Source organism: Streptomyces sp. NPDC031365 (assembly GCF_055569765.1).
Genome location: NZ_JBVIIM010000003.1, coordinates 263,918 through 320,714, shown reverse-complemented (window position 1 = coordinate 320,714; position 56,797 = coordinate 263,918). Strand labels below are relative to the sequence as shown.

General features: G+C 72.0%; 51 protein-coding genes and 1 pseudogene (1 of these 52 only partly in view). 30 read left to right on the top strand and 22 right to left on the bottom strand.

Features of this window, described 5'->3' with window-relative positions; all coding sequences use genetic code 11:
* The 4 genes from uraD to ACZ5C2_RS06740 form a co-directional block, all read left to right on the top strand.
* Window positions 1-397 carry the 3' portion of a 2-oxo-4-hydroxy-4-carboxy-5-ureidoimidazoline decarboxylase gene (gene uraD / locus ACZ5C2_RS06755; protein WP_468787311.1) on the top strand. It extends 179 nt beyond the left edge of the window, so 397 of the gene's 576 nt are visible here — the last part of the coding sequence; its start codon lies off the left edge, out of view; it ends in the stop codon at window positions 395-397.
* A gap of 5 nt (window positions 398-402) precedes the next feature.
* Window positions 403-810: a hydroxyisourate hydrolase gene (uraH, locus tag ACZ5C2_RS06750; RefSeq protein ID WP_468787309.1), complete on the top strand. Its 408-nt coding sequence runs from the start codon at window positions 403-405 to the stop codon at window positions 808-810.
* A 6-nt stretch (window positions 811-816) separates the two neighbouring features.
* Complete coding sequence (pucL, locus tag ACZ5C2_RS06745; RefSeq protein ID WP_468787307.1) at window positions 817-1,728, top strand: factor-independent urate hydroxylase; 912 nt, start codon at window positions 817-819, stop codon at window positions 1,726-1,728.
* 139 nt (window positions 1,729-1,867) lie between these two features.
* Window positions 1,868-3,247: an 8-oxoguanine deaminase gene (locus tag ACZ5C2_RS06740; RefSeq protein ID WP_468787305.1), complete on the top strand. Its 1,380-nt coding sequence runs from the start codon at window positions 1,868-1,870 to the stop codon at window positions 3,245-3,247.
* A gap of 228 nt (window positions 3,248-3,475) precedes the next feature.
* Here the strand turns inward: ACZ5C2_RS06740 and ACZ5C2_RS06735 are convergent, their stop codons facing one another.
* Entirely contained in the window at window positions 3,476-4,969 is a 1,494-nt protein-coding gene (locus ACZ5C2_RS06735) for a carboxylesterase/lipase family protein (protein ID WP_468787303.1), read from the bottom strand.
* Window positions 4,970-4,990: 21 nt separating this feature from the next.
* Window positions 4,991-5,905 carry an MBL fold metallo-hydrolase gene (locus tag ACZ5C2_RS06730; RefSeq protein WP_468787301.1) on the bottom strand — a complete coding sequence of 305 codons (915 nt, stop codon included), beginning with the start codon at window positions 5,903-5,905 and terminating at the stop codon, window positions 4,991-4,993.
* A gap of 179 nt (window positions 5,906-6,084) precedes the next feature.
* Here ACZ5C2_RS06730 and ACZ5C2_RS06725 point away from each other — a divergent pair, with 179 nt between their 5' ends.
* Complete coding sequence (locus tag ACZ5C2_RS06725; protein WP_468787299.1) at window positions 6,085-8,883, top strand: helix-turn-helix transcriptional regulator; 2,799 nt, start codon at window positions 6,085-6,087, stop codon at window positions 8,881-8,883.
* A gap of 112 nt (window positions 8,884-8,995) precedes the next feature.
* Here ACZ5C2_RS06725 and ACZ5C2_RS06720 read toward each other — a convergent pair whose 3' ends face one another.
* The 7 genes from ACZ5C2_RS06720 to ACZ5C2_RS06690 all read right to left on the bottom strand — a co-directional run bounded on the left by ACZ5C2_RS06720 (window position 8,996) and on the right by ACZ5C2_RS06690 (window position 14,564).
* A complete protein-coding gene (locus tag ACZ5C2_RS06720; protein WP_468787297.1) occupies window positions 8,996-9,661 on the bottom strand; it encodes a peptidoglycan recognition protein family protein in 666 nt (221 codons plus the stop codon).
* Between the two features lie 197 nt (window positions 9,662-9,858).
* Window positions 9,859-10,731 (bottom strand): lysozyme, encoded by an 873-nt coding sequence (locus tag ACZ5C2_RS06715; protein WP_468787295.1) that lies wholly within the window; start codon window positions 10,729-10,731, stop codon window positions 9,859-9,861.
* 576 nt (window positions 10,732-11,307) lie between these two features.
* Window positions 11,308-12,222, bottom strand: a complete 915-nt coding sequence (locus ACZ5C2_RS06710) for a DUF1963 domain-containing protein (protein WP_468787293.1) — start codon at window positions 12,220-12,222, stop codon at window positions 11,308-11,310.
* A gap of 182 nt (window positions 12,223-12,404) precedes the next feature.
* Window positions 12,405-12,827, bottom strand: coding sequence for an acyl-CoA thioesterase (locus tag ACZ5C2_RS06705; protein WP_468787291.1), 423 nt, complete (start codon window positions 12,825-12,827; stop codon window positions 12,405-12,407).
* A gap of 62 nt (window positions 12,828-12,889) precedes the next feature.
* Complete coding sequence (locus tag ACZ5C2_RS06700; protein WP_468787289.1) at window positions 12,890-13,537, bottom strand: hypothetical protein; 648 nt, start codon at window positions 13,535-13,537, stop codon at window positions 12,890-12,892.
* Window positions 13,534-13,737, bottom strand: a complete 204-nt coding sequence (locus ACZ5C2_RS06695) for a DUF397 domain-containing protein (RefSeq protein WP_468787287.1) — start codon at window positions 13,735-13,737, stop codon at window positions 13,534-13,536. The genes ACZ5C2_RS06700 and ACZ5C2_RS06695 overlap by 4 nt, the downstream gene beginning before the upstream one ends.
* Complete coding sequence (locus ACZ5C2_RS06690) at window positions 13,734-14,564, bottom strand: helix-turn-helix domain-containing protein (RefSeq protein ID WP_468787285.1); 831 nt, start codon at window positions 14,562-14,564, stop codon at window positions 13,734-13,736. Before ACZ5C2_RS06690 ends, ACZ5C2_RS06695 begins: the two co-directional genes overlap by 4 nt.
* Before the next feature lie 157 nt (window positions 14,565-14,721).
* Here ACZ5C2_RS06690 and ACZ5C2_RS06685 point away from each other — a divergent pair, with 157 nt between their 5' ends.
* Window positions 14,722-15,183 (top strand): ATP-binding protein, encoded by a 462-nt coding sequence (locus ACZ5C2_RS06685; RefSeq protein WP_468787283.1) that lies wholly within the window; start codon window positions 14,722-14,724, stop codon window positions 15,181-15,183.
* 99 nt (window positions 15,184-15,282) lie between these two features.
* Here the strand turns inward: ACZ5C2_RS06685 and ACZ5C2_RS06680 are convergent, their stop codons facing one another.
* Window positions 15,283-15,636, bottom strand: coding sequence for a HEAT repeat domain-containing protein (locus ACZ5C2_RS06680; protein WP_468787281.1), 354 nt, complete (start codon window positions 15,634-15,636; stop codon window positions 15,283-15,285).
* Window positions 15,637-15,679: 43 nt separating this feature from the next.
* A complete protein-coding gene (locus ACZ5C2_RS06675; protein WP_468787279.1) occupies window positions 15,680-16,888 on the bottom strand; it encodes a pyridoxal phosphate-dependent aminotransferase in 1,209 nt (402 codons plus the stop codon).
* Window positions 16,889-16,974: 86 nt separating this feature from the next.
* Between ACZ5C2_RS06675 and ACZ5C2_RS06670 the strand changes: the two genes are divergently transcribed.
* Complete coding sequence (locus tag ACZ5C2_RS06670; protein WP_468787277.1) at window positions 16,975-17,607, top strand: winged helix-turn-helix transcriptional regulator; 633 nt, start codon at window positions 16,975-16,977, stop codon at window positions 17,605-17,607.
* Window positions 17,608-17,653: 46 nt separating this feature from the next.
* Here ACZ5C2_RS06670 and ACZ5C2_RS06665 read toward each other — a convergent pair whose 3' ends face one another.
* The 3 genes from ACZ5C2_RS06665 to ACZ5C2_RS06655 are packed head-to-tail and all read right to left on the bottom strand — an operon-like array spanning window position 17,654 to window position 21,276.
* Window positions 17,654-18,454: a hypothetical protein gene (locus ACZ5C2_RS06665; RefSeq protein WP_468787275.1), complete on the bottom strand. Its 801-nt coding sequence runs from the start codon at window positions 18,452-18,454 to the stop codon at window positions 17,654-17,656.
* Window positions 18,454-19,725, bottom strand: a complete 1,272-nt coding sequence (locus ACZ5C2_RS06660; RefSeq protein ID WP_468787273.1) for a VWA domain-containing protein — start codon at window positions 19,723-19,725, stop codon at window positions 18,454-18,456. Before ACZ5C2_RS06660 ends, ACZ5C2_RS06665 begins: the two co-directional genes overlap by 1 nt.
* Window positions 19,726-19,770: 45 nt before the next feature.
* On the bottom strand, window positions 19,771-21,276 hold the full coding sequence (locus ACZ5C2_RS06655; RefSeq protein WP_468787271.1) for an IucA/IucC family protein: 1,506 nt from the start codon (window positions 21,274-21,276) through the stop codon (window positions 19,771-19,773).
* A 108-nt stretch (window positions 21,277-21,384) separates the two neighbouring features.
* Here ACZ5C2_RS06655 and ACZ5C2_RS06650 point away from each other — a divergent pair, with 108 nt between their 5' ends.
* The 3 genes from ACZ5C2_RS06650 (at window position 21,385) to ACZ5C2_RS06640 (ending at window position 25,312) form a co-directional block, all read left to right on the top strand.
* On the top strand, window positions 21,385-22,953 hold the full coding sequence (locus tag ACZ5C2_RS06650; protein WP_468787684.1) for an IucA/IucC family protein: 1,569 nt from the start codon (window positions 21,385-21,387) through the stop codon (window positions 22,951-22,953).
* A gap of 104 nt (window positions 22,954-23,057) precedes the next feature.
* Complete coding sequence (locus tag ACZ5C2_RS06645; RefSeq protein WP_468787269.1) at window positions 23,058-24,011, top strand: TerC family protein; 954 nt, start codon at window positions 23,058-23,060, stop codon at window positions 24,009-24,011.
* A gap of 386 nt (window positions 24,012-24,397) precedes the next feature.
* Window positions 24,398-25,312, top strand: a complete 915-nt coding sequence (locus ACZ5C2_RS06640) for a HipA family kinase (protein ID WP_468787267.1) — start codon at window positions 24,398-24,400, stop codon at window positions 25,310-25,312.
* Between the two features lie 42 nt (window positions 25,313-25,354).
* Here the strand turns inward: ACZ5C2_RS06640 and aceB are convergent, their stop codons facing one another.
* Both aceB and ACZ5C2_RS06630 read right to left on the bottom strand, forming a co-directional pair.
* Window positions 25,355-26,980, bottom strand: a complete 1,626-nt coding sequence (gene aceB / locus ACZ5C2_RS06635) for a malate synthase A (protein WP_468787265.1) — start codon at window positions 26,978-26,980, stop codon at window positions 25,355-25,357.
* Between the two features lie 207 nt (window positions 26,981-27,187).
* Window positions 27,188-27,787: a nucleotidyltransferase family protein gene (locus tag ACZ5C2_RS06630; protein ID WP_468787263.1), complete on the bottom strand. Its 600-nt coding sequence runs from the start codon at window positions 27,785-27,787 to the stop codon at window positions 27,188-27,190.
* 206 nt (window positions 27,788-27,993) lie between these two features.
* Here ACZ5C2_RS06630 and ACZ5C2_RS06625 point away from each other — a divergent pair, with 206 nt between their 5' ends.
* A complete protein-coding gene (locus ACZ5C2_RS06625; protein WP_468787261.1) occupies window positions 27,994-28,308 on the top strand; it encodes a DUF5955 family protein in 315 nt (104 codons plus the stop codon).
* Between the two features lie 30 nt (window positions 28,309-28,338).
* On the opposite strand, the gene ACZ5C2_RS06620 is transcribed toward ACZ5C2_RS06625, so the two are convergent.
* On the bottom strand, window positions 28,339-29,145 hold the full coding sequence (locus ACZ5C2_RS06620) for an IclR family transcriptional regulator (protein ID WP_468787259.1): 807 nt from the start codon (window positions 29,143-29,145) through the stop codon (window positions 28,339-28,341).
* Between the two features lie 248 nt (window positions 29,146-29,393).
* On the opposite strand from ACZ5C2_RS06620, the gene allB reads away from it, so the two are divergent.
* On the top strand, window positions 29,394-30,770 hold the full coding sequence (gene allB / locus ACZ5C2_RS06615) for an allantoinase AllB (protein WP_468787257.1): 1,377 nt from the start codon (window positions 29,394-29,396) through the stop codon (window positions 30,768-30,770).
* The gene (gene alc / locus ACZ5C2_RS06610) at window positions 30,767-31,861 is read left to right on the top strand and encodes an allantoicase (RefSeq protein WP_468787255.1); all 1,095 of its coding nucleotides are present in this window, start codon (window positions 30,767-30,769) and stop codon (window positions 31,859-31,861) included. The genes allB and alc overlap by 4 nt, the downstream gene beginning before the upstream one ends.
* A 246-nt stretch (window positions 31,862-32,107) precedes the next feature.
* Here the strand turns inward: alc and ACZ5C2_RS06605 are convergent.
* Window positions 32,108-32,859, bottom strand: a pseudogene (locus ACZ5C2_RS06605) (SDR family oxidoreductase).
* Window positions 32,860-33,005: 146 nt separating this feature from the next.
* On the opposite strand from ACZ5C2_RS06605, the gene ACZ5C2_RS06600 reads away from it, so the two are divergent.
* Both ACZ5C2_RS06600 and ACZ5C2_RS06595 read left to right on the top strand, forming a co-directional pair.
* Window positions 33,006-33,632, top strand: coding sequence for a dihydrofolate reductase family protein (locus tag ACZ5C2_RS06600; RefSeq protein WP_468787253.1), 627 nt, complete (start codon window positions 33,006-33,008; stop codon window positions 33,630-33,632).
* A 131-nt stretch (window positions 33,633-33,763) separates the two neighbouring features.
* Window positions 33,764-34,654, top strand: coding sequence for a universal stress protein (locus tag ACZ5C2_RS06595; RefSeq protein WP_468787251.1), 891 nt, complete (start codon window positions 33,764-33,766; stop codon window positions 34,652-34,654).
* Between the two features lie 31 nt (window positions 34,655-34,685).
* On the opposite strand, the gene ACZ5C2_RS06590 is transcribed toward ACZ5C2_RS06595, so the two are convergent.
* Window positions 34,686-34,886 carry a hypothetical protein gene (locus ACZ5C2_RS06590; protein WP_468787249.1) on the bottom strand — a complete coding sequence of 67 codons (201 nt, stop codon included), beginning with the start codon at window positions 34,884-34,886 and terminating at the stop codon, window positions 34,686-34,688.
* A 179-nt stretch (window positions 34,887-35,065) separates the two neighbouring features.
* Here ACZ5C2_RS06590 and ACZ5C2_RS06585 point away from each other — a divergent pair, with 179 nt between their 5' ends.
* The 3 genes from ACZ5C2_RS06585 to ACZ5C2_RS06575 all read left to right on the top strand — a co-directional run bounded on the left by ACZ5C2_RS06585 (window position 35,066) and on the right by ACZ5C2_RS06575 (window position 37,550).
* Window positions 35,066-36,316: a sensor histidine kinase gene (locus tag ACZ5C2_RS06585; protein WP_468787247.1), complete on the top strand. Its 1,251-nt coding sequence runs from the start codon at window positions 35,066-35,068 to the stop codon at window positions 36,314-36,316.
* An 89-nt stretch (window positions 36,317-36,405) separates the two neighbouring features.
* Complete coding sequence (locus ACZ5C2_RS06580) at window positions 36,406-37,080, top strand: response regulator (protein ID WP_468787245.1); 675 nt, start codon at window positions 36,406-36,408, stop codon at window positions 37,078-37,080.
* 41 nt (window positions 37,081-37,121) lie between these two features.
* The gene (locus ACZ5C2_RS06575; RefSeq protein WP_468787243.1) at window positions 37,122-37,550 is read left to right on the top strand and encodes a PaaI family thioesterase; all 429 of its coding nucleotides are present in this window, start codon (window positions 37,122-37,124) and stop codon (window positions 37,548-37,550) included.
* A 12-nt stretch (window positions 37,551-37,562) separates the two neighbouring features.
* Here the strand turns inward: ACZ5C2_RS06575 and ACZ5C2_RS06570 are convergent, their stop codons facing one another.
* A complete protein-coding gene (locus ACZ5C2_RS06570; RefSeq protein ID WP_468787241.1) occupies window positions 37,563-38,585 on the bottom strand; it encodes a Gfo/Idh/MocA family protein in 1,023 nt (340 codons plus the stop codon).
* A 116-nt stretch (window positions 38,586-38,701) separates the two neighbouring features.
* On the opposite strand from ACZ5C2_RS06570, the gene ACZ5C2_RS06565 reads away from it, so the two are divergent.
* From ACZ5C2_RS06565 to ACZ5C2_RS06545, 5 genes are all read left to right on the top strand, one after another.
* Window positions 38,702-39,451 carry a GntR family transcriptional regulator gene (locus ACZ5C2_RS06565; protein ID WP_468787682.1) on the top strand — a complete coding sequence of 250 codons (750 nt, stop codon included), beginning with the start codon at window positions 38,702-38,704 and terminating at the stop codon, window positions 39,449-39,451.
* A 215-nt stretch (window positions 39,452-39,666) separates the two neighbouring features.
* Window positions 39,667-40,812 carry an ROK family glucokinase gene (locus ACZ5C2_RS06560; protein ID WP_468787239.1) on the top strand — a complete coding sequence of 382 codons (1,146 nt, stop codon included), beginning with the start codon at window positions 39,667-39,669 and terminating at the stop codon, window positions 40,810-40,812.
* Window positions 40,809-41,387: a sugar kinase gene (locus ACZ5C2_RS06555; RefSeq protein ID WP_468787237.1), complete on the top strand. Its 579-nt coding sequence runs from the start codon at window positions 40,809-40,811 to the stop codon at window positions 41,385-41,387. Before ACZ5C2_RS06560 ends, ACZ5C2_RS06555 begins: the two co-directional genes overlap by 4 nt.
* Before the next feature lie 131 nt (window positions 41,388-41,518).
* Entirely contained in the window at window positions 41,519-44,443 is a 2,925-nt protein-coding gene (locus ACZ5C2_RS06550; RefSeq protein WP_468787235.1) for an SNF2-related protein, read from the top strand.
* A 713-nt stretch (window positions 44,444-45,156) separates the two neighbouring features.
* The gene (locus ACZ5C2_RS06545) at window positions 45,157-46,929 is read left to right on the top strand and encodes an SWIM zinc finger family protein (protein ID WP_468787233.1); all 1,773 of its coding nucleotides are present in this window, start codon (window positions 45,157-45,159) and stop codon (window positions 46,927-46,929) included.
* Window positions 46,930-46,953: 24 nt separating this feature from the next.
* On the opposite strand, the gene ACZ5C2_RS06540 is transcribed toward ACZ5C2_RS06545, so the two are convergent.
* Window positions 46,954-47,319 (bottom strand): ArsR/SmtB family transcription factor, encoded by a 366-nt coding sequence (locus tag ACZ5C2_RS06540; protein WP_468787231.1) that lies wholly within the window; start codon window positions 47,317-47,319, stop codon window positions 46,954-46,956.
* Window positions 47,320-47,523: 204 nt separating this feature from the next.
* The gene (locus tag ACZ5C2_RS06535; protein ID WP_468787229.1) at window positions 47,524-47,898 is read right to left on the bottom strand and encodes a roadblock/LC7 domain-containing protein; all 375 of its coding nucleotides are present in this window, start codon (window positions 47,896-47,898) and stop codon (window positions 47,524-47,526) included.
* 332 nt (window positions 47,899-48,230) lie between these two features.
* Between ACZ5C2_RS06535 and ACZ5C2_RS06530 the strand changes: the two genes are divergently transcribed.
* The 7 genes from ACZ5C2_RS06530 to ACZ5C2_RS06500 all read left to right on the top strand — a co-directional run bounded on the left by ACZ5C2_RS06530 (window position 48,231) and on the right by ACZ5C2_RS06500 (window position 56,665).
* Window positions 48,231-50,150, top strand: a complete 1,920-nt coding sequence (locus tag ACZ5C2_RS06530; RefSeq protein ID WP_468787227.1) for an ABC transporter ATP-binding protein — start codon at window positions 48,231-48,233, stop codon at window positions 50,148-50,150.
* Between the two features lie 526 nt (window positions 50,151-50,676).
* Window positions 50,677-51,693 carry a DUF6215 domain-containing protein gene (locus ACZ5C2_RS06525; RefSeq protein WP_468787225.1) on the top strand — a complete coding sequence of 339 codons (1,017 nt, stop codon included), beginning with the start codon at window positions 50,677-50,679 and terminating at the stop codon, window positions 51,691-51,693.
* A gap of 288 nt (window positions 51,694-51,981) precedes the next feature.
* Window positions 51,982-53,451: a hypothetical protein gene (locus ACZ5C2_RS06520; protein WP_468787223.1), complete on the top strand. Its 1,470-nt coding sequence runs from the start codon at window positions 51,982-51,984 to the stop codon at window positions 53,449-53,451.
* 363 nt (window positions 53,452-53,814) lie between these two features.
* Window positions 53,815-54,018 (top strand): cold-shock protein, encoded by a 204-nt coding sequence (locus ACZ5C2_RS06515; protein ID WP_023586116.1) that lies wholly within the window; start codon window positions 53,815-53,817, stop codon window positions 54,016-54,018.
* A gap of 344 nt (window positions 54,019-54,362) precedes the next feature.
* Window positions 54,363-55,856, top strand: coding sequence for a DEAD/DEAH box helicase (locus tag ACZ5C2_RS06510; RefSeq protein WP_468787221.1), 1,494 nt, complete (start codon window positions 54,363-54,365; stop codon window positions 55,854-55,856).
* Window positions 55,857-55,902: 46 nt separating this feature from the next.
* Window positions 55,903-56,307 (top strand): CBS domain-containing protein, encoded by a 405-nt coding sequence (locus tag ACZ5C2_RS06505; RefSeq protein WP_468787219.1) that lies wholly within the window; start codon window positions 55,903-55,905, stop codon window positions 56,305-56,307.
* Between the two features lie 49 nt (window positions 56,308-56,356).
* Entirely contained in the window at window positions 56,357-56,665 is a 309-nt protein-coding gene (locus tag ACZ5C2_RS06500; protein ID WP_468787217.1) for an SCO5918 family protein, read from the top strand.
* Window positions 56,666-56,797: the final 132 nt, after the last annotated feature.

Below are 56,797 nucleotides of genomic sequence, written 5' to 3'. Positions count from 1 at the left end.
ACTGACCGCGGGGGACCTGGAGGAGGCGATGGCCGGGCACCCGCCGATAGGGCGCCCCAGGCCGGGGGACCCGGTCTCCGCCCGGGAGCAGAGCGGGATGGCCGGCGCCGCGGCCGGGCTCAGGGCCGAGATGCTCGAGCTGAACCTGGCCTACCAGGAGAGGTTCGGCCATGTCTTCCTCATCTGCGCCACCGGCCGGACCGGCGAGCAGCTGCGCGACGCCGTGAAGGAGCGGCTCGGCAACACGCCGGAGCGGGAGCGGGAGATCGTGCGCACCGAACTGGGCAGGATCAACCGTATCCGGCTGGCCCGTCTGCTCGAAGTGGAAGCGGACGCCGAAGCCGGAGACGGTGCCGGAGCACAAGCCGACGCCGCAGCCGACGCCGGAGAGGACTGACGCACATGAGCACCGACACCACCGCCTCCGTGTCCACGCACATCCTGGACACCAGCGTCGGCCGCCCCGCCGGGGGCGTCGCCGTCCACCTCTCCTCCCGTGCGGGCCGGGACGCGGACTGGCGGGCGCTCGGCGGCTCCGTGACCGATGCGGACGGGCGGTGCAAGGACCTGCCGGCCCCGCCGGAGGGCACCACCCACGTACGGCTCGACTTCGCCGTGGAGCCGTACCTCGAGGAGAAGGACGCGAAGAAGCAAGCCGAGACGCAGCAGGACGCCCCCGCGCACCGGGACAGCGGCGCCGGAGTGTTCTTCCCGGAGGTGACGGTCACGTTCGCCGTCGTGCCGGGCGAGCACTACCACGTACCGCTGCTGCTCAACCCGTTCGGCTACTCCGTTTACCGAGGGAGCTAGCACACCATGCCCACGATCCTGGGACAGAACCAGTACGGCAAGGCCGAGAACCGGGTCGTAAAGATCACACGGGACGGCGCCACCCACCACATCAAGGACCTCAACGTCTCCGTCGCCCTCTCCGGCGACATGGAGGAGGTCCACTACTCCGGATCGAACGCGAACGTCCTGCCGACCGACACCACCAAGAACACGGTGTTCGCCTTCGCCAAGGAGCACGGCGTCGAGTCGGCCGAACGGTTCGGCATCCACCTCGCCCGCCACTTCGTCACCTCGCAGCAGCCCATCCACCGGGCACGCATACGCATCGAGGAGTACGACTGGGAGCGCATAGCGACCTCCGACGGACGGGAGGGCGAACACTCCTTCGTCCGCAGGGGCCAGGAGACCCGGCTGACCCAGGTCACCTACGACGGTGAGACGTGGGAGGTCGTCTCCGGCCTGAAGGACCTGACGGTGCTGAACTCCACCGACTCCGAGTTCCGGGGCTACGTCAAGGACAAGTACACGACCCTCAAGGAAGCCCACGACCGTGTCCTCGCCACCTCGGTCTCCGCCCGCTGGCGGTTCAACTGGACCGGCGACGCGGAGCGGATGCCCGACTGGGAGGCGTCCTACGAGGAGGTCAGGAAGCACCTGCTGCAAGCTTTCGCCGAGACCTACTCCCTCTCGCTGCAACAGACGCTGTACCAGATGGGCGCGCGGATCATCGACCACCGCGCCGAGGTGGACGAGGTGCGCTTCTCCCTCCCCAACAGCCACCACTTCCTGGTGGACCTGGAGCCGTTCGGGCTGAAGAACGACACCGCCGACGGAGCCGTGTACGTCGCCGCCGACCGCCCGTACGGCCTGATCGAGGGCACCGTCCTGCGGGACGGCTGCGAGGCGCGGATCCCGGCGGATCTCACCAACCTCTGACCGCACCGTATTTCGGCACCCGTGGCCGGGGAACACATACGCCACACCACACCGCCCCACTTCACACCACCCCGGCCACGGCACTCAAAACTCCCAGGGTCCTGCCGTGCCCTCTCCACGCAAGCGAAAAGGACGGACCATGGCAGCAGACCGGCGCACCGTCATCGAGAACTGCGCGATCGCGACCGTCGACGCGAAGGACACCGAGTACGCCTCCGGTCACCTCGTCCTCGCCGGAAACCGCGTCGAATCGCTCGGCACCGGCAGGGCCCCCGAAGGGCTGGAGAACGTCGTACGCCGGATCGACGCCACCGGACATCTGGTGACCCCCGGCCTGGTCAACACCCACCACCACTTCTACCAGTGGATCACCCGGGGGCTGGCCACCGACCACAACCTGTTCGACTGGCTGGTCGCCCTCTACCCCACCTGGGCCCGCATCGACGAGCCGATGGTGCGCGCGGCGGCGCAGGGCTCGCTCGTGATGATGGCGCGCGGCGGCGTCACCACCGCCATGGACCACCACTACGTCTTCCCGCGGGGCACCGGCGATCTGTCCGCCGCGATCATCGGCGCCGCCCGGGACATGGGCGTCCGTTTCACCCTCGCCCGCGGCTCCATGGACCGCGGCGAGAAGGACGGAGGGCTGCCCCCGGACTTCGCCGTCGAGACCCTCGACGACGCGCTCGCCGCCACCGAGGACACGGTACGCCGACACCACGACACCTCCTTCGACGCCATGACCCAGGTCGCCGTAGCCCCCTGCTCACCCTTCTCCGTCTCCACCGAACTGATGCGTCAGGGAGCCGAGTTGGCTCGGCGTCTTGGTGTGCGCCTGCACACCCACGGTTCGGAGACCGTGGAGGAGGAGAAGTTCTGCCACGAACTGTTCAGCATGGGTCCGACCGACTACTTCGAGTCCACCGGCTGGCTCGGCGAGGACGTGTGGATGGCGCACTGCGTCCACATGAACGACTCCGACATCGCCGCCTTCGCCCGTACGGGGACCGGCGTCGCCCACTGTCCCTCCTCCAACGCCCGTCTCGCCGCCGGTATCGCCCGCGTCCCCGACATGCTCGCGGCCGGCGTCCCCGTGGGCCTCGGCGTGGACGGCACGGCCTCCAACGAGTCCGGCGAACTCCACACCGAACTGCGCAACGCCCTGCTCGTCAACCGTCTCGGCGCCCACCGCGAGGCGGCCCTGAACGCCCGGCAGGCGCTGCGGCTCGGCACCTACGGCGGAGCCCAAGTGCTGGGCCGGGCGGGCGAGATCGGGTCCCTGGAGCCCGGCAAGCTCGCCGACCTGGTGCTGTGGCGGATGGACACCCTCGCGCACGCCTCCATCGCCGACCCGGTGACCGCGCTGGTCCTTGGCGCGGCGGCCCCGGTCACCGCCTCCTTCGTGAACGGCCGCCAGATCGTGGAGGACGGCCGGCTGCTCACGGCCGACGAGGACGCGATCGCCCGCTCGACCCGCGCGGAGGCGCGGCGGCTGGCCCGGATCGCCGAAAAGGGCTGAGCCCCGTTGACGTCTCCGGCCGGGAGGGACGGCTCCCGGCCGGAGACCGTGGACCCCGCCCCGGGGCCACACGGTGGCCCGGCCGGGGACCGTGGACCCCGCCCCGGGCCACACGGTGGCCGTCTCCGGGGCACGCGCGAGAGCGCGCCCCGGAGATGGAACTGCCGCCACCGTGCCCGACGGCAACGCCCCCACCGCTCGGAGCACGTGCCCACGGACGCACCGTATTCAGATCCATGCCCGTCGTTCCCGGCCGCGGGGGTCGTCGGTCCGGGTCCACTCGGAGTCGATGCGCATGGTGGTCCGGCGCCCGGTGTCGTACGGGTCCCAGCCGGGGGCGCCGGTGCCGGCGAACCGGATCCAGGCCTCGTGCGTGCGGGCGGCGAGATCCGCTGGGGGCGTGTCGGGGCCGAGCAGGGCGGTGGGGCCGTGCAGTTGGGGGAGGTGTGCGAGACCGAAGACGAAGGGCAGCTCCATGGCGTGGGTGGCGCCGAGCTGTCCTTCGAGGGCGTGGGAGCGCCAGGCGAACTCGTAGGCGAAGGTGGCGGACTCCAGGTGGGCGGCGTGCGCGTCGGCCAGGGCCCAGCTGCCCGCGCCGAACAGCGCGTCGCCCATGACGGCGGACCGCAGCTCGCCGAAGGACGCCCCGGGCCGTGTCTTCCGGTATGTCTCGACGAGCCGCGCCGGCTCCGGGTGCGCGCGTGCCGCCGTGGTGTCGACGTCCGCGGCGGTCGAGGTGGCGTACGTGCCCATAGGGACCAGGTAGAGGTTTCCCTCCTCGGTGTTGGTCCCGATGAGCAGGTCGACGCCGGCGCCGATGCCCGTGGCGACGGATTCGGCGGGCTGTGTGTCCAGGACCAGGCTGAAGGGGCTGAGCCCGATCAGCGGGTCGTGGTGCGTGTTGGTGCGCAGGTCGATGCCCGCGAGCCGGGTGGCGGCCTCGACCAGGCGCTCGTCTGAGATGCCGGCGAAGGCGTCGACGTGCGGCTCGACACCCAGGTGCGCGGCGGCCGCCCCGGTGACGCGGGCGGCCTGTTCGGTGGTGAACGCGCCCAGGCCGCTGCCGCTCTGGACGATCGCCCGGCGGAAGAGCCCCGTGGCTTCGGGGGTGGCGAGGACTCCGCCGACGATGGTCGCCCCGGCCGACTGGCCGAAGAGGGTGACACGGTCCGGGTCACCGCCGAAGGCGGCGATGTTCTCCCTCACCCAGCGCAGACCGGCGGCGACGTCGAGCAGGCCGCGGTTGGCGGGCGCCCCGGAGAGATCGAGGAACCCGGCGATGCCGAGCCGGTAGTTGAGGGTGACGAGGACGACCCCGTCACGGGCGAAGGCGGAGCCGTCGTACAGCGCGGACCGCGTCGATCCGGCGACGAATCCGCCGCCGTGGACGAACACCATGACGGGCAGGCCGCCGTCCGCGCCGCCGGGCGTGAAGACGTTCACGGTGAGGTAGTCCTCGCCGCGGCTCCAACCGGTGCCGAAGTAGGGGGACATGTCGACACTGCCGAGCTTGCGCTCGGACTGCGGCGCGTTGGGACCCGGCACGGTGGCGTCCCGTACGCCGTCCCACGGCCCGTGCGGCCGGGGCGGCGCGAACCGGCCGGCGCCGCGGGGCGGGGCGGCGTAGGGGATGTTCAGGAAGGCGGCGGTGCCGTCGTTCCGGCGCAGGCCGCGGACGGTCCCCTCCGCCGTGGTCACGAGGGGTTCGGGGTGGTGGTTCACAGTGATGCCTCTCCGCGGGCCTCAGCCCTGCTGGGTGTACGGGGCGAACGGAGCCCAGCCCTTGATGGCGAACTTGCTTCCCTCACGCACGACTTCGGCGGCACCGTGACCGCCGAAGTGCGCGGGGATCACGAGTGCGTTGTTGTCGGCCGCCCAGCCCAGCACCTTGCGGCGGGTGGCGCGGGCGCCCGCGGGGTCCTCGCAGAAGCAGCTGTTGGCGTCCGGTTCGAGGATCTGTACCGGGCTGTGCAGCAGGTCGCCGACGAACACCGCGCGGTCCGTCCCGGAGGCGAGCGTCAGTACGGAGGAGCCGGGGGTGTGTCCGGGAGCCGCGTCCAGGCGCAGGCTCCCGTCGATCCGGTGGCTCTTCTCCCACAGCAGCGTCCGGCCGCCCCGGTGCACCGGGGCCACACTGTCCTCGAAAACGTTCTGGTTGCCGCGGCCGAGGAGCGGCTTGTGGCCGTTCTCCGGATTCCAGAAGTCGAAGTCGTCCTTCGGCATCAGATAGGTGGCGTTGGGAAAGGTGGGAACCCACTGCCGCCCGTCCAGGTACGTGTTCCAGCCGACGTGATCGATGTGGAGATGGGTGTTGATCACGACGTCCACGTCCTCGGGCGCGACACCGGCGCGCGCGAGATTGGCCAGGAAGCCCGTTTCGAGGCGGTTCCAGAGGGGCACGTACGGGCGGTCCTTGTGGTTGCCCACGCCGGTGTCGACCAGGATGGTCCTGCCCTCGCTGCGCAGCAGCCAGGTCTGGAGCGCGGTATTGACGATATTGGTGTCGGAATCCAGGAAATGCGGGGCCAGCCATGAGCCGCCGTCGTCCCAGACTTCCTTCGGGCTTTCCGGGAAGAAGGTGTCGGGCGTCATGTCGACGGAGCCGTAATATTCCCAGACCCGGGTGATCGTGACATTGCCGAGCGTGATCTGTTCCATAGAAATTCCCAAGAATTCGGAGGCCTTTCCGGAACGGTACGGGCGGCCCTGGGACACGCGGTATCCGTCACGTGACTGCACCCATCCGCACGTCCGGGCCCCGGTCCGGGCTGCTTGTAGCCTGGGCGACGGCATGGCGAGACGGCTCCGATCGAAGAGCCACCGTTCCTGGAGGCCCCGTGGACGCACACGCAGGCGGCCCCCGTGCGGTTGCCGGACCGGAGTCCGACGAGGAAGAGCCGATCGTCGGCCGGGACGTGGAACTGGCCCGCCTCTTCCGTGCGGTGGACCCGGCGTCGGCCGAGCCGGTCCTGATGCTGCTCGGCGACATGGGCACGGGAAAGAGCGCGCTGCTGGACCGTGCGGTGCGCCGGGCCGGAGCGAGCGGTGCTCGTGTGCTGCGCGCCGAGGGCAGCGAGACGGAGTCGAGCCTCGCCTTCTCCGCCCTGCATCAGCTGCTGCGGCCGGTGTCGGACGAGGTGGACGGGCTGCCGGACAGGCAACGCGCGGCGTTGCGCGGCGCGTTCGGCGCTGGACCGGCACCGGTGGAAGCCGACCTGATGCTGATCGGCGTCGCCGTCCTGGGCCTGCTCTCCACCCTGGGGGACCGAGGGCCCCTGGTCGTGGTCCTGGACGACGCGCAGTGGTTCGACCGCGCGTCCCTGGACGCACTGTCCTTCGCGGCCCGGCGGCTGGCGGACGAACCCGTCACGATGCTGGTCGCGGCCCGCGTCGGCGACCCCCTCCCCGGGTTCGGCCGGCACGCGGCGACACTCACCCTGGGGCCCCTCGACGGCGACGCGGCCAGCAGGCTGCTGGACCTGCGGCCGCAGCCCCCCACCGGCAGGACGAGGAGACGGATCCTCACCCAGGCCGACGGCAACCCGCTGGCACTGACCGAACTGGTGAAGACGGCCACCGCGCACGCGACACCCGGGGGGCCGCCGTCCGCCGGCCCGCCGTCCGCAGGTCCGCTCCCCGTCGCCGATCACCTGGAGCGGATCTTCGCGGATCGCCTGAACGGCCTGCCGGATTCCACCACGCGCGCCCTGCTGCTGCTGGCCGCCATGGACACCGCCGACACCGCCGCCGTCCCGGCCGCGCTGCCGGACGCCGAGGACGACGCATGGCCACCCGCCGAGCGGGCCGGACTGCTCCGGCGCACCGGCCGCGGCCTCCGGTTCAGCCACCCCCTGGTCCGGTCGGCCGTGTACCACGCCGTGCCCGTCGACGACCGGCGCGCGGCCCACCTCGCACTCGCCGAGGCGCTGCGGGACGAGCCGGACCGGCGGGCCTGGCACCTCGCCGCGGCGGCCACGTCCCCGGACGCGGCGGTGTCGGCGGAGCTGGAACGGACCGCCGACCGGGCCCGGCGCCGCGGCGGCCACGAGGCGGCGGCCAGGGCCCTGCAGCGCGCCGCGGACCTCGCACCGCGCGAGGACGGTGCCCGGCTCCTCGTCGAGGCCGCCGCGCAGGCCGTCCTCACCGGTGACCTCGCCTGGGTCGAGGAAATCGTCTCCGCGGTACGGGCGCGCACCGACGACGCGTCGCTGCTGGCGGGCGCCGCCGCGCAGGCCGGGCGACTGGCGGTACTGACCGTGCGCCACACCGTGGTCTTCCCCCGACTGGCCGACGCCGCCGAGGAGCTGGCCCCCACACGGCCCGCCACCGCGCTCGACCTCCTGGCCGCCGCCGCCGTGGTCCGCTTCTACTGCGGGGAGGACGCCCAGCGGCAACGCGTCGACGCCGTCCTGCGGAGCATTCCCGAGGACGCGTCACGGTCGTGGGCGCGCACCTGGATACGGGCCGTGACCGACCCGTTCGCCACCAGGGCCGAACTGCTCCCGCTGCTCCCGCGGATGGCGGCCGAGGCACGACACAGCCCCGCCCGGCTGACCGCTGTCGCGATCATGGCGTGGCTGCTGGACGAGACCCCGCAGGCCGTCCGCGCCTTCGACCGGGCCTTCGACCACTGGGGCATGCGCGGACCGCTGCCGGAGGGGCTGGGCGGCGCGGCCGCCTGGAGCTACGTGGAACAGGGAAAGTGGGGGCGGGCCCGGGAGGCGTGCGCCCGCAGCAGCGCGCTCGGTTCGACGACCGGCCTCGACCACGCCGTGGCATGCGCGGCCGCCGTGGACGCCACCGTGCTGGCCTACCAGGGCGACCCGACGGCAGCCCGCGCCCGGGCCGAGGACGCGCTCGCCCTGATCGACCCGCTGGAGAGCCGCTCGGTCGCCGTCTACGCCCGTCGCGCACTCGGCGCCGCGGCCCTCGCGGAAGGCGCGCACGAGGTGGCCTACGACCAACTCCGCTCGGTCTTCGGGGCAGACGGCGCACCCGTGCACTACCACGCCTCCTGTCCGGCCCTCGCGGACCTGGCCGCCGCCGCCGCGCGCAGCGGCCGGCGCGAGGAGGCCGCCGCGATCGTCGAGCGCGCCGCACGCACCCTCGACGCGGGCGCCTCGCCCCGCCTGCGCGCGCTGATCAGCCGCGCCCGCGGCCTGTTGGCGGACCCCGAGGACGCCGAGCGGCACTTCCGGGCGGCCCTGGCCGACCCGGTGCTGGAACACTGGCCGTTCGAGCGCGCCCAGACCCTCCTGGACCTCGCCGAATGGTTGCGGCGCCGCCGACGCATCGCGGAGGCGCGAGCACCGCTCACCGAGGCGCTGGAAACCTTCCGGCGTCTGGGCGCGCGCCCGTGGATCGAGCGTGCCCGGGCCGAATCGCGCGCCGCCGGCCTGGACGTCACGGACACCGCCCCCGACGCGGTCGCCGAACTCTCCCCGCAACAGCAGCAGATCATCAGGCTCGCCGCCCGGGGACTGACCAACCGCGAGATCGGCGAGAAGCTCTTCCTCTCCCCGCGCACGGTCGGCTCGCACCTCTACCGCAGCTTCCCCAAGCTGGGCGTCACTGCCCGCTCCCAGCTGCGCGACCTCGTCGAGCACACCCTCGCCGTGGCCGACCACCAGGGATGAGGCGAACCGGAACTGACCGGCCGCCCTCTCCTGCCAGGCGTCAGGAACTCGGCCGGACCGCACCGTGCGGGACCCGGCGTCGGAGTCGTCGATCCGCGTGAGCCGTGTCCGGCTACGCCACCCGGGCCGCCGCCACCTCCGCCCGCAGCCGGGGCAGCATGTCGTGGTAGACGCCTGGGCAGAGCGTGTCGCCGTAGTCCTTGTGGCCGTAGATCTGTGCGGAGGGGATGCCGTACCGCGTGCAGGTGTAGGCGCACAGGGTCACCAGGACGTCCCACTGGGCACCCGGCGGCACCGCGCCCGCGTGGTAGGCGCCCTCGCACGCGATGCCGACGGCCTGGTTGTTCTGGCCGGAGGTGTGGGCGCCGAGGACGAAGTTCCGGCCTCCGGCGAGCGCCTGGAGGCTGCCGTGCCGGCCTTCGGTGATCCAGCCGCCCCGGCTGACCAGGAAGTGGTAACCGGTGTCGACCCAGCCGTTCTTGTCCATGTGCAGGTCCTGGACCCAGTGGGCGTGAGCGTGCGCCTGGGCGCGGGAGAAGTCGGTGGAGTTGGTGCTCACCGTGTGGTGGATGACGATCCTGCTCGGCCGGTACTGGAGGAGGCTGATGCTGCCCTGCGGGGAGCGGGCGCTCCAGGCCGCGGTGGAGTCGATGTCCGGCTCGACGGCTTCGGTGTCCTGGGCCCGCGCGATACCCGGCAGGGCGGTGGCGGCGGCCAGACCGGCCGCACCGGCCAGCAGGACGCGGCGCCGTGAAGCGTTCTCGGGAAGCACGATCACTCCTCGTTCTCAGGGGGAGGGGGTGGGGGAGGCGGGGGGGGGGGGGGGGGGGGGGGGGGGGGGTGCGCGGGGGGGGGGGGGGGGGGGGGGGGGGCGGTGGTGGGGGGGGGGGGGGGGGGGGGGGGGGGGGGGGGGGGGCGGGGGGGGGCCCCCCCCCCCCCCACCGCGTGATCGCGTGTGTGACAGGGCCTACGCCGTCACGTGTTGTTGGCGAGCGCCAGGAGCCGGTCGCGGGAGCCGTTGAACTTGTTGCGGTCCACGTTGCCGGCGACGCCGCCGACCGACCCGGTGCTGGTGTACTGCCACACCGTCCAGGTGGGGAATCCGCTCGGGATGGTGGGGGAGGACGCGGAGGTCCAGTGCGCCACCCACAGCGGGCTCTTGGTGGACATGCCGGTCCAGTTGCCGGTGCAGGTGTTCCACCAGCTCGCCGTCGTGTAGATGACGACATCACGGCTCGTGCGCGACTTGTACGTGTTGTAGAAGTCGTTGATCCAGCTGCGCATCTGCGTGGTGGACAGTCCGTAGCACATCGCCCCGTACGGGTTGTGCTCGATGTCCAGGACGCCGGGCAGGGTCAGGTTGTCGCGCGACCAGCCGCCGCCGTTGTTGACGAAGTAGTTCGCCTGGGTGGCGCCGCTGGAGACGTTGGGGCGCGCGAAGTGGTACGCCCCGCGGATCACGCCGGCGTGGTAGGCGGCGGGGTAGTTGGCGTTGAAGCTCGGGTCCTTGTAGCTGGTGCCCTCGGTCGCCTTCATCCAGGCGAACTGGATCCCGGAGCCGCGCACCGAGGACCAGTTGATGCCGCCCTGCCAGTGCGAGACGTCGATGCCCTGGACGCCGTCGGTCGGAGCCATGACGCCCATCGACGGTTCGCCGGCGGGGATGCCCTCGTGGATGCGGGCGCCCACACCCATGTACGCCTCGCCGGGTTCCACGTTGACGCGGTCCCGATCGGGCTGCGGTGCGGCGGTCGCACCGCCGGTGGTGGTGGCCGTCAGCGCGAGGGCGGCGCCGAGGACGCCGAGTGCCGTGACGATCCGTCTGTGAGGGCTGGGGAGAGAGAGCATGGGGGACTTCCTCCTGACACATGTGGGGATGGGCGAAGGAGGTGACGTCGGCCGCTGCCACCTGGGCAGATCTGTACTCAGCGACGAGCTGATTGACGTGCGCGCGTCATTAGTTACGCACGTAGATTCCAGGCCTGTAAAGAGCCTTCGTTCCTCTCTGGTGGTCTGGTCCACTGTAAGAGCGGATGGCCTGGAAACTTGGGAACCGGGCGGCGGAAACTTTCAGCGCTGAAACAAGGGCAACGGCTCCTCGGTCTCCTCGGTGAGCATCCCGAAGCAGCGGCACGCCTTCGTGGTGGCCTCGCAGACGTGCGGCATCTCGTCACGCTGGTCCCGGATGTGTCTGTCCGCGATGGGGAGCGGGGGATCTCGCGCAGCGTGATGTCCGACGCCGGCCGCGCCGGCCCCGGCCCTCCACCGGGGCCGGAAGGATGGACGTACCCACGGAGCCTCTCGTGGAGACGGTTTCCTGGTCGAAAGCCCATCCACCACGGGCTTCACCTGTCTTTCAGCCCAACTGTCCAGCCAGTAGCGCGGATGGGGAAACGCTCAGTGGTGGAGATGCGTCGAACCCGGTCACGGGGCCTCGAAAGTGGTCACGGGCAGCGCCTTGTCCACCCGAGCGGCGGCCAAGTCGTCGTGGCGGATCACGAAACTCGTGTAGTACTCCTCGTAGACGTGGGCTTCACCGGCGAGCGATATCCATTCGCTCGTCAGCCGGTGCTTTTCCTTCTCCAGGTGGGAATGCCATGTCGCGACCGGGATGGCTGGGATGTCGCCCGCCTTCTCGCGTCCCGCGAGAGTCTGCTCCGCAATGCTGTTGATCACCTCGTCATCGGCATACCCGCCGATGAAAACGCCGGCGTCGGACGACCAGAGGCCGTAGGCCAGGTCCCGGAGTTCGTCCAGGTGCGGCAGGTCGTTCTCCATGTACCGGACCAACTGTTGCTGGAAGGGTGACATGTCCTCCCAATCGTGATCCTCCCAGTACTCGTGCCAGTCGTCGTCGCCCTCCTGGAGCCAAAGGGGCAATTCGGCTCTGAGCTCGGCGCCGAGGTCGAACCGGTCGCGGACACGCACGGAGTCGGGGGCTTTCGCGACCGCGGTCTCAGTGCCGTCCGGTACATACACGACGTGCGCGTACCTCCCGGAACGGTCCTCGTGGTCCATCTCCTGGTCCACGAAGAAGAGCAGCGTCCCGTCCCGTGGAAGGTCGAAGCCGTCGATTCTCGGCAGTGCCCCACAATCGACGGAGAAGAGCAACGGCAACGGAATGTCCCCGGCGGAGGGCCACTTCATGCCCACCGGCAGCCGGGGCAACCCACCGAACTGCCCGACCGGATGACCACCGCCCGCCCCGGACAACCCGATCGACAAACGAAGGTGCCGGCTGAATCTGCTGACCTCGTCGTCCGGGACACCCGACTCAAGAGCTGCCCGGCGAAACTCTCCCCGATGATCCATGCCCGAGACGATAACCCCCTCCAACACGACTGTTTCATCGGGGTGTCGAGGGGCATGGCAGCACGTAGTGGAGGTGAGAACCCGTGGGCCGCGCCGAGCGGTTGGGCGAACGGCGCGGCCGCGACGAGTTCCGCCGCGAGGACCTGTGTGCCCGCCTGGCCGGCGCCGAGTGGTATGACGGCGAGGAGTTCGCCGCCTGCGAACCCCGGCTACAGCCCGAACAGGGCCGGGTCGTTCGCCAGCTCCCGGAAAACCGCCCCCGGATCCGGCAGGAGCTTGCGCTGCTTCAGGTCCATCAGCCCGCCCACGCCCGTGAGTTCGGCCGCCACGGTGCCGTCGGCCTTGGTGATCGTCTGCTCGATGGTGAAGATCTTGCCGTCGCTCCAGAGGAAGGCGCAGCTCACGTCGGCCTCGTCACCCGCGAGCAGTTCACGCCGGTAGCGGATGGTGGTCTCCAGGGCGACCGGTCCCACTCCTCGGGCGATCAGGCCCGACTGGGTGATCCCCGCCGCCTGGAGCAGCGACCAGCGCGCGTGCTCGGCGTAGTTGAGATACACGGCCTGGTTGAGATGGCCCTGTACGTCGGTCTCGTACCCGCGCACGGTCACCCGGACGGAAAACGGCTCGCTCACTGCGTCTGTCCCCTTCATGCCTGCTCGGCTCGATGCATTACCCACCGATCTTGGCATGCTCCTCACACCCGGCGAGGGGAGGCCAGCAGGTAACGCGTCCGCGTTCTCGGCTCCGTGTACTCGCCGACCTGCCAGCCGGCCCGTTCCAACGTGGCGGCGCAGGCCCTCAGCGCCTCGCCGTCCGGCTCGTACACGGCGACCGCCTCCGGCTGGGGGGTCTCCCGCACCCGGTATCCGCCGTCCCCGCCGTCCCCGCCGTCCCCGCCGTCCGGGCCGGCCGGCCGGTGACCCGCGGCCTCCAGGGCGAGGGCCGCGGCCCGCACCAGATGCGAACGTTCCCAGCCGCACGGCCGGTCCGTGGCGCCGTCGGGGTTGGTCATTCGGCGCAGCTCCAGCATGCCCTGCCACGCGCTTCGCACCTCCCGAAGCCGGGCGGGACCGCCCGGGGGAGCCGTCTCCTCGCCGCCCACCCGCGCCGCGAACCCGCCGGTCGTGGCCGGCGGGTCCGGCTGTCCGGCCTCGGGTTCCGCGTCCCGGACCCGGTGTCCCGCCGGAGTCAGGAAGTGATCGTGCGGCGGCCTCGGATGCCGGAACGCCAGCCCGCGCGTCACCAGCGCGGCGAGCTGCGCCGGTCTTCCCTTCAGCCGCCCGGTGTCGGGATCGGCGGCCTCGATGAGACGGCGCTGCGCGGCGGTGGGCGGTCGGGTCATCGGGGCCCGGAGACGTAGGGGAGGAAGGCGGCCCACTGCTCAAGTGGGAAGGCCAGGCGGGGGCCGTGTATGTGCTTCGAGTCGCGTACGTGGACGGTTTCGGGGGCGGAGGCGACTTCGACGCAGGCAGCGCCGTCGGGAGTGCTGTAGCTGCTCTTGAACCACTGCAGCTGGGTTTCGGCTGCGCGCTCGGACCTCATGTCTCTCCAAGGAGTTTCTCGATGTAAGCCAGTGACTTGCGGGGTGTGAGGGCCTGGGCACGGAGAACTCCGTAACGGAGTTCAAGGATTTGCACATCCTTGCGGTCCGAGATCAGTCGGCTGGTGAGTTGCATGTCGACGTGTCCCAATGTGACGCCCTCCTTCAGTCTCAGCAGGTGGAAGTGGCCATCGAGTCCGGCGTTGTCCTCGCTGTCCAGAGGCAGCACCTGGAGGTCCACGTTCCGCTTCTGCCCGACCTCCAACAGTCGTTCGAGTTGGCGGCGCAAGACCATCTTGCCCCCGACCACACGCCGCAACGCAGCTTCATCATGCACGAAGCTGAAGGTCAGGTTCATCTGCATACTCGCGATGATCTGCTGACGTGCCAAGCGCGCCTCGACCAACTCCTCCATCGCTTCCTCCGGGAATGCGGGCCGCCGAGAGGTGAACACCGCCCGCAGGTACTCCTCGGTCTGCAAGAGTCCGTTGACGACGGAGTTGTCATAAGCGCAGATCTCCACCGCCTCGGCCTCCAGCTTGGCCAAGTCCCTTACCTTCTTCGGGAACCGGGCCTTCTCCACATCCTTCTTCAGTCCCGAGATCAGCCCACCCGCTTCGAGCGCCTGGTCCGCCGCTTCGAGAAACGCCTCCGTCGGCGCCCGTCGTCCGCGCTCCACGGACGACACCTGCTCCTCGCTGTACCTGATGGCCGTGCCGAGACCGGCCTGGGTCATGCCCTCCCGCTCCCGGCACATCTTGATGACCCGCCCGACGGTCCGCAGAACGGCCGCCGACTCCTCGTCCGCGCCGTAAGGCTCCACACTCATGTCCCCACACCTCCAAGTGCCACCCGTGTCCAACTCGCCGCCGGTGCGGGACGTCACGCGGCACCGCCCGGACAGAGCCGTACAGCATCCGCACGGTGACCCTGTGTACCGGCGTCGGCCCTGTTGGGAGGGGGACCAGTCGACCACGCTGAGTGACATGAACGTCGATACCGCCCCGACCACCGGACACACGGGCCCCGTCCGCCACTTCGGCATCCGCCTCTCGGCCACCGCCCGGGGCGCACGCCTCGCCCGCCATCTGTCGGCCGAGCAACTCGCTTCCTGGGGCTGGCCGTACGACAGCGAGGCCAACCGCACGGCGGCCCTGCTGGTGGCCGAACTCGCCACGAACGCGGTGGTGCACGGGCGGGTGCCGGGCCGGGACTTCGGACTCCGCCTGACCCTCTATCCGGAGGACGCCACGCTCCGTATCGAACTCACGGACGCCCGCCCCGACGCGCGTCCACCGACCCCGGGCTCGCTGCAATCCGCCGCACCCGACACGGAGTCCGGGCGCGGCCTCCTCCTCGTCGAAGCACTGGCGTCCCACTGGGGGACGACCGGAGGAGACCCGTACACCAAGACGGTGTGGTGCGAGGTCTCCCTGGGCTCGGCGTGAGGTGGCCGGTGGCGGGGCCCCCCGGTTCGAGCGGGTCGCGCGCGACGACGCCTGAGTCCGGCGGGTGTGGGCGAACTCGCCCTCGGCCGACCGGTGGAATCAGGCGTTCTTACGGTCCCACTCCCAGCTCCAGATCGCGGAGAGGCGGTGGTCGTCCTCGTAACCGGGGTGGGAGAGCGGACCCATGCGTTCGACGGCCTCCGCGGTGCGTGGATCCTCCCGGCGCAGGAGGGCGTAGGCCGCGTTGAGCCGGACCGAGAAGTCCTCCTCCTCGAGCAGGGCGTACGCGGCGTCGGCGATGGCCGCTGAACGGTCCGCGCACCGCGTGACGGCCTCGGACATCCATGTCCGTACCCCCGCCACCGGATCCCGGAGCAGCGCGACGACGGCGTCCGTGACCTCGGAGCTGCCGTCGTGAGCGCCGCACAGCGCCCCTCCGGCTGCTGCGCGCACGTTCCAGTCCGTCTGCTCCCGGAATAGCGGGCGGGACGGCCCGCTATTGCCGGTAGCCGCTCAGGAAGCGGCCGATCCGGCCGATCGCCGTCTCCAGGACGTCCGCGTGCGGGAGGGTGAGGATGCGGAAGTGGTCGGGGGAGGGCCAGTTGAAGCCGGTGCCCTGGACGACCTGGATCTTCTCCCGGAGCAGCAGGTCGAGGACGAACCTCTCGTCGTCGTGGATCTTGTGGACCGCCGGGTCGATGCGCGGGAAGGCGTACAGCGCGCCCTTCGGCTTCACACAGCTCACGCCGGGGATCTCGTTCAGCTTCTCCCAGGCCACGTCCCGCTGTTCGCGCAGTCTCCCGCCCGGCGCGGTCAGGTCCCGGATGGACTGCCGGCCGCCGAGCGCGGCCTGGATGGCGTACTGGGCGGGCGCGTTGGCGCACAGGCGCATGGAGGCCAGCATGGTCAGGCCCTCCAGGTAGTTCTTCGCGTGCTGTTTCGGTCCGGTGACCACCAGCCAGCCGGAGCGGAAGCCCGCCACGCGGTAGGTCTTGGAGAGGCCGCAGAAGGTGAGCACGACCAGGTCGGGGGCGAGGGCGGCGGCCGAGTGGTGCACGGCGTCGTCGTAGAGGATCTGGTCGTAGATCTCGTCGGCGAGGACCATCAGGCCGTGGCGGCGGGCGAGGTCGAGGATGCCTTCGACGATCTCCTTCGGATAGACCGCGCCGGTCGGGTTGTTGGGGTTGATGATGACCACGGCCTTCGTGCGGTCCGTGATCTTCGCGGCCATGTCGTCCAGGTCCGGGTACCAGTCGGCCTGTTCGTCGCAGAGGTAGTGGACCGCCTTGCCGCCGGAGAGCGTGGTCACCGCCGTCCAGAGAGGGAAGTCGGGGGCGGGGATGAGGATTTCGTCACCGTCCTCCAGCAGGGCCTGTACGGCCATGGACACCAGCTCGGAGACGCCGTTGCCGAGGAAGACGTCGTCCACGTCGACCTCCAGGCCCAGGGTCTGGTAGCGCTGGGCGACCGCGCGGCGGGCGGAGAGGACACCGCGCGAGTCGGTGTATCCGTGCGCACGGGGGAGCATGCGGATCATGTCCTGGAGGATCTCCTCCGGCGCCTCGAAGCCGAACAGGGCCGGGTTGCCGGTGTTCAGGCGCAGCACACTGTGCCCCGCCTCCTCCAGCGCGTTGGCGTGCTCGATCACCGGGCCGCGGATTTCGTAACAGACCTCGCTGAGCTTGCTCGACTGCCGGAACTCCATGCGCGGCTTCCCTCCGGTATCTGGTGTTACTTGGTTTTACCAAGTAGACGCTTGGAAAGTCCAACAACTTGTCTAGACTGCGTCGCATGCCACCTCGCCGAAGCTACGACCAGTACTGTTCCGCCGCGCGTGCGCTCGACACCGTCGGCGACCGCTGGACCCTGCTGATCGTCCGGGAACTCCTCGCCGGCCCGCGGCGCTACACGGACCTGCACGCGGACCTGCCGGGTGTCAGTACGGACGTACTGGCCTCACGGCTGAAGGACATGGAACGCGACGGCCTCACCACCCGCCGCCGGCTCCCTCCGCCCGCCGCGGCCTACGTCTACGAACTCACCCCGCGTGGAGCCGCGTTGCTCCCCGTCCTCCAGGCCCTCGGCACCTGGGGCGAGGCCGAACTGGGCGAGCGGCGCCCCACGGACGCGGTACGCGCCCACTGGTTCGCGCTGCCCCTCCTGCGAGCGTTGGAGGGGGAGAGGGGACTCGTGGAGGTCCACCTGGAGGAGGGCAGGTTCCACCTGCACGCCGGCTCGGAGGACGGCGGCCCCGTCTACGGCGACGGCCCCGCCCCCGCCGAGCCGGACGCCCGTCTGGCCCTGGACACCGGCACTTGCACGGCGATCGGCAGGGGTGAGCTGACCCTGTCCGGCGCGGTGCGCGCGGGCCGGGCCGAGGTGACCGGTGAGGGCCCGCTCGCCAAGGCCCTGCGGGAGGCGTGAGGGAGGAAGGCGGAAGGCCCGCACGGGGCGGGCCTTCCGGGAGGGGTCACGCGGTGGGTGGCACTCCGCGCGGACGCCCCGGCCCGCGGGTCAGGCGGTAGCCGGCGACGCCCGCCAGGGCTGCCAGGGCGCCGCCCGCCGCGGTCCAGATCCAGCGGTCGGACCACCAGCCGGAGGTCCAGCCGTCCTCCGGCTCCAGGCCGGCCAGCACGGCCGAGTCGTCCTTCTCCTCGTCTGACTCCGCACGTGCCGCGATGCCCGGTACCAGCGGCTCGGACAGCGTGCCGTCGACCGCCGCCGCGCCGCCCATGTCCTTGGAGTCGACCCGCAGTTCGGTGTTCACGGCCTGGCCGAGGTCGGCGGTGGACAGCCGCAGCGCCGTGAGGCGGACGTAGTACGTGCCCGGCAGCGGGTCGTTGGCCCACGGCTCCGACCAGGCACGGACCGTGCGCAGCACGCACTCCAGCTCCACCGAGGCGGCGTCCGTCCCGGCCGTGCGGGTCTGCGCGCCGTACTGGCAGGCCTGGCGGCGCCGCAGACCGTCGTACACGTCGATCTGCCAGGTCTGCGCCGCGTGGCTGTCCGGCAGCTCCACCGTCGCCTTCACGGTGGGACGCTGCCCGGCGTCCGCGGGGAACGACCAGTACAGGTAGTCGCCCGTGGAGGCACGTGCGGTGGCGGTCTGCCCCTGTTCGACCTCCGTCGCGGTACGGAAGGAGGTGCCCGCGCGGGTGGGGCCGGCGCTGTCACCGGACGCCTCGGGGGAGGGCGAGGAGTCGGCCGCCGCGGGGGCCGCGGCCAGCCCGAGCGCCAGCAGGGCGGCACTCAGCACACGTAGGGAGCGCATCAGTTGGTCCTCCAGACAGCGAACCGCCAGCGGGACAGCCAGCCCCAGAGCAGACCGGCGACGAAGCCGGTGAGGATCAGCGCGCCCAGCAGCCACCAGCCACGGCCCAGACCGAAGGAGGCGACGTCGCTCGACCCGTCCGGACCGTCCACGACGTCGACGGTCAGCTCCAGCGGAAGACCGGGTGTGGTCTTCACCCCGGAGTCCGCCGAGAAGGAGTTGGTCACCGCCAGACACACGACCTCGGCGGCCGGTTTGTCACCGTCGTCGTCCCGCTCGGGCTTCGGATGGCGCAGACCGGTGGAGAGGGCATCCGTACGGCCGTTGCCCGCGGCCTCGCCGCGCACGGTCTCCCGGCCGTGCACCGTGACGGCCCGCAGCAGCACACCGTGGTCCGGGCGCACGGCCCGGTCCGCCGCCACACTCACCGAGGCGCGCAGCTCCTGCCCGGAGAACAGCTCGACGCGGTACCAGCGCTGCTGCCCGAATTCCTCACGGTCGGTGTAGAGACCGGACTTCAGGGTCGGAGCCTTCGCGCACGAGTCGGCGCCCTTCGTGGCCACCGGAGTCACCACGGGCTCGGCCGCGCGGTCCACCAGCTCGTTCACCCGGTCGGTGAGTTCGTCCTGGTGCTCGACCGAGGTGTACGTACCGCCGGTCGCTTCGGCGATGCAGCTCAGCTGGCGGCTGAGCTTGGCGTTCGGTACCAGGCCCAGGGTGTCGATGGTCAGGCCGATGCCCTCGGCCGCGATCTCCCGGGCCACCTCGCACGGGTCGAGCGGGGCGCAGGTGTCCTCGCCGTCGCTGATCAGGACGATGCGCTTGGAGCCGTCGCCGCCCTCGAGGTCGTCCGCGGCCTTCAGCAGGGCGGGACCGATGGGGGTCCAGCCGGTCGGGACCAGCGTGGCCACCGCCGTCTTGGCCTCGGTACGGTCCAGCGGGCCGACCGGGTAGAGCTGCGCGGTGTCCTTGCAGCCCTCCTTGCGGTCGTCGCCGGCGTAGTCGGCGCCGAGCGTACGGATGCCCAGCCGTACCTCCTCCGGCGTGGCGTCGAGCACCTCGTTGAACGCCTGCTTCGCCGCCGCCATCCGGGACTGCCCGTCGATGTCCTTGGCCCGCATCGAGCCGCTCACATCGAGCAGGAGGTTGACCTTGGGCGCGTCCTGGCCCGCGGGTTCATCGGCGGCCGCCCCGGCCGGGAACACGAGCCCGGCCGTCAGTGCGGCGAGCAGGGCGCAGGCGCCTGCCACCGGCCGTTTTCTTCTGATCATCGGCGGATCCTATTGATCAGGGGTGCCGGCCTCCAAAACGGGGGGTCACCGACCGTCCCACCGGAGGGGATTGGGCAGTTCGGCCCATTGGTCCCCGGTGGTCCGCGGCGACAGACGCATCAGCGTCAGCGCCTTCGCCGGCAGCGGCCCGTCGAGCAGCGCGGCCACGTCCGGGGAGCGTGGCAGATCCCGTACGGCGCTCTCCAGGGCCGCGCGCAGGACGGGGCCGGAGCCCGCCGTACCCGCGAGCGCGCCCGCGACGAGCGAGCCGAACAGCTTGCGGCGCAGCGTGCGTTCGTCGTCCGTGACCATGCGTGCGGGAAGTTCGGGAAGGGGAACGCCGTGCCGGGCCAGCCGGTCCGGACCGACCCGCAGATCGGCCAGATCGCGATACACCAGCCGCACCGGATCCCCGTCCGGCGACAGCACCACCAGCAGATTCTGGCCGTGCGCCTCCAGCGCCACCCCCAGCTCGAGCAACCGCAGCCCGACGGTCAGGGCGAGGCCGGCGAACCGGCTCAACCAAGCCGCGGAGCGGGACAGTCCGGTGGTCGCCAGCGCCGCCACGGGGACGACCCGCTCCCCGGCCCCGGCGTACTCCTCCGGCGACTCGCGTAGCACCGCCGCGAGATCGGGCGACCCGGCCGCCACCGCGCCCAGCGTGCGGGTGATGTGCAGCAGCCCGTCCGTCCGTGCCGCCACCGTCTCCCCGAACTCCGACAGCACGGCGGACGCGGCGACCGACCCGAGCGAGATGTCCCGCACCGAGGACGTCAGCCGGGCGCTCAGCGCCGTCTTGACGTGGGGCCCGTCCGGCAGCGCGAGAGTGCGCAGCGCCATCAGCGGATGCGCCGCGAGCCGCTGCTCGCCCGTCCGCTTCAGCACATGCGTCGCCTGCCAGGGATGCACCGGGATCACCACCCGCCCCGCCTCCCGCAGCCACTGTGGCCACACCCCCGTCACCAGGCACTCCCCGGCCGGCACCGACACCAGCTCCAGCTCCACGACAGGCCGGTGCTCGGGCCCGTAGGCGAGCTGCTCGCCCGCCGAGAACCCCGGACGGGACCGGCAGCTGGGGTGGAACGGATGCCCGTCGACGACCCGCTGCTCCCACTCCCAGTCCCGCGCGGGCCACTCCTGCGGGTGAATCCGCCGTCCCGCCCGTGACAGCGCCAACGACGCGACACTGTGACCGAGTTCGGCGGCGAAGGCCGCCGAGTGCGGTACGGCGAGCTCCGTCATCAGACGCGCCGGGTCCTCGTGGACCGTCCCGTCCAGCCGCACGCCCGTGACATGTCCGCCGGTCGCATACGGATCCGCCCGTGGCCCACGCAGCCGCCGCCCGTCCGCCAGCCGCAGCGTGAGCCCGTCACCGCCCGCCTGGCGGCACGTGATCCACGGCAGCGGCTCATGCGCCAGACCACGCCACAGCCGGGTCAGCACGGCCGTGCGTGCACCGGGAAGCCCGCCCGTGTACGCGGTGACGAGATCGGGTCGTACGAAGGTCAGCTCGTCGGCGATCTCGGCCTCGGCGGTGGAGGGACGGTGCACGGGCGGGCTCCTCGGGGTACGCACAGGGTGGGACGTACGGGGGGACGATGACAGACATACTGATCGTCTCCGCCGGACAGACGTAGGGAACCAGAACGCGTGGACCTCATGCCCCCGCCCGCAGACGACCACGCGGCGAGCCGCGCGGTCCCGGCCGGGCGTGCCGACGCGTACGCGGCCGTCCCGCTGCTGAACTGCCTGCTGCGCGAAGTGGCTCAGCCCCAGCCCTCGCCCGGACCGGAACCCGCACAGGACGCCGGCGCGTACCGGACGTACCGCCTGCCCGGTGTGGACCGGCTGCTGCGGGTGCGCGGCACCCGCCGCCGTCCCGCCGCCCCCGAGGTGTACAGGGCGGGCGTCTGGCACCGCGTCGGCCACACCGAACTGGTGAAACTCGCCGCCGAGGAACTGCGCCGGCACACCGGCCATTCCAACCACGAACTGCCCGCCGAGATGCTCGACAGCCGGGACGCGGTGGCCGCGCTGCTGGAAGCCCGCGCCCGGGCCGCCCCGCCCGGCGACCTCTATCTGCGCTCCGAACAGTCCCTCCTCACCGGGCACCCCCACCACCCGGCCCCGAAGGCGCGGGGCGGCGGCCCCGCGGCCGCCTGGCTGCCGTACGCACCGGAGGCGTACGCCCGTTTCCCGCTGACACTGCTGGCACTGCGCGAGGACACCGTGGTCGAGGACGGCGACACCGAGGCCCTCGACCGCCTGGGCACCGCCCCGCCCGGCTACCGTCTGCTGCCTGCCCATCCCTGGCAGCTCGACCTCGCGGCGCGCGACCTCGCCCCCGCCTTCGCCGACGGCCGCCTGCTCCGGCTGGGCACGACCGCCTTCACGGTGTGGCCCACCGCGGCGATCCGCACGGTGTACGCGCCCGGCGACGACCTGTTCCTCAAGTTCAGCCTGGATGTGCGCATCACCAACGACATCCGCCGACTGTGGCGGCACGACCTGGTGAGACTGCGCGCGACCGACACGGCCGTGCGCGACGCGTTCACCGCGTCCGGCGGCCCGGCCGCCCCGGCCTGGCTGAGCGACCGCGGCCACCGCACCGCGGACTTCGCCTTCGAACAGCTGGCCGTCGTCGTACGCGACGGACTGCGCGGACATGTCGCGCCCGGCACGACACCCTGCCTCGCGGCCGGGCTGGCCGAGGGCTTCGACGGGAGTCCGCTCGCCCGCACCTCCCACCCGGCGGCCTGGTGGGAGGCCTATGTGTCCCGCGTGGTGCCCCCGGCCCTGACGGCCTTCGCCGGGCACGGCGTCGTCCTTGAGGCCCATCTGCAGAACACCCTGATCGCCGTGGACGCCGACGGCATGCCCGTACAGGCCCTGTTCCGGGACGCCGAGGGCGTGAAACTCCTCCCGCGGACGCCCGGTACGGCCTCGCTGCCCACGGTGTCCCGCGCCGCCGGCTGGGAACGCCTGGTGTACTGCCTGGTCGTCAACCACCTCATGGAGATCGCCGCCGCACTGTCCGAGCACCACCCCGGCCTCGACCCCTGGCCCGTCGTCCGCCGCGAACTGGCCCGCCACGACCTCCCCGAGATCCCCGCCCTCCTGACCGCCCCGACCCTCCCGGCCAAGACCAACCTCCTCCTGCGCTGGACAGCGGCGGACGGCGCGGACGCCCGCTACCTGCCGCTGCCCAGCCCGCTGATCGGCGGGTGAGAGCGCGTCGCCGGTACGGCCCGACGAAGAGGCGGCAATCCGCGGGATGCCCCAGACTCGGTCAGGGTGACTGCCGGCCGGTCGCGCTGTGAGGAGGCGAGCCCGTGCATGACGTGCCGTTCTGGCTGTGGTTGGTGTTCGTAGTCACCGTGCTGGTGTCGCTCGCCGTCGATCTGCTTGCGCACCGCAAGGCGCATGTCATCGGCTTCCGCGAGGCGGCCGCCTGGAGCGCGGGCTGGATCGGACTGGCCATCGCCTTCGGAGGCGTCGTCTTCCTCGTGGTCGGCACGGACGCCGGAGTGGAGTACACCACCGCCTGGCTGCTCGAGAAGAGCCTTTCGGTCGACAACCTGTTCGTTTTCGCCCTCATCTTCAGCTATTTCAAAGTGCCCAGGGCCTACCAGCACCGTGTTCTGTTCCTCGGAGTCCTGGGTGCCCTGGTCTTCCGAGGCCTCTTCCTCGCCGCCGGTGTGGCCGTGGTCAGCCGCTTCACCGCCGTGCTGCTCGTCTTCGCGGCCATTCTCTTCTACAGCAGCTACAAGATCTTCAAGGGTGAGGACGAGAGCTTCGACCCCGGCAGGAGCTTCGCCGTCCGACTGCTGCGCAAGGTCGTCCCCGTCCAGGACGACTACGCGGGTCCCCACTTCTTCGTCAAGGCGGCGGGCAAACGCGTGGCGACGCCGCTGCTCGCCGTCGTCGCCGCGATCGAGGCCGCCGACCTCGTCTTCGCCGTCGACAGCGTGCCCGCCGTCCTTGCCGTCAGCAGTGATGTCTTCATCGTCTACACCAGCAACGCCTTCGCCATCCTCGGTCTGCGCGCCCTGTACTTCCTGCTCGCCGGCCTGCTCGACCGCTTCCGTCACCTCAGCGTCGGCCTGGCCCTGATCCTCGGTTTCATCGGCGTGAAGCTCGTCCTCCAGGCCTCCCACGAGACGATCAGCACGGCCGTGCCCGAGATTCCTTCACTCCTCAGCCTCGCCGTCATCGTCGTCGTGCTGGCCGTGTCCATCGGCCTCAGTGTGCTGCGTCCCCCGCCGCAGAAGGCCGAGCACGACTGACTGGGGTCACACATGTCCCAAACAGGTGAAAAGCGGGAGTAAAATGCCTGTATGGGTACTGACCGGAAGCGCGACGGGACCCGGCCGACCGAGCAGGTGTGCGGCTCATGCGGGCAGCCGGTGGACACCGTGGTCGAACGACACAAGACCCTGGGCATCTACGTCCCTCACTGGACCGCGGGACCCTGCCGCAACCCGCAGTGTGAGCACTACGTGCCGGAACGGTCCCGGGTGCTCCCGGCGCGCGGCGCTCACGGCGCGACCGACCGGCGACAGAAACACGCCGGTCCACCCGCCTGACCCCACACCTCGGTCACCCGTGCCGTCCGTGCCGCCCGGCTAACATGGCCGTGTGGCGCCGGACGAGGACGGGGTGGCCCGGAAGCATGCTGAAACAGGTCACCGCGATCCGCTACGTCGAACCCCTGCACTCGGGGGGATCCGTCCCCGGTGTCGTCGAGGCCGACGACCTCGGCACCTACGTCGTCAAGTTCACCGGGTCGGCGCAGGGGCGCAAGGCACTGGTCGCCGAGGTGATCGTGGGGGAGCTGGCGCGGGCCCTCGGGCTGCGGTTCCCCGAACTGGTGCTGGTGCACTTCGATCCCGCGGTGGCGGACGGCGAGCCGCACCAGGAGGTGCGGGAGCTGCATGCCGCCAGCGCCGGGGTCAACCTCGGCATGGACTACCTGCCGGGGGCGCGGGACCTCACCCCTGAGGTCGCGCGGAACTTCTCCGTCGATCCGCTGGAGGCCGGGCGGGTCGTCTGGCTCGACGCACTGACGGTGAACGTGGACCGGACCGTCCACAGCTCCAATCTGGTGATCTGGCCGACGCTCGGCGTCGCACCACCACGGCTCTGGCTCATCGACCACGGGGCCGCGCTGGTGTTCCATCACCGCTGGGAGGGCTCTGACCCCACCAAGGCGTACGACTTCCGTCACCACGCCCTCGGTCACTACGGGCCCGATGTCCGCGCCGCGGACGCCGAGCTGGCACCGAAGGTGACCGAGGAGCTGTTGCGGTCGATCGCCGCGGAGGTTCCCGACGACTGGCTGGTGGGCGACTCCCGGTTCGCCACACCTGACGAGGTCAGGGAGGCGTACGTGGCGTACCTCCACGCGCGCGTGCGGTCGTCGGGCGCCTGGCTGCCCACCGACTTCCCCACCGCGGAGGAGATCGCCGACGAGGACGCCCGGCGCGCGGCGCGCACGCGGCGGGGGCGTCCGGACTGGCTGAAGAGCGTCCCGGACCTGCACGGCAAGCCCGCGGTGGAACAGGACTGGTCGGTTCATTCGGGGTGACGGCCGAGTGATCCCGGAGCCACGCGGCCGCGTACCCCGGGCTCAGCCCTTGAGCTGCTCATACGCCGGCAGGGTGAGGAAGTCGGCGTAGTCCTCGTCGAGGGAGACCTTCAGCAGCAGGTCGTGTGCCTGCTGCCAGTTGCCCGCCGCGAACGCCTCCTCGCCGAGCTCCGCGCGGATGTCCGCCAGTTCCCCGGCTGCGACCTTGCGGGCCAGGTCGGCGGTGACCTGCTCGCCGTTGTCGAGGACGACCTCCGCGTTGATCCACTGCCAGATCTGGGAGCGGGAGATCTCGGCGGTGGCCGCGTCCTCCATCAGGTTGAAGATGGCCACCGCGCCGAGTCCGCGCAGCCATGCCTCGATGTAGCGGATGCCGACCTGCACGGCGTTGACCAGCCCCGCGTACGTCGGTTTGGCGTCCAGGGAGTCGACGGCGATGAGGTCCTCCGCCTTGACGTCGACGTCCTCGCGGAGGCGGTCCTTCTGGTGCGGCCTGTCGCCGAGCACGCGGTCGAAGGACTCCATGGCGATCGGGACCAGGTCGGGGTGGGCGACCCAGGAACCGTCGAAACCGTCGTTCGCCTCGCGGTCCTTGTCCGCGCGGACCTTCTCGAAGGCCACCTTGTTGACCTCCGCGTCCCGGCGGGACGGGATGAACGCCGCCATGCCGCCGATCGCGTGCGCGCCGCGCTTGTGGCAGGTGCGCACGAGGAGTTCGGTGTACGCACGCATGAACGGGGCGGTCATGGTCACCGCGTTGCGGTCCGGCAGGACGAACCTCGCCCCGCCGTCACGGAAGTTCTTGACGATGGAGAAGAGGTAGTCCCAGCGGCCGGCGTTCAGGCCGGAGGCGTGCTCGCGCAGTTCGTACAGAATCTCCTCCATCTCGTACGCGGCCGTGATCGTCTCGATCAGGACGGTGGCGCGCACGGTGCCCCGGGGGACGCCCATGAAGTCCTGCGCGAAGACGAACACCTCGTTCCACAGCCGGGCCTCCAGGTGGGACTCCGTCTTGGGGAGGTAGAAGTAAGGGCCCTTGCCGAGGCCGATCAGCCGCTTGGCGTTGTGGAAGAAGTACAGGCCGAAGTCGACGAGCGCGCCGGGCACGGGGGTGCCGTCGGCGTCGGTCAGGTGACGCTCGTCCAGATGCCAGCCGCGCGGGCGCACGACGACCGTCGCCAGTTCCTCGTCCGGGCGCAGTGCGTAGGACTTACCGGACCCCGGGTCGGTGAAGTCGATGGTCCGTGTGGAGGCGTCGATCAGGTTGAGCTGGCCGGTGACCACGTTCTCCCAGGTGGGCGCCGAGGCGTCCTCGAAGTCCGCGAGCCAGACCTTCGCGCCGGAGTTGAGGGCGTTGATGGTCATCTTGCGGTCGGTGGGGCCGGTGATCTCGACGCGGCGGTCGTCGAGGGCCTCGGGAGCCGGGGCCACTGTCCAGGAGTCGTCCGCGCGGACCGCGGCCGTCTCCGGGAGGAAGTCGAGCGTGGAGGTGCGGGCGATCTCGGCGCGGCGCTCGGCGCGGCGGGCGAGGAGCTCGTCACGCCGGGGTGTGAACCGCCGGTGCAGCGCGGCCACGAAGGCGAGCGCCGCGTCGGTGAGGACCTCCTCCTGCCGGGGCAGGTGCTCGGCGTCGACGATGGCCAGCGGGGACGGCGCTGGTGCGGACATCGGCTGTCACTTCCTTCGGCGTGCGTGGCACCGGGGTGCCGGTCGGCCCGGGTACGGCTGGGGCGCCCGTATGGATGTCGGACGCTTCTGAGTAGTGGAGAATAGTTTCCTCATGGTGGAAGTTCAATGTTCTGTTGATGTCGAGATTCTCCCGGTCGAGGGAACGTGGCGCCCGGTGCCACCCCGCTCCCTCGCTGACACCCCGGCTCATTCAAGGTGCGCCAGATCGGCCTCGGTGTCGATGTCGTACGCCTCGGCCACGTCGCCGCACTCGACGAGTGCGACCCTGTCGGCATGCTCCTTCAGGTAGGCGCGTGCCCCTCGGTCGCCGGTCGCGGTCGCGGCGATCCCCGCCCAGTGCGCGGCGCCGAACAGGACGGGATGACCGCGTACGCCGTGATAGGCGGCCGAGGCGAGCGATGCGGGTGACTCGTACGCGCCGAGCACTCGGGTGACGGCCTCCGGGCCGATCCCGGGCTGGTCGACCAGTGAGACCAGCGCGGCCCGCGCGCCGGTGCCGGCCACTGAGTCCAGTCCGGCCCGCAGCGAGGTGCCCATGCCCTGCTCCCACGCCGGGTTGTCGACGAGTACGCAGCCCGGCAGCGAGGCGCGGGCGCGCACCTCGTCCGCCCGCGCGCCGAGCACGACGTGCACGCGCGCGCAGCCGCCCGCGCGGAGTGCCGTCACCGCGTGCTCCACGAGCGGCCGTCCCCGGTGGGTGAGCAGCGCCTTGGGGCGTCCGCCGAGGCGCCGTCCGCCCCCGGCCGCCAGCAGAAGTCCCGCGATCCGGTCCTTGTCGTCCGTCATGGCTCCTGCATACCGCACCGGCCGCGCGATGCCGGGGCGGTGCGGGACGGGGGTGCCCGGGGCCCGCGGGTGTCACGCTGTGGAACAAGTCGATGACGCAGCGGACTGGCGCAAAGGCCCCGGGGTGGCGTTTACTGGCGCGCACCGACCGGCGGGGTGCTGGGGCCGGGCGGGGAGGTGCACGACGACGTGCCAGGGGGAGGACTGTGTTGCGGAGCGTGGAGCAGAGGCGTGTGCCCGGCAGTCAGGTGGACCCGCGGGTGACGGAGCTGCGCTCCGCCGTGTCCCGGTTACGCCGTCAGCTGGCGGCCCATCCCGTGGAGTTCCGGGACCGGGGCGTCGCGGAGGAGGAACTCGCCGAGCTGGCCGGCCTGGCCGCGGCCGACCATCCCGACGTCCCCGGCCTGCGCCGCTCCCTGTTGCTGATCGCCGGAGCCATCGGCTCGGTCAGCGCACTGGGGCGGGGCGTTCGCGAACTGCGTGCGGCGGTGGATCTGTTCGGCCCGGCGCCACGCGGCTGACGCCCGCCCGTACGGACCGGGCCGCGGGACTCAGACGGTCGGCGCGGTGCCAGGTGTCGCTAGAGCCTCCGAGAGCTCGACGGCGACCTGCTGGAGCACCGGGACGATCCTCTCCGTCGCCGACTCCGTGACCCGGCCCGCGGGGCCGGAGATCGAGATCGCGGCCGCCGTGGGGGAGTTGGGCACGGGCACCGCGAGGCAACGGACGCCGATCTCCTGCTCGTTGTCGTCGATCGCGTAGCCCTGGCGGCGTACGTCCTCCAGCGCCGCGAGGAAGCCCTCCGGCGTGGTGATGGTCCTGTCGGTCGCGGCCGGCATGCCGGTACGGCCGAGCAGGGCCCGTACCTCCTCCGGCGGGAAGCCGGACAGCAGCGCCTTGCCCACGCCGGTGGAGTGCGGCAGGACGCGCCGCCCGACCTCGGTGAACATCCGCATGGAGTGCTTGGACGGCACCTGTGCCACGTACACGACCTCGTCCCCGTCGAGCAGCGCCATGTTCGCCGTCTCGCCGGTCTCCTCCACCAGCCGTGCCAGATGCGGCCGCGCCCAGGTGCCCAGCAGCCGGGAGGCGGACTCGCCGAGCCGGATCAGACGCGGGCCCAGCGCGTACCGGCGGTTGGGCTGCTGGCGTACGTAGCCGCAGACGACAAGGGTGCGCATCAGGCGGTGGATCGTCGGCAGCGGCAGTCCGCTGCTCGCGGCCAACTCGCTCAGGCCGACCTCGCCCCCCGCGTCCGCCATCCGTTCGAGCAGATCGAAGGCGCGCTCGAGGGACTGCACGCCGCCACTGGCGGCGGACCGGGCGGAGTCGGTGGTGCTGGCGCTGGACGTCGGCACGGCGCGTTCCTTTCGGGGCTGGCAGGAAGGGCAGAAGCCTACCCGGCAGCCCGTTGACTGCCCGCTTGCGCGTGGCTACGTCTGCCTGTCAAAAGTCTCATTCCGCTTTACGGAAGTGCCCAGAGGGTGGCCGTCGGCCGCCCCGCACGGGAAGTGCGCCCTTGACGGGGTGGATGTCGCGGTGAAGACTCCTTCAACAGAACGTTGAATTTCGTCAGGCGGACGTGTGAAAGTCCAGGAGGCCCCGGGTGTCCGACGCCGAAACCGTGCTGCGCTCGACCCGCGTCATCACACCCGAGGGCACCCGCGCGGCGTCCGTCGTGGTCGCCGACGGCACGATCACGGCCGTACTGGCGCACGACGCGCCCCTCCCCGGGGGTGCCCGACTCGAGGACCTCGGCGACGACGTCCTGCTGCCCGGCCTCGTCGACACCCACGTTCATGTCAACGACCCCGGCCGCACCGAGTGGGAAGGCTTCTGGACCGCCACCCGCGCGGCGGCGGCCGGCGGCATCACCACGCTGATCGACATGCCGCTCAACTCCCTCCCCCCGACCACCACCGTCCGCCACCTGCGCACCAAACAGCGGGTCGCCGCCGACAAGGCCCACATCGACGTCGGCTTCTGGGGCGGTGCCCTGCCGGACAACGTCGAGGACCTCCGCCCGCTGCACGAGGCCGGGGTCCTCGGCTTCAAGGCGTTCCTCTCCCCCTCCGGAGTGGACGAGTTCCCGCACCTCGGCCAGGAACAACTGGCCCGCTGCCTGGCGGAGATCGCTTCCTTCGACGGGCTGCTGATCGTGCACGCCGAGGACCCGCGCCACCTCGCCGCCGCCCCGCAGCGCGGCGGCCCGAAGTACGCCGACTTCCTCGCCTCCCGCCCGCGCGACGCCGAGGGCACCGCCATCGCCCACCTGGTGGAGCAGGCGAAACGTTGGGGCGCGCGTGTGCACGTCCTGCACCTCTCCTCCAGTGACGCGCTCCCCGTGATCGCCGCGGCCAAGGCGGACGGCGTACGCCTGACGGTCGAGACCTGTCCCCACTACCTCACCCTTACCGCGGAGGAAGTCCCGGACGGGGCAAGCGAGTTCAAGTGCTGCCCGCCCATCCGCGAGGCCGCCAACCAGGACCTGCTCTGGCAGGCCCTGGCGGACGGCACCATTGACTGCGTCGTCACCGACCACTCCCCGTCCACCGCCGACCTCAAGACGGACGACTTCTCGACCGCCTGGGGCGGCATCTCAGGCCTCCAGCTGAGCCTGCCGGCCGTCTGGACCGAGGCCCGCGGACGCGGCCACGGCCTGGAGGACGTGGTGCGCTGGATGGCGACGCGCACGGCCCGGCTGGCCGGCCTCGACGCGCGCAAGGGCGCCATCGCGCCCGGCCGCGACGCCGACTTCGCCGTCCTCGACCCCGATCGGACCTTCACCGTCGACCCGGCGGCCCTCCAGCACCGCAACCGGGTGACGGCGTACGCGGGCAAGACCCTGTACGGCGTCGTCAGGTCCACCTGGCTGCGCGGCCGGCGCATCGTGGCCGACGGCGAGTTCACCGAACCGAAGGGGCGGCTGCTCACCCGTTCCCCCCGACACCGACACCCGAGAGGCAGGACCGGATCACCGTGACGGCGATCGAGAACTTCACCGGCGACGCACGCCCCTACAGCGGCGGTGACCCGTACGCGGACTACCGCACCGCCGACTTCCCCTTCACCCACCTCGCCGACCTCGCCGACCGTCGGCTCGGCGCCGGTGTCATCGCCGCCAACGACGAGTTCTTCGCCCAGCGGGAGAACCTCCTGCTGCCCGGGCGCGCCGAGTTCGACCCCGGGCGCTTCGGGCACAAGGGCAAGATCATGGACGGCTGGGAGACCCGGCGCCGGCGTGGCACCTCCGCCGCGCACCCCTGGCCGGCGGACGAGGACCACGACTGGGCGCTGATCCGGCTCGGCGCGCCGGGAGCAGTCCGCGGCGTCGTCGTGGACACCGCCCACTTCCGCGGCAACTACCCGCGGGCCGTGTCCGTCGAGGGCGCCTCGGTGGCGGGCTCCCCGTCCCCGGAGGAACTCCTCGCGGACAACGTGACGTGGACGACGCTCGTGCCGCGCACCCCGGTGGGCGGGCACGCGGCCAACGGCTTCGCCGTCACGGTCGGGCAGCGCTTCACCCACGTGCGCCTGGGGCAGCACCCCGACGGGGGCATCGCCCGGCTGCGCGTGTACGGCGAGGTCGTCCCGGACCCGGCATGGCTGGCGGCACTCGGCACCTTCGACGTCGTCGCCCTGGAGAACGGCGGCCGGGTCGAGGACGCGTCGGACCGCTTCTACTCACCGGCCACCCACACCATCCAGCCCGGCCGCTCCCACAGGATGGACGACGGCTGGGAGACCCGGCGCCGCCGCGACCAGGGCCATGACTGGATCCGCTACCTGCTGGTGGCCCAGTCGCGGATCCGCGCCCTGGAGATCGACACGGCGTATCTGAAGGGCAACAGCGCCGGCTGGGCGTCGGTGTCGGTGAAGGACGGTGGCGACGGCGACTGGCGGGAGATCCTGCCCCGCACCCGCCTCCAGCCCGACACCAACCACCGCTTCGTCCTCCCGGCACCGGCGACCGCCACCCACGCACGCCTGGACATCTACCCCGACGGCGGAATCTCCCGCCTGCGCCTCTTCGGCACGCTGACGGACGAGGGCGTGACCGCCCTGCACGCGTAGTCGCGCGCCGTCGTGCCGCGGGTGCTGTTCCGCCGGAGCGTGCCGGTGCTGTACGGGGTCGGTCCGCCGGTGATGGCCGGGTGCCTCCCCCACTCCCGGCCGCGCTCGAGCGGAAGGTACCCCCACCGCCCACCCGTGCCGCCCTGGGGGTGGCTTCCGGGACTTCGAGGCACGGGGGAGGCACGACTGCCCGCAGCCACGCACGCACGGCGGCCGTCGTCCCGGCCGCCGTGCGAAGGCAGCGGGTTACGCCGCGTGCCCCCCGTCACCGAGAACTCCGCCCCCGTGACGTACGCCGCTCCCGCCAGATGGGCGATCGTCTCCGCGACCTCCGCCGCCGCCCCGAACCGTCCCAGCGCCGTCATCGCCGCCTGGCCCGCCGCATAGGGCCCGTCCGCCGGATTCATGTCCGTGTCGATCGGCCCGGGATGCACGATGTTCGCCGTGATCCCCCGCTCGCCCAGCTCCCGGGCCAGCGCCTTGGTCAGGCCGACCAGCGCCGACTTGCTCATCGCGTACAGCGTCCCGCCGGGCCCCGGCACCCGCTGCGTCATGCACGTGCCGACGGTGATGATCCGCCCCCCGCGCGGCATGACGGAGACCGCCGCGCGGGAGGCAAGGAAGACACCGCGCACATTCACTGCGAGCACCCGGTCGACATCGGCGAGGGACAGCGTCTCCACGGGGCCGAGCAGGCCGACGCCCGCGTTGTTCACCAGGACGTCGAGCCCGCCCAGCTCCCGCGCGGCGGCGGTCACCGCACCCGCCGCGTCCTCCGGGTCACCGGCGTCCGCGCGCACGGCCGCCGCGCGCCGTCCCAGGGCCTCCACGGCCCGTACGACGTCCTCGGCCGCCTCCTTGCCGTTCACATACGTCACGGCGACGTCCGCGCCCTCCCGCGCGAGCCGCACCGCCGTCGCCGCACCGATCCCGCGGCTGCCGCCGGTGACCAGGGCCGCCTTGCCGGACAGGGTCTTGTCCATGGTGTGAGTCGTCATGCGTCCATTCCAGCGGCCCAGCCACCCGGCCGCTGGCGGCCAACGGACATCGACCCGGCGCACCCGCCGATGAGTTGCGTGCCCCGCCGGGGTCTGAACTGATGACGCATGTCCCCGCCGCGCGAACAGAGAGGCAGGAACCCGCCATGGGCAGGCTCGTAGTCACCACCTTCGTCACCCTCGACGGCGTCTACCAGGCTCCCGGAGGCCCTCAGGAGGACACCAGGGACGGCTTCGACCAGGGAGGCTGGAGCGTCCCCTACGGTGACGAGGACTTCGGACAGTTCGTCAACGAGGTCTTCTCCCGTGTGAGTGCCTTTCTCCTCGGCCGCCGTACGTACGACATCTTCGCCTCGTACTGGCCGAAGGTGACCGACCCGGCCGACCCGGTCGCCGGCAAGCTGAACGCGCTGCCGAAGTACGTCGTCTCCGCCACCCTCGGCGACCCCGGCTGGGCCGGCACCACCGTGATCGACGGCGACCTGGCCAAGGAGGTCACCTCCCTCAAGGAGCGCACCGACGGCGAGCTCCAGGTGCACGGCAGCGGCGCCCTCGCCCGCTCCCTGTTCGCCCTGGACCTCGTGGACACCCTGCACCTGCTGACCTTCCCGGTCGTCCTCGGCGCCGGGCGCCGCCTGTTCCCGGAGGGCTCGCTGCCGGCCGCCTTCCGCCACACCGGCGGACGGATCACCGCCGCGGGCGTGTCCATCCAGACCTACGACCTCGCGGGCCGCCCCGAGTACGGCGAGTACACGCTGCCGGAGAACGCCTGACCCCCGGCGGGTGCGGGCGGTCACCGACGGATGACCTTCGGCCCTTATCCTGACCGAACGGCCCAGGACAACCGCGCTGCGCAGGCGCGATGCTGGGACCTGGGAATCAGTGGCAGCTGGATGAGGAGGCAATGGTGAGCGGTCTCGTGATCGTGGGCGTGGACGGTTCGGCGTCGGGTCTCGCCGCGGTGGAGGTCGCCGCGCGGGAGGCGGCACTGCGAGGGGCGGGGCTCCGGGTGGTGCACGCCTGCGTCTGGCCGGCCATGCACGTGCCCATGGGGCCGTCCCCGCTGGGACCGCCGGAGGGCGGGCTGCGCAACATGGTGGACCGCCTCGTGGCCGAGGCGGTCGAGCGGGCAAGGACGGCGGCTCCCGAGATCACCGTCGACCAGGTCGTGGTGACCGGTGAGCCCTTGACGGTGCTGGAGGCGCAGTCGCGCGGCGCGGACCTGGTGGTGGTCGGATCCCGGGGCATGGGCGGCTTCGTCGGCCTGCTGCTGGGCTCGACCGCGGTGCATCTGGCGGCGCACGGCCGCTGCCCGGTCCTGGTGGTGCGCGAGGAGGCGCAGGCCGACGGCCCGATCGTGCTGGGCGTCGACGGCTCGGCCGCCGGACAGAAGGCCGTGGAGTTCGCCTTCGCCGAGGCAGCCCTGCGCAAGGCCCCGCTGGTGGCGCTGCACACCTGGACCAACTGGAACGCACCGCTGCCCGCACCGCAGGACGCGTCGACGCCGTACACAAACCCGCCGGGAGCTCTGGCCGAGGAGGAGGAGCGCCTGCTGTCCGAGGCACTCGCCGGCTTCCAGGAGCGCCACCCGGATGTCGTGGTCGAACACCGGACGGCGCACGGCGGGGCACGGGAGGAGCTGATCGAGGCGAGCAGGTCCGCACAGCTCGTCGTGGTCGGAGCGCGCGGACGCGGCGGTTTCACCGGGCTGCTGCTGGGTTCGGTGAGCCAGGCCCTGCTGCACCACGCGCACAGCCCGGTCGCCGTGGTGCGGGGCGGCGGCGAGCGGGACTGACGTCCCCGGGGGGCGAGGCGCAGGCCGGCGGTCAGCCGGCCCCGCGGCTCTCCGCGGCGGCGAACAAGGCACCGGCAAGCACCAGAAGGGTGATGCCGGCATAGATCTCGTGGCCGTCGAGGAACCCCCACCGGTGCACAAGTCCCCAGTTCCAGCCGGCGAACTCGCTCACCAGCCCCGCGACCCCCTGCACCAGGGCGAGGAACCCCAGAACCTCCAGTAGCTGTTTCATGCCGCCGACTCTCGCCCCGCGGCCCCCCCGCCCGCATCGGCCGCGGGGCGGCCCCGTCGCGACGGAAGACCGTAATCCGGGTCGGCGGGAGCGCCGAAAGTATGCGGTCGCGCGACTTCGGTAGCCGATCCGTTCCGTGACGCACCGCCCTCGACGACCCCTGCGTAGATTCGTCGACCGTGACTGGTGACAAGGCGGCGCAGACCGCCCCGGTGTTCACGGGGCGCCGATGGTTCTTCCCGTCCGCCCTCCTCCACGAACTCGACCCCGAGGCGAGTCGCTCCGGACGGCGGCCCCGGCGCACCGCGCGCGACTGGATCGTCGACTTCGCCTGCTTCCTGCTGGCCGTTCTGGTGGGACTGCTGGGCGCCGAGACGCTCCACAACAGCCACGGCCTTCCTCCCGCGCTGGTCGCCGCGGACCAGGTGCTCGGCGCGCTGTCCTGCGGCGCGGTCTGGCTGCGCCGGCGCCGGCCGCTGGGGCTGGCCGCCGTGATGGTCCCGGTGAGCTTCGTCTCGGAGACCTCCGGCGGCGTGGCCCTGATCGCCCTGTTCACCCTCGCCGTGCACCGGCCCTTCCGGTACGTCGCCTGGGTGGCCGGAGTCCAGACGGCGCTCGTCCCGCTCTACTTCTGGTGGCGCCCGGACCCGGACCTGCCGTACCTCGCCGCGGTCGTCCTCGTCGTGGTGCTGACGGCCGCCGTCATCGGCTGGGGCATGTTCGTACGGTCCAAGCGGCAGCTCATGCTGAGCCTCAGGGACCGGGCCCGGCGGGCCGAGACGGAGGCACGGCTGCGGGCCGAGCAGGCGCAGCGGCTCGCGCGGGAGGCCATCGCGCGGGAGATGCACGACGTGCTCGCGCACCGGCTGACGCTGCTGAGCGTGCACGCGGGCGCGCTGGAGTTCCGGCCCGACGCACCGCGCGAGGAGATCGCGCGGGCGGCCGGCGTGATCCGGGAAAGCTCGCACGAGGCACTGCAGGACCTGAGGGAGATCATCGGGGTGCTGCGGGCCGGCGAGTCCGACGACACGGGCCGGCCGCAGCCGACGCTCGCGGCGCTCGACACCCTCGTCGCCGAGTCCCGGGAAGCCGGCGCGAGGGTCACCCTCGAGCAGCGGGTCACCGACCCGGCCGCCGTGCCCGCCTCCGTCGGCCGCACCGCCTACCGGATCGCCCAGGAGGGCCTGACCAACGCCCGCAAACACGCCCCCGGCGCGGAGGTCACCGTGTCGGTCGCCGGCGGGCCGGGGGAGGGCCTCACCGTCGCCGTGCGCAACCCGGCGCCCGAAGGAGACGTACCGCGCCTGCCCGGCGCCGGGCAGGGCCTGATCGGCCTCACCGAACGGGCCACCCTGGCGGGCGGGACCCTGGAGCACGGGCCGGCCCCCGACGGAGGGTTCGAGGTACGGGCCCGGCTGCCGTGGGGGTGACCGAACCGGTTCCCGGGCCGCCAGGAGGGCCCGGCGGATCGGGCGGACCCTGTGTCCCCACCCCACCCGGCCGTGATTACGTACCGTCTGTGACTGCGATCAGACTGCTCCTCGTCGACGACGACCCGTTGGTGCGGGCCGGGCTGTCCTTCATGCTGGGCGGCGCGGACGACATCGAGATCGTCGGTGAGGCCGCCGACGGCGGCGAGGTCGAGACGCTCGTCGACCGCACCCGCCCGGACGTCGTCCTCATGGACCTCCGGATGCCGACGGTGGACGGGCTCACCGCGACCGAGTCGCTGCGCTGCCGCGCGGACGCCCCGCAGGTCGTGGTGCTCACCACCTTCCACGCCGACGAGCAGGTGCTGCGTGCGCTGCGCGCGGGCGCCGCCGGGTTCGTCCTCAAGGACACCCCGCCCGCTGAGATCGTCGCCGCGGTCCGCCGGGTCGCGGCCGGTGATCCGGTGCTGTCACCGGCGGTCACCCGGCAGTTGATGGCACACGCGGCCGGCACCTCCGGCGACACGCGCCGGACACGCGCGCGTGCACGCGTGACCGGCCTCAACGACCGCGAACGCGACGTCGCCGTCGCGGTCGGCCGGGGCCTGGCCAACGCCGAGATCGCCGCGGAGCTCTACATGAGCGTGGCCACCGTCAAGACCCACGTCTCCCGGCTCCTGGCCAAGCTCGGCCTCAACAACCGCGTGCAGATCGCCCTGCTCGCCCACGACGCCGGCCTCCTGGAGGAGACCGACAGCCGCTGATCCCCCGTCACCCCGCCCCTCCCCGTAAGGAGCCCCGCCCCGTGACCGAGACTCCCGCGCTCGACCTCGCCACCGCCCGGCAGGCCCTGGACAGCCAGCCCTTCAGCAGGCTCCTCGGCGCCCGGCTGACCGCCTTCGGGGACGGCGGGGCGACCCTGGAGATCGACATCCGCGAGGAACTCCACCAGCAGAACGGATTTCTGCACGGTGGCGTCCTCTCCTACGCCGCCGACAACGCCCTCACCTTCGCCGCCGGTGCCGCCCTCGGCCCGTACGTCCTCACCGGCGGTTTCAGCGTCCAGTACCTCCGCCCGGCCACCGGCCGCACCCTGCGCGCCCGCGCGGAGGTCGTACACGCCGGCCGGCGCCAGGCCGTCGTCCGCTGCGATCTGCTCACCCTCGGCGAGGACGGCACGGAAACGCTGTGCGCGGTCGCCCAGGGAACGGTCCTGCCGGTCCAGGCGCGCTGACCCGCACCCGCGTCAGGTCAGGGCCGCTTCCGACCCGCTCAGCAGCTCCGTCGGCCTGACCGGTCTGTGCTCGCGCCGGGATCTCTCGCAGGCCTCCGCGACGAGGAGCGCCTGGAGGGCCTCACGCCCGTCGCAGGGATTGGCCCGCTCGCCCCGCACCACCTCCACGAACGCGATCAGCTCGGCCTCGTACGCGGGTCCGAACCGCTCCAGGAATCCCGTCCACGGCTTGTCCGCGGCCGGCGGCCCGGTCGGCTCCGTGGAGGCGATCGGCGTACGGTCGTCCAGGCCGACGGCGATCTGGTCCCGCTCCCCGGCGAGCTCCATGCGCACGTCGTAGCCGGCGCCGTTCAGCCGGGTCGCGGTGACCGTGGCGAGCGTGCCGTCGTCGAGGGTGAGCAGTGCCGCGCCGGTGTCGACGTCGCCCGCCTCGCGGAACATCGCGGGCCCCGCGTCGGACCCGGAGGCGTAGACGTCCACGACCTCCCGCCCGGTCACCCAGCGCAGGATGTCGAAGTCGTGGATCAGGGTGTCCCGGTACAGCCCGCCCGACTGCGGCAGATAACCGGCCGGCGGCGGCTCCGCGTCGCTGCTCATCGCCCGTACGGTGTGCAGCCGCCCGAGCCTGCCCGAGCGCACCGCCTCACGCGCGCCCCTGTAACCGGCGTCGAACCGCCGCTGGAAGCCCATCTGCAGTACGGTCCCGGCGGTCTCGACCTCGGTGATCGCCTGTAACGTGCCCGCGAGGTCCAGGGCGATGGGCTTCTCGCAGAACACCGGCAGTCCCGCGCGTGCCGCGCGGCCGATCAGATCGGCGTGGGCGGACGTGGCCGCGGTGATCACCACGGCGTCGACTCCCCAGGTGTAGATCTCGTCCACCCCGGGTGCCGATGTCTCGCCGAGCCGGTGTGCGAGGGCCTGGGCCCGCGCCGGATCCACATCCGTGAGGATCAAGGAGCCGACGTCGCGGTGCCTGCTGAGTGTGTGGGCGTGAATGGTGCCGATACGGCCCGTACCGATGACCCCGATGCGCATGGCTACAAAGTGGGCCCCGCGCCGCTCCCTGTCAATGTGTATGTCCGGACAACCGAACTACACGACTTCCCGTCAACAGCGCACGGGGCTACGCTCGGCGCGTGCCGAAACCAGAAGTGGACCCGACCGTACAACTGGAGCTGAGCGTCGACCGCGGCTCCCCCGTGCCGTTGTACTTCCAGCTGTCCCAGCAGCTGGAGTCCGCCATCGAGCACGGCGCACTGACCCCCGGCACCCTGCTGGGCAACGAGATCGAGCTGGCCGCGCGGCTCGGCCTGTCCCGGCCGACCGTCCGCCAGGCCATCCAGTCACTCGTGGACAAGGGCCTGCTCGTACGGCGCCGCGGGGTCGGCACCCAGGTGGTGCACAGCCAGGTCAAGCGCCCGCTGGAACTCAGCAGCCTCTACGACGACCTGGAGGCGGCCGGCCAGCGCCCCGCCACCGATGTGCTGGTCAACACCGTCGTGGCCGCCTCCGCCGAGGTCGCCGCCGCGCTCGCGGTGGCCGAGGGCAGCGAGGTGCACCGGATCGAGCGGCTGCGGCTCGCACACGGGGAGCCGATGGCGTACCTGTGCAATTACCTGCCGCCCGGACTGCTGGACCTGGCCACGGCACACCTCGAGATCACCGGCCTGTACCGGCTGATGCGGGCCGCCGGAATCACCTTGCACAGCGCCCGCCAGACCATCGGCGCCCGCGCCGCCACCGCCGCCGAGGCCGAGCGGCTGGGCGAGCAGACCGGCGCCCCGCTGCTCACCATGCAGCGCGTCACCTTCGACGACACCGGCCGCGTGGTGGAGTTCGGCACCCACACCTACCGGCCCGACCGCTACTCCTTCGAGTTCCAGCTGCTCGTACGGTCCTGACCGCGCGGACGACCTTCGTCGCAATGTCCGGACAATACGACGGGCGTCGGCGGCGGAGGGAAACGAGGCCGGCGAGGGGCACCGTGAGCTTGCCCTCGGGGACGCGGGGAAGCAGAGCGACCAGCCACGACGCACCCGCACGCGGCGACGATCCGCACCACCGCCCACCTGCCCCGCACCACAATCGGCACACCGGTGCGGCACAATCGCACACGATGAGCACCTACCGCGACTTCACCGCCCCCATCGGCTCCCGCGCCCCGGTCCTGAGAACCGTCGGCACCAGGGAGCGCCGCTCCCATCTGACGGCGCCCCGTGTTCCGACGGTGGGCATCGACATCGGCGGCACCAAGGTCATGGCGGGCGTCGTCGACGCCGACGGCAACATCCTGGAGCGTCTGCGCACGGAGACCCCGGACAAGTCCAAGAGCCCGAAGGTCGTCGAGGACACCATCGTCGAACTGGTGCTGGATCTCTCCGACCGGCACGACGTGCACGCGGTCGGCATCGGCGCGGCCGGCTGGGTCGACGCCGACCGCAACCGCGTGCTGTTCGCCCCGCACCTGTCCTGGCGCAACGAGCCCCTGCGCGACCGCCTCGCCGGCCGCCTCGCCGTCCCGGTCCTGGTCGACAACGACGCCAACTCCGCCGCCTGGGCCGAGTGGCGCTTCGGCGCCGGGCGTGGTGAGGACCACCTCGTGATGATCACGCTGGGCACCGGCATCGGCGGCGCGATCCTGGAGGACGGGCAGGTCAAACGCGGTAAGTACGGAGTCGCCGGTGAGTTCGGCCATATGCAGGTCGTCCCCGGCGGCCACCGCTGCCCCTGTGGCAACCGCGGCTGCTGGGAGCAGTACAGCTCCGGCAACGCGCTGGTCCGGGAGGCGCGCGAACTGGCCGCCGCCGACTCGCCGGTCGCGTACGGGATCATCGAGCACGTCAAGGGCAACATCGCCGACATCACCGGCCCGATGATCACCGAGCTGGCCCGCGAGGGCGACGCCATGTGCATCGAACTGCTCCAGGACATCGGCCAGTGGCTCGGTGTCGGCATCGCCAACCTCGCCGCCGCCCTCGACCCCTCCTGCTTCGTCATCGGCGGCGGCGTCTCCGCCGCCGACGACCTGCTGATCGGCCCCGCGCGCGACGCCTTCAAGCGCCACCTCACCGGCCGCGGATACCGCCCCGAGGCGCATATCGTCCGCGCCCAGCTCGGCCCCGACGCCGGCATGGTCGGTGCCGCCGACCTCGCCCGTCTGGTCGCCCGCCGCTTCCGCCGGGCCAAGCGCCGCCGGGTCGAGCGGTACGAGCGCTACGAGCGGTACGCGGAGGCCCGCCGTACCACCCAGGAGTCCCTGTGACCGGAGAGTTCCCCCAGCAGTCGGGCGTCCCGGGCGAGTCCCGCCCGGCCGAGGACCGACGGCACATGATCCGCCGCAGGGCACTCACCCTGCTGATCATCGTGCTGCTCATCGGAGTCCCGGCCGGCTATCTGATGATCTCGGCGAACCAGAGCCGGGCCAGCGGCAAGGACAAGGAGGCGAAGTACTCCGCGACCGGTCTCACCGAGGGCTGGCCGTCGAAGCTCCAGCGCCGTATCTACCAGGTGCCCGTCCCGCACCCGGCCTGGTGGGTGGCGTCGTACGAGACCAACAACTGGAAGACCAGCCGCCTGTACGTCGAGTTCGAGACGACGGACGCCGGCCTGAGTGCCTTCCTCGCCGGGATGGGCGTCCAGGAGAGCGAGCTGGAGCGGAACGACATCACCATCAGTGAGCGCGACCGGGAGGTCACCGGCTGGACGTTCGACGGACCCGGTACCTGGTCGGGGCTGGTCCACGAACAGAGGGACCCGGCGCCCACGCACGACGTCGTCGTCAACCACGACAAGCCCGGCTATCCGAGGGTGTACCTCGTCTCCCGTACCGTGCCCTGATCCCGTGCCTCCCGACGCCGAGCCCCCACCGGGCACGCGGCAGCGAACCGGCCGCCGGATCCGGTTGTCGGACCCCGCCCGTAGAGTCGAAGACGACTGATGCGACACGCGGGCGGGAGGTGACAGAACGTATGGACGAGCGGACTCCTGCGGCCGCACGGGACACGGCCACCGGGCCCGGCCGCGCGGACGGGACGGGCGTCCCCGTCCGGCTCGCGGCCGTCTTCCTGCCCGCCCCCCTCCCGCGCGACGGCCGGATCGCCTTCTACGACCCCGAGGGCGGCTCCGTGGGCGGCCCCGAGGGGGAGGGGTATCCAGGATCCCCGACCGACGGGCCCGGTACCTCCGCGCGACGCACCGACCTGACAGTCGTCCGCCCGCACGGCGCCGGTGTACGCCGCCGGACGGTCCCCGCTCTCGACCTCCCCGTGGCCGAGGCACTGCCCCTGCTGGTCCGGGCCCGGCACGATCCCGCCGCCCATCCCGCCACCGCCTGCTGGGGCGCCGCCGCCCTGCACGCGCTGCGGCTCACGGCCCGCGGCCGGCTGCTCCCCGGCCTGACCGCGGCCGGCCACGACGCCTGGCGGGCCGGCCCGCTCGACCCGGACGACGTGGCGCATCTGCGCGCGGTGGCCGCCGCCCTGCCCCCCGAGGGCCATGCCGTACCGCTGCCGGGCCCGGGCCCCCTCCGGCTGCCCCAACCGGAGGCGCTGGTGCGTGCCTTCCTGGACGCGGTCGCCGACACCCTGCCCCGCACCCCCGCCGCGCCGTACGCCTCGGGACTGCCGTTCGCCGCGCGAGGGCCCCAGCGGCTGCCCGGCGCCCACGACTGGGCCGCCGAGGTCGCCGCCGGCATGGACGCCGGGGTGCGGGTCTCACTCCGCCTGGACCTTTCCGCGTACGACCTCTTCGACACCGGTGACGGAACCGGCGCGAGGGGGAGCGGGGCGCGGGGCGCGGGCGCGGCGATCGTCCAGGTGCACAGCCTCGCCGACCCGACCCTGGTGGCCGACGCCGCCGCACTCTGGTCGGGCGAGGCGGACAGCGCCTTCGGCCACCGCGCGCGGGTGGACACCGCCCTCGCCGTGCGCCGCGCGGCCCGAGTCTGGCCGCCGCTGGACCGGCTCTCCGACCAGGACGTGCCCGATGTACTGGCCCTGTCCGAGGACGAGCTGGGCGACCTGCTCGGGGTGGCGGCCACCCGGCTCGCCGCGGCAGGGGTCGCCGTGCACTGGCCCCGGGATCTCGCCCAGGACCTCACCGTCACGGCGACGGTCCGCCCGGCGCCCGGCTCGGCGACCGACGGCACCGGCTTCTTCGAGAGCGAGGACCTGCTGCGGTTCGGCTGGCAGCTCGCCCTCGGCGGCGACCCGCTCACCGAGGCCGAGATGGACGCCCTGGCCGAGGCCCACCGCCCCGTCGTACGGCTGCGCGACCAGTGGGTGCTGGTCGATCCCGCACTCGTCCGCAAGGCACGCAAACGGGACCTGGGGCTGCTCGACCCGGTCGACGCGCTGTCCGTCGCCCTCACCGGCCACGCGGAGGTCGACGGCGAGACGGTCGACGCGGTTCCCGCCGGAGCCCTGGCCGCCCTCCGTGACCGCCTGACCGCAGGGGTACGGCCCGCCGCACCACCGCCCGGCCTGGACGCCACGCTGCGCGACTACCAGCTCCGCGGCCTGGCCTGGCTCGACCTCATGACCTCCCTCGGCCTCGGCGGCTGCCTCGCGGACGACATGGGTCTGGGCAAGACGATCACCCTCATCGCGCTGCATCTGAAGCGGGCCCGCAGCGAGCCGACCCTGGTGGTCTGCCCCGCCTCGCTGCTCGGCAACTGGCAGCGGGAGATCACCCGGTTCGCACCCGGCGTCCCCGTGCGCCGCTTCCACGGCCCCGACCGCACCCTGGGCGAGCCGGACGGCGGTTTCGTCCTCACCACGTACGGCACGATGCGCTCCGCCGCCCCCGAACTGGCCGGGCACCCGTGGGGCATGGTGGTCGCCGACGAGGCGCAACACGTCAAGAACCCCCATTCCGCGACGGCGAAGGCGCTGCGCACCATCCCGGCCCCCGCGCGGGTGGCGCTCACCGGCACGCCCGTGGAGAACAACCTCTCCGAGCTGTGGGCCCTCCTCGACTGGACGACCCCCGGACTCCTCGGTCCGCTGAAGTCCTTCCGCGCCCGGCACGCCCGCGCGGTGGAGACCGGCGAGGACGAGGAGGCGGCCGAGCGACTGGCCCGCCTGGTCCGGCCCTTCCTCCTGCGGCGCAAGAAGTCCGACCCCGGCATCGTTCCCGAACTGCCGCCCAAGACCGAGACCGACCACCCCGTACCGCTCACCCGCGAACAGGCCGTGCTGTACGAGGCGGTGGTGCGCGAGTCGTTGATCGCCATCGAGACCGCGCAGGGCATGGGCCGCCGCGGCCTGGTGCTGAAGCTGCTGACCTCGCTGAAGCAGATCTGCGACCACCCGGCGCTGTATCTGAAGGAGGACCACGCGCACGCCGGGGGCGACCGGCTCGCGGCCCGTTCCGGCAAACTCGCCCTGCTGGACGAACTGCTGGACACGCTGCTGGCCGAGGACGGCTCGGCCCTGGTGTTCACGCAGTACGTCGGGATGGCCCGCCTGATCACCGCGCACCTCGCCGACCGCGCGGTCCCGGTCGAGCTCCTCCACGGCGGCACGCCGGTGCCGGAGCGGGAGCGCATGGTGGACCGCTTCCAGAGCGGCGCGACCCCGGTCCTGGTGCTCTCGCTCAAGGCCGCCGGCACCGGTCTGAACCTCACCCGCGCGGGCCATGTCGTCCACTTCGACCGCTGGTGGAACCCGGCGGTCGAGGAACAGGCCACCGACCGCGCGTACCGCATCGGCCAGACCCAGCCCGTCCAGGTCCACCGCCTCGTCACCGAGGGCACGGTCGAGGACCGCATCGCCGAGATGCTGGAGTCCAAGCGGGCCCTCGCCGACGCGATCCTCGGCTCGGGCGAGTCGGCCCTCACGGAACTCTCCGACCGTGATCTGTCCGCCCTCGTCTCCCTGCGGAGGCCGGTATGACTCCCCACCCGTCCGAGGAGGCCCGCGAGGCCCTGCGCGCGGCACGCGAACGGGTGCGCCGCGAGCCGTCGGCCACCCAGGACCCCCCGGCCACCACGGACCGGCCGCCGGCCGGTCAGCCGCACCGCCCCGGCGACGCGGCCCGCGAAGCCCTCCGCCGCGCGGTCCGTGCCCGCCGCACGGCGCGCCCGGCGCCCGGCGCCGGGGAGGTCGATGCGGCGGAGTCCGGGGACATGCCGGTCGACGAGCCCGCATCGGCCGGTACGAGCGGCCGAAGCGGCCCCTCCGGCCACCGGCCGGCCCCTCATGCGGCGGGGATCGCCGGAGCAGTGCCCGAGGGCGGGGTGTCTGCCGGCGTGGCGGGGGATGAGGCGTCGTCCGGGGGTGTCCGGGCAGGTGTGGTGGGGGGACACGACGGGTCTGTGTCCGGTGATGCGGCATCGGCGGGAGTGGTGTGGCGGGGAGGGGCGTCGGGCGGGGCGGGGACTGCCGGAGGCACGCAACCTGGCCGTGGAGTGTCCGCTGAGGTGGTGGGGGATGAGGCGTCGTCCGGCGGCGCGGCGGTCGATGAGGTGACGGCCGGGGGAGTGCCGGGGGGTCCTTCGGTGCCCGGCGATTCCGCGGCGCACGTGGTCAGCGGTCGAGGTGGGCCTTCCGGCAGCCAGGTGGTACATGACGAAGCGGGGCCCTCCGCCGAGGACGCGGGGCGGGCCGTGGCGCCCGGGGGTATCCGCGCCGGCGGGGTGACGTCCGTTTCCGAGAACTCGTTTCCCGCGACGTCCGGGTCCGCGGCGGACATCGCCCCGGACGATGCCGCCCGCCCGGCCCGCCGCCCCGGGGACGTGGCGCGGGAGGCCCTGCGCTCCGCGCGTGCGGAAGCGGAGCGTGCCCGCGCACAGGCCGATGACGACCGGCCCGGGCGGACCGGGGCCGTACGACGCCGCGCCGCGCCGCCCGCGCCTCGCGTCCCCCGCACCACGCGCGGCGACCGTACGGCCGACGAGCGGGTCCGGGAGGTACGGGCGGCGCTCGACGACGCCTTCAGCATGCCGGCCGATGCGGACGACGCCCGCCCGGAGCAGGGCTCCGGCGCCGGCGCGCGCCGTGAGGTCCCGGCCGCTCCCGTTCCGCCCGGGCCGCCCGCCCCCGCGGGGGGCACCGCCCCCGGCCCCGTACTGCCGGCGACGGGCCACACCCCGCACGCCACACCCGGCTCCATGGCCGCCCCCGCCCGCGACGGCGACCTGCGCCGTACCTTCCCCGCCTTCCCTCCACGCGCCGCCGACGGTGAGGGCTTCGCCGGGACGTGGTGGGGCAGGGCGTGGGTCACCGCGCTGGAGGACGGCGCGCTGGACCCCGCGCGGCTCGCGCGTGGACGCGGGTACGCCGGGCAGGGGCATGTCGACGCCATCACCGTCACGCCGGGGCTGGTCCTGGCGTATGTGCGGGGCAGCCGTCCCCGGCCCTACCGCGTGCAGGTGCGGCTGCGGACGTTCGGGGAGGCCGACTGGGAGCGGTTCCTGGACGCCGCCGCCGAGCGGCCCGGACACATCGCGGCACTGCTCGACAAGGAGATGCCCCAGTCCCTCGCCGACTGCGGAATCCCCCTGCTGCCCGGCCCCGGAGACCTCGACCCGCGATGCAGCTGCCCCGACTCCGGGCACCCCTGCAAGCACGCCGCGGCCCTCTGCTACCAGACCGCGCGGCTGCTCGACGCCGACCCGTTCGTGCTGCTCCTGCTGCGCGGACGCGGTGAGCGCGAGGTGATCGACGAGCTGTCCCGGCTGAGCGCCGCCCGTGCGGCCCGCGCCGCCCAGGGAAAGGAGCCCGAGCTCCTGCCCGGCATCCGGGCAGCCGAAGCCATCGCCCGCCCCGCCGGCGAACTCCCCCCGCTCCCCGCCCCGTTGCCGCCGCCACCGCACCCGGAGCAGCCGCCCGTCTATCCGGCGTCCCCCGGCGGGCCGGACCCGTTCGCGCTGGACCAGCTCGCCACCGACGCCGCTGCCCGCGCCCACGCCCTGCTCACCACCGGCCGCGATCCCGTCGGCGGTCTGCCCCTGTGGCACGACGCGGTGCGTCTCGCCGCGGCCCGACCGGGTTCCGGCCTGACCGCCGCGACACGCGCGCTGTACTCCTCCCTCTCCCGAGCCGCCGGCCGCGCCCCCGGTGAACTGGCCCGTGGGGCCGCCGCCTGGCGTCAGGGCGGCCCCACGGGCCTCGCCGTGCTCGAGGAGCCCTGGGACCCGCCGGCCGGCCGCTTCGACCGGGCCCGCCCGCTCCTCCTCGCCGCCGACCTCCCCGCCTTCCGCCCCTGGCGCAACCGCCTCACTCACCCCCGTGGTCACGTCCAGCTCCGCCTCGGCCGCGACAACCTCTGGTACGCCTACGAGTCCGAGCCGGGCCACGACGACTGGTGGCCCCGTGGCACCCCCGACCCGGACCCCGTGGGCGCCCTGACCGGCCTGGACACACCCGGCGACCTCTGACGGCCCCGGAGGGCGTCAGCCCCGTCAGCCCCGTCTGCTCCTGGGCACCGACGCCACGGGCGAGTCGGTCTCACGGAGTTCGGCCAGGAGCTCGCTCTGCCCGGCCAGCAGTTCGGTGAGGATCCTGCGGGCCGCGCGGAGCAGCTCGGCGACGTCGCCGCCGGCGAGGGCGTACCGGACGGTGGAGCCCTCCCGCACCGACACGACGATGCCGGACCTCCTGAGCACGGCCAGTTGCTGCGACAGGCTGGACGGCTCGATGTCGATGTCGGCGAGCAGGTCCCGCACCGGCACGGGCCCGTGCTGCAACAGTTCCAGGACCCTGATGCGCACAGGGTGTCCCAGCATGCGGAAGAACTCCGCCTTGGCCTGGTAGAGGGGGACCTGCATGGGCGCGCACTCCCTGCCGCATCGGGGATGTTCTCCAAGGTGCGGCGGCACCCCCGGAGATGCGCCGCCGCACGATGTGCCGTCCTTCGGAGCCGATCCTTCTTGCTCGGTGCGGCGCGCATCCACGGCTTGGGACCATGTTGATGTGGTGATGTGAAGAAGTCTTCATATCGTGGGCGCGCGTCGCCCGGGTTCCCGGCTCGTTCACACCTCCAGCTGCTCTTCGATGCGCTTGAGTTGGTGACGGGCCATGGCCAGGTTCGACCGGGACTTGTCGAGCACGAGGTACAGGAAAAGGCCGTTGCCGCTCCGGCCGGTGACCAGCCGGATGAGGTGGTACTGGTTCTCGAGCGTGATGAGGATGTCCTCGATCTGGCCCGTCAGGCCCAGCAGTTCCATGGTGCGCACCTTGGCCCGGATGACATCCGTGTTGCCGGCGGCCGCGACGGTGAGGTCCAAGTCCTTGCCCCCGCCCAGTGTCCCCAGGGCCATGCCGCTGGAGTAGTCGACGACGGCCGCTCCGAGGGCCCCTTCGACGGCGGTCATGATGTCCTTCAGCGACACTTCCACAGTTGCCATGGACGTCTCCCTCTTCAGTCGATTCGTGGGTTGCGTCGGCCTCGACGGGCGGTGCCTCTCGCCCCGGCCGCGGTGGAACCGTAGGCAGGCGGCATCGGCCCGCGAGGGGGTGTTTTCGGGGATGACCGCCTGATGGTCGAATACGTGCGTCACGAACTGTCGTTTGACCGGGCTCGCTCCGCAAAGCTTCGATCTTCACCGCGCCGCCCGGTCGCCGCCGGAAGCTTCCGCGGCGCGCAGCGGTGTCCGGTTCTCGCCAGTCCGCGGTAAATGCCTGGACCGAGAACCTCCCCTGACGGGAAACTTCCGACTTCCGAACCACCGGGAGTGTGATGGGGACAACAGAGACGCGAGGGCCGACGCCGGCCAGGAGCGCGGTCGTGCTGGCACTGCGTCACTACGGCCGGGAACTGCTGCGCCTACGACTGCTCGCCGTGCCCGCGCTGCTGCTGCCGGCCGTGGGCAACATCGGCATCCGCTACATCGCCCCCCTGCTGATCGCCAAACTGGCGGGGCAGGCCGCCGCCGACGACGGTCTCACCCTCGCCTCGGCGCTGCCGTACGTGCTGGGCTTCGGCGTGACGCTGCTGCTCGCCGAGGCCGTATGGCGGGTCGGGCAGCACTGCCTGAACCGCGTGGCCGCCCTCGGCATGGAACACCTGTACGTGAGCGGCATGGACGAACTCCTCGCCCGGGACGCGGCGTTCTTCCACGACAACTTCGCGGGCTCGCTGACCAAACGGGTGCTGAGCTTCGGCAAGCGCTTCGAGGACTTCGTCGACACGCTGACGTACCGGATCGTGGGCAGCCTCGTCCCCCTGATGTTCGGTGCCGTGGTGCTGTGGAGTTACGAACCGATGCTCGTCGCGGGCCTACTCGCGATGATCGCGCTGACCGTGGTGGCCGCGACACCGCTGATCCGTCGTCGGCAGAGGCTCGTCAACGACCGTGAGGCGGCGATCGCCCGGGTCTCCGGCCACGTCGCCGACAGCCTGACGAACATGGAGACCATCCGCGCGTTCGCGGCCGAGCGGCGTGAGGCCGACGAACACCGCCGCCACGTCGCGGACTCCCGGCACCTGACGCTGAAGTCGTGGGACTACGGCAATCTGCGCGTCGACACCCTGATCGCCCCCATGTCCGTACTGACCAACGTGCTGGGTCTGTTGGTCGCCATCGCCTTCGGCGGCTCGGGCCAGGGTGTGGAGGAGGTCGTCGTCGCCTTCACCTACTACTCCAACGCGACCCAGATCATGTTCGAGTTCAACCAGATCTACCGGCGTCTGGAAACCTCGACGACCGAGGCCGCGCAGTTCACCGAGCTGCTGCTGGATCCGCCCACCGTGCTCGACCCGGCGGAACCCGAACCGCTCGCACCGCGGGACACCGGCATCCGCTTCGAGGAGGTGACCTTCGCCCACGCCGGTGCGAAGCCGATCTTCCAGGGACTTGACCTGGACGTACCCGCAGGCGCACGGATCGGCCTGGTCGGCAGGTCCGGCGGAGGCAAGACCACGCTGACCCGGCTTCTGCTGCGGATGTCCGACATCGACGGCGGACGCATCCTGATCGGTGGTCAGGACATCAGCCGGCTGCGCCAGACCGACCTGCGCTCACTGATCGCCTACGTCCCGCAGGAACCCGCCATGTTCCACCGCAGCCTGCGGGACAACATCGCCTTCGCCCGGCCCGGCGCCACCGAGGAGGACATCCACGCGGCGGCCGCGGCCGCGCACGTCACGGAGTTCGCCGAACAGCTCCCCGACGGTTTCGCCACTCTGGTGGGGGAGCGGGGAGTCAAACTCTCCGGAGGGCAGCGCCAGCGCGTCGCCCTCGCCAGGGCCATCCTGCGCGACGCCCCGGTCCTGCTGCTCGACGAGGCGACCAGCGCGCTGGACTCGGAGAGCGAGCTCCTCGTCCAGGACGCCCTGTGGCGGCTGATGGACGGGCGTACGGCCCTCGTGGTGGCCCACCGGCTGAGCACCGTCGCGGGCATGGACCGTCTCGTCGTCCTCGACCGCGGACGTGTCGTCGAGCAGGGAACCCACGGGGAACTGCTCGCGGCGAACGGTGCCTACGCCAAACTGTGGCAGCACCAGTCGGGAGGCTTCCTCGGTGAGAGCAACGGGCCGGCCCTCGGGCATCCGGTCCGGGAAGCCGGTCTCAGCGGGCTGCCCGGACCGCCCGGCCCGGCGCCGGACGGGGGCCACGGGGCGACGTCGCACGCTCGTACGAGCACCGGGTCCACGTGACCGAGTCGCTTTCCGGACATCCACGACCGCCGGCGGCGTCACCGTCCTGCGCCGTGCCCGCGGCGAACCGCGAAGCACCGCGGGACGGGCGACCACCGCTCCCGGCACGGCGCGACACGCTCGCGAGCACCGTGTCGTGTCGTGTCGCGCCGAGCCGCTTCGGCGCCGGCGGTCGATGCCGACGATGACGGCGTGCTGCTCAAGGCGAGCGGCTCGAGGCTCGCGCGGGCGGTTCAGTCAGAGGGCGGCGGTGCATCCGGCGGGACCGGAACCGCTGACGACGACGTCGCGTGCCCCGTCGCTCGCGCCGACTTCTCCGGCGGGCTCTCCTCGCCCCGTCCCTCGACCAGCTTCCTGATCCCGTCGCGGTTCGGGCGGACCGCCCCGGCATCCCGACCGCGTCGACGGTCCCCGGCTCACGAGGTTCGAGGACGTCACGGGCGCCCGTTGCATCACGGTTGAGTCCCGAGCCGGAACTGTGGCTTCCACCACAGCGGACGTGATCTTGTCCTGGTGAGATCGCCGGATGCTCGGTTTCCTTCTCCGTCTCCTGCCCTTCTGGGTCCGCGAACCCTTGCTCATCGTGGGCGGGTCCGTTTTCGGCGTACGCATCATGTACCTCGCCCTGCGCGATGCCTCATGGGTGGCAGCCGGGATCGGTGCGGTGTTCCTGGTGTTCACCGCGGTGCGCGTCCACATGGTGGTCCTCGCCCTGCGGGCACGCCGGAACCCCGGCCCGGCGGCCCCCGGGGACGGGACAGTGCCCGACGCCGCCGTCCAGCCGCAGCCGCAGCCGCAGCCCCGGCCTCCGGCGGAGCAGCGTCCCGCTCCGGCCGCTCCGGAGAAGGAACCCAACGCGTGGGGCCAGGCCGTCGCGGCCGTGGCCTTGTTCGCGGCACTCGGAGCCGCACTGTGGCTGGGCCCGCGTCTGATGCCCTCCGACGACGGCAGCACGCCGCGGGCCGCCTCGTGTTCGAGCGGGGAAGGCGAGGAACTGCCCAGCGCCTACGGGAAGACACCCCAGGCCGTGACCGGTGACGAGCTGTGCAAGGCGCTCAACAGGTCCGATCTGGCCCAGCTCCTCGGAACGCCCGCGGAGACCGCGACCGTGGCATCCGGTACCAGCAACACCGCTCCCCTGACCGACGGGAAGGTCGCCCAGCCGGAGGCTGAGGTCCAGTTCGACACGTACACCGTGAACGTCTCAGCCACGTACAACAAGCTGTCGATTGCCCAGTACGTGAAACTGATGGAGTTCGGGGAGGAGACGGACGTCAAGCCGCTCACGGTCCTCGGGCGGCCCGCGGTCCTCTTCTCGGATCACACGATGAAGCTCGAGATCGATCTCGGCAGCGGCGGATCCGGCGGACCGGTCGAGCAGGGCCCCCTGGCCAGAACACTGTCCGTGGCCCTCGAGGGGAAAGACCGGGGCGGCTACTACGAGATCACCGTGTGGAGCACCTCCGGAGCACTCCCGGACGACAGCGCTCTCCTCGGCCTCGCCGAAAAGGTTCTTCCGACGATTCCCGAACGGACTGTGTGACTCCAGCTGCGCCTCGCCGCGCTGGAGGGAAGGCATCGACTGACGCTGCCCCACGTCTGGGACGGGTCTGCCACAACCTGTTCCACAGCGTCCCCGAAGAGTTTCCCCACGGCACCCCTTCTGTTGGCCGCGCCCGGCTACCTTCGCCTCGCCCGGTCCGGCAGCAGGAGAGGCATGTCCATGAGCACCCCGGTCCACCGCACCTCGACACGGCCATCCGCGGCCGTCCTGATGCCGGCCCGGCGTGGTCGGGAAGGGAGCCGGACCGGGAGTCCGGCCAGGAACCCGGTGGAGCACGCCCTCCTCCGGATGCAGTCCAGCGCCGGCAACCGGGCCACGACCGCGGCGGTGCAGCGTGCCAGGGGCGCGGACAAGGGGAAGGCGCCGGAGAACGGCAGCGCGTCCGCCGGAGCGAAGAAGGACTATCGCGACCGGATCGCCGGGCTCCTGGACAGGTTCAAGAAGAATCTCGAGCCCATCGACACCTTCATCAAGGGTGTCCAGACCCCCACCAACGCGGGCTTCACCCAGCAGGCAGCCGCCGCGGCCAACGAGGGCCTCAAGCACTCCGCCGCCGCCTCGGGGACCTCCGCCGCGTCGGGGAACCTCCTCACGGAGGCCGCCGGCACCGTGGTCAGTGGCATGGACGCGTACAAGAACATGAAGGACGCCAAGAAGCACGAGACCGGGGCCGGCCACCACACGGCGAAGAAGAAGGCCAAGACCAAGGGGACCGACACGGTTGTCGGCGCCGCCGGTTCGGCGGGTTACAGCGCTGCCATCGCCAAGGAGGTGACCAAGATCCAGAAGGCGGCGGACGCCGCGGTGGCGTCCGAGGCGAGCGGTATCGCCAGCGCCTCCGTCGGCGCGGTCAAGGGTGTGCGGGCGGCCTTCCGCGTCGGGGGAGCGGCACGCAAGTACAAGAAGGTGAAAGAGCTCGGAGACCCCCATCTCGTCCACGCGGGGTCACTGGCCCGGCTGAACGAGTCGCGGGAGCAGGCCGAGTGGGCCGCGGCGGAGGCGTACGTCGCGCTGGACGCCTACTGGAAGCACGAGGGTGAGGGACGGCTGGAGCTCGTTTCCGAGGCCATCGACGCCGCCTGGGAGGCGATGGGGGAAGCCCGTGACGCCGCCGAGAGCCTCCAGCGAGCGGAGAAGGACGTGGAAAAGCTGAGCACGGTGCAGGAGTACGCGAAGAAGAAGCAGCTCACCAAGATCGGCAAGGAGACGGTCGGCGGCGCGGTGGGCGAATCCACCAAGGCCGCGGCCGGCGTCGTGACGGCGGTCGCGGCGGGAACAGCCGGGCTGGCGAGCAACCCGGTCGGATGGGGCCTCGCCGGGGCCGGGGCCGGCCTGGTCTTCGGCGTCACCCTGTACAAGGCGCTCCGCGCCGCCACGAAGCGCTATGAAGAGGTCCGCCACCCCGAGCGCTGGGCGCCGGAGGGCGAGACGCCCTCCAAGGCCGCATCCCGCAATGAATCGCTGCAGCATGCCCTGACGTTCTGGAAGAAGGTGTCGAAGGGCGAACGCCAGGCCATGGCGCGCGAGATCTACGCCCTGGCGGCAGGTCCCGACATTCCCGGCAGCGGCAACACGACGGCCGAGATGAGGCAGTCCGCGAGGGCCCTCCTCATCGCTCTCAAGTCGGGCCCCGCCAACCACGGGCTGGAGCCGGAAGCGTGGGCGGACACCCTCAACGACCCGGCGAAGGCCGGCGGTTGGATCAAGGAGATAGCGGAACAGCTGGCCTCGGGGTGACCGGGAGGCAGGAAGCGGGACGGTTCACCGGGAGACGGGCCGTCGTATGGCCGTCCGCTACGGCGGTGCCCCAAGTGAATCACTATATCTGTTCCCGAGGGGTCAGATTTTAGGAGGCCGCGCTGCGGGAGTTTTTGCCGCGAAGAGCAGAGTGGATTATCCGACGCACACGGGCCGTTCCGGCGTGCTACTGTCGATCTCAGTTGCAGTTGTGGTTCCCAGAACTTCAAGTGCCCCCATCCAGGCTTCTGCCGGTCGGGAGCACTTTTGTATTTCCGGTCATTTCCGGGCGGGGTAATCATCGCGGCGACACGGCGTCCGCACGGTGCGGACGCCGATGCACTGCCCCGAAGGAGATATGACATGGCTGCTGGTACCGTGAAGTGGTTCAACGCGGAAAAGGGCTTCGGCTTCATCGAGCAGGACGGTGGCGGCGCCGACGTGTTCGCCCACTACTCGAACATCGCCGCGCAGGGCTTCCGTGAGCTGCTCGAGGGCCAGAAGGTGACCTTCGACATCGCGCAGGGCCAGAAGGGCCCGACGGCCGAGAACATCGTTCCGGCCTGACGCTCACGCGCAATCCGTAGCTGGGGCCCGCATCCTTCGGGGTGCGGGCCCCAGCTGCACGCGTATCCCGTAGCGGCTTCCCCCCTACGGGATACGCGGAGGAATCCGCAGTACCACCACAAGCGGTTCCTCCTTCAGGACGCGGAAGCATCCTGAAGCGCCGCACCGCAGGCGGCGCCCGGATCGCAAGGTCCCCATCGCGTCACCCTTTTCAGCGCCTGTGCCCACGGATGTTTCCGCCGGCCAGATCTGCTGTCTTTTGCCACCGGTCCATTCTTGTAATTCTCCATGCCGTTCATCGCACGGGAATTCCTTGATATGTGCCACATCGAGGAAGGTTCCGCATGAACCGCACGTACACGAACGACCGCCCCGCCCGCTTCCGTGACGGCCGTGCCGACGCCGGAAGGGGCGGCGGCTACGGCTCGAAGGCACCGCGTCGTACCGGCGGGCCCGTCCGCTCCGGCGGCTACGGCCGTCGGCCCGCCGCCGTGCAGGGTGAGTTCGCGCTGCCCAGGACGATGACCCCCGCACTGTCGGCGGTTGAGGGCTTCGCCGAGCTCGACATGCCCGAGCAGCTGTTGGCCGAACTCGGCAGGCAGGGGGTGACCGTGCCGTTCCCGATCCAGGGAGCGACGCTGCCGAACTCCCTGGCCGGCCGTGATGTCCTGGGCCGCGGGCGCACCGGGTCCGGCAAGACCCTGGCCTTCGGCCTCGCCCTGCTCGCCCGCACCGCTGGACAGCGTGCCGAGCCCCGCCAGCCGCTGGGGCTCATCCTCGTACCGACGCGAGAGCTGGCCCAGCAGGTGACCGACGCGCTGACCCCGTACGCCCGCTCCGTGCGGCTGCGGCTGGCCACCGTGGTCGGCGGCATGTCGATCGGCAGGCAGGCCGGCGCGCTGCGCGGCGGAGCCGAGGTCGTCGTCGCGACGCCGGGGCGGCTCAAGGACCTCATCGACCGCGGCGAATGCCGGCTGAACCACGTGGGCATCACCGTGCTGGACGAGGCCGACCAGATGGCCGACATGGGCTTCATGCCCCAGGTCACCGCGCTGCTCGACCAGGTGCGCCCGGAGGGGCAGCGGATGCTGTTCTCCGCCACCCTCGACCGCAACGTCGACCTGCTGGTACGCCGCTACCTGACCGATCCCGTCGTGCACTCCGTCGACCCGTCGGCCGGTGCGGTCACGACGATGGAGCACCACGTCCTGCACGTCCACGGCGCCGACAAGCACGCCGCGACGACCGAGATCGCCGCCCGCGACGGCCGCGTGATCATGTTCCTGGACACCAAGCACGCCGTCGACCGGCTGACCCAGGACCTGCTCAACAGCGGGGTGCGGGCCGCCGCGCTGCACGGCGGCAAGTCACAGCCCCAGCGCACCCGCACGCTGGCGCAGTTCAAGACGGGGCACGTCACCGTGCTGGTGGCGACCAACGTCGCGGCGCGCGGCATCCACGTCGACAACCTCGACCTGGTCGTCAACGTCGACCCGCCGACCGACCACAAGGACTACCTCCACCGCGGCGGCCGTACCGCCCGCGCCGGCGAGTCCGGCAGCGTCGTCACCCTGGTCACGCCGAACCAGCGCCGCGGCATGGTCCGTCTGATGTCGGACGCCGGAATCCGGCCGCAGACCACCCAGGTCCGCTCGGGCGACGAGGCCCTGAGCCGGATCACCGGCGCCCAGGCCCCATCCGGCATCCCGGTCGTCATCACCGCACCGGTGGCCGAACGCCCCAAGCGCGGCGCCACCTCCCGAGGCCGCCGCCGCCGCTCCGCCTCGGCGTCCAGGCACACCCCCGTACGCCAGTCCGGCTTCGGCGCGGTGGCCTAGACCCTTCGTGCTCAGGAAGCCGGCCCATCCCTGCAGGAGGCACCTTTTGACGCTCGTTCAGACGCAACCCCGCCCGGCGGACGCCGACTCCGTGCGCAGGACGGCGGTGGAGGTCATGGACGCGGCCGGACCGCAGGTCTGTGACGACATGAGCGTCGAGGTGGCGCTGGCCGTCATGGCCGCCGCCCGCACGGTCCGACTGGTCGTCTGCGACCAGGACGGCCAGTGCACCGGCCTGGTCACCCGTACCGAACTCGCCGCCGTCCGTGACAGCATCGACTACACGGACCGTGTCCGCGTGCGCGACATCCTCGGCGGCCACGCTTCGTTCGCCTCCCCCGTGACCACGATGGCCGAAGCCGAGCACGCGATGCGCGCCCGTCGGCTCGGTGTCCTGCCGGTGGTCGACGAGCAAGGCAGCGCCGTGGGCATCCTCGCCCTCTCCCGCTGAAACGCCTCGCCCTGGTTGGACCGTTCTCTCCTTCTCTCTGTGAGGCCACATGCGCTGCGTCATCGCCCGCTTCCCCTTCGAGCTCACCAAGAGCGGCGTGCTGGAATCGATGAAGGGCGTCAAGCCCGAACCGGCCACCGGTCAATCGGTGATCATCGGCCGCCGTCACTACCCCGTCAAGCAGGTCGGCCAGGTCATCACGCGCCAGGACCGTCGTGACTTCAGCGCCGCCGAGGTCCTGCGGGCCATGGCTCAGCTCGGCTTCACCTGCCGCGCCGTTCCCGAGACAGCGCCCGCGGGCATTCTCAGCCCGGTGCAGCACGCCTCCGCGATGCTCGGCACCCCCGTCACGGTCTGACCGGGTAGACAGGCACAGTCGACTCCTGACCAGCAGTGGGGGGGGGGGGGGGGGGGGGGGGGGGGGGGGGCGGGGGGGGGGGGGGGGGGGGGGAGGGGTGGGGGGGGGGGGGGGGGAGGGGGGGGGGGAGAG

Bases quoted from the DNA above. Each gene is read 5' to 3' on its own strand.
- uraH (WP_468787309.1), top strand. From the start codon at position 403: ATGAGCACCGACACCACCGCCTCCGTGTCCACGCACATCCTGGACACC.
- pucL (WP_468787307.1), top strand. From the start codon at position 817: ATGCCCACGATCCTGGGACAGAACCAGTACGGCAAGGCCGAGAACCGG.
- ACZ5C2_RS06740 (WP_468787305.1), top strand. From the start codon at position 1,868: ATGGCAGCAGACCGGCGCACCGTCATCGAGAACTGCGCGATCGCGACC.
- ACZ5C2_RS06730 (WP_468787301.1), bottom strand. From the start codon at position 5,905: ATGGAACAGATCACGCTCGGCAATGTCACGATCACCCGGGTCTGGGAA.
- ACZ5C2_RS06715 (WP_468787295.1), bottom strand. From the start codon at position 10,731: ATGCTCTCTCTCCCCAGCCCTCACAGACGGATCGTCACGGCACTCGGC.
- ACZ5C2_RS06700 (WP_468787289.1), bottom strand. From the start codon at position 13,537: ATGACCCGACCGCCCACCGCCGCGCAGCGCCGTCTCATCGAGGCCGCC.
- ACZ5C2_RS06695 (WP_468787287.1), bottom strand. From the start codon at position 13,737: ATGAGGTCCGAGCGCGCAGCCGAAACCCAGCTGCAGTGGTTCAAGAGC.
- ACZ5C2_RS06690 (WP_468787285.1), bottom strand. From the start codon at position 14,564: ATGAGTGTGGAGCCTTACGGCGCGGACGAGGAGTCGGCGGCCGTTCTG.
- ACZ5C2_RS06685 (WP_468787283.1), top strand. From the start codon at position 14,722: ATGAACGTCGATACCGCCCCGACCACCGGACACACGGGCCCCGTCCGC.
- ACZ5C2_RS06675 (WP_468787279.1), bottom strand. From the start codon at position 16,888: ATGGAGTTCCGGCAGTCGAGCAAGCTCAGCGAGGTCTGTTACGAAATC.
- ACZ5C2_RS06670 (WP_468787277.1), top strand. From the start codon at position 16,975: ATGCCACCTCGCCGAAGCTACGACCAGTACTGTTCCGCCGCGCGTGCG.
- ACZ5C2_RS06665 (WP_468787275.1), bottom strand. From the start codon at position 18,454: ATGCGCTCCCTACGTGTGCTGAGTGCCGCCCTGCTGGCGCTCGGGCTG.
- ACZ5C2_RS06660 (WP_468787273.1), bottom strand. From the start codon at position 19,725: ATGATCAGAAGAAAACGGCCGGTGGCAGGCGCCTGCGCCCTGCTCGCC.
- ACZ5C2_RS06650 (WP_468787684.1), top strand. From the start codon at position 21,385: ATGCCCCCGCCCGCAGACGACCACGCGGCGAGCCGCGCGGTCCCGGCC.
- ACZ5C2_RS06640 (WP_468787267.1), top strand. From the start codon at position 24,398: ATGCTGAAACAGGTCACCGCGATCCGCTACGTCGAACCCCTGCACTCG.
- aceB (WP_468787265.1), bottom strand. From the start codon at position 26,980: ATGTCCGCACCAGCGCCGTCCCCGCTGGCCATCGTCGACGCCGAGCAC.
- ACZ5C2_RS06630 (WP_468787263.1), bottom strand. From the start codon at position 27,787: ATGACGGACGACAAGGACCGGATCGCGGGACTTCTGCTGGCGGCCGGG.
- ACZ5C2_RS06600 (WP_468787253.1), top strand. From the start codon at position 33,006: ATGGGCAGGCTCGTAGTCACCACCTTCGTCACCCTCGACGGCGTCTAC.
- ACZ5C2_RS06595 (WP_468787251.1), top strand. From the start codon at position 33,764: ATGGTGAGCGGTCTCGTGATCGTGGGCGTGGACGGTTCGGCGTCGGGT.
- ACZ5C2_RS06590 (WP_468787249.1), bottom strand. From the start codon at position 34,886: ATGAAACAGCTACTGGAGGTTCTGGGGTTCCTCGCCCTGGTGCAGGGG.
- ACZ5C2_RS06570 (WP_468787241.1), bottom strand. From the start codon at position 38,585: ATGCGCATCGGGGTCATCGGTACGGGCCGTATCGGCACCATTCACGCC.
- ACZ5C2_RS06560 (WP_468787239.1), top strand. From the start codon at position 39,667: ATGAGCACCTACCGCGACTTCACCGCCCCCATCGGCTCCCGCGCCCCG.
- ACZ5C2_RS06550 (WP_468787235.1), top strand. From the start codon at position 41,519: ATGGACGAGCGGACTCCTGCGGCCGCACGGGACACGGCCACCGGGCCC.
- ACZ5C2_RS06540 (WP_468787231.1), bottom strand. From the start codon at position 47,319: ATGCAGGTCCCCCTCTACCAGGCCAAGGCGGAGTTCTTCCGCATGCTG.
- ACZ5C2_RS06535 (WP_468787229.1), bottom strand. From the start codon at position 47,898: ATGGCAACTGTGGAAGTGTCGCTGAAGGACATCATGACCGCCGTCGAA.
- ACZ5C2_RS06530 (WP_468787227.1), top strand. From the start codon at position 48,231: ATGGGGACAACAGAGACGCGAGGGCCGACGCCGGCCAGGAGCGCGGTC.
- ACZ5C2_RS06525 (WP_468787225.1), top strand. From the start codon at position 50,677: ATGCTCGGTTTCCTTCTCCGTCTCCTGCCCTTCTGGGTCCGCGAACCC.
- ACZ5C2_RS06515 (WP_023586116.1), top strand. From the start codon at position 53,815: ATGGCTGCTGGTACCGTGAAGTGGTTCAACGCGGAAAAGGGCTTCGGC.
- ACZ5C2_RS06510 (WP_468787221.1), top strand. From the start codon at position 54,363: ATGAACCGCACGTACACGAACGACCGCCCCGCCCGCTTCCGTGACGGC.
- ACZ5C2_RS06500 (WP_468787217.1), top strand. From the start codon at position 56,357: ATGCGCTGCGTCATCGCCCGCTTCCCCTTCGAGCTCACCAAGAGCGGC.